45 protein-coding genes, 1 pseudogene and 1 riboswitch (2 of these 47 only partly in view) are annotated in these 57,671 nt (G+C 54.4%); of the genes and pseudogenes, 31 read left to right on the top strand and 15 right to left on the bottom strand.

The genetic code is table 11. From position 1 onward, the window contains the following. From dat to ACTID9_RS22390, 10 genes are all read left to right on the top strand, one after another. Positions 1 to 472 carry the 3' portion of a D-amino-acid transaminase gene (dat, locus tag ACTID9_RS22435; RefSeq protein WP_441067084.1) on the top strand. The gene continues 404 nt to the left of window position 1, outside the view, so the window shows 472 of its 876 coding nt (coding positions 405-876); the start codon falls outside the window, past its left edge; it ends in the stop codon at positions 470 to 472. Between the two features lie 145 nt (positions 473 to 617). Next, positions 618 to 1,856, top strand: coding sequence for a hypothetical protein (locus ACTID9_RS22430; protein ID WP_441067083.1), 1,239 nt, complete (start codon positions 618 to 620; stop codon positions 1,854 to 1,856). 233 nt (positions 1,857 to 2,089) lie between these two features. Beyond that, the gene (locus ACTID9_RS22425) at positions 2,090 to 2,971 is read left to right on the top strand and encodes a GNAT family N-acetyltransferase (protein ID WP_441067082.1); all 882 of its coding nucleotides are present in this window, start codon (positions 2,090 to 2,092) and stop codon (positions 2,969 to 2,971) included. A gap of 161 nt (positions 2,972 to 3,132) precedes the next feature. Next, positions 3,133 to 4,218 (top strand): hypothetical protein, encoded by a 1,086-nt coding sequence (locus ACTID9_RS22420; protein ID WP_441067081.1) that lies wholly within the window; start codon positions 3,133 to 3,135, stop codon positions 4,216 to 4,218. A 177-nt stretch (positions 4,219 to 4,395) separates the two neighbouring features. Next, positions 4,396 to 5,733, top strand: a complete 1,338-nt coding sequence (locus ACTID9_RS22415; protein WP_441067080.1) for an efflux RND transporter periplasmic adaptor subunit — start codon at positions 4,396 to 4,398, stop codon at positions 5,731 to 5,733. A gap of 10 nt (positions 5,734 to 5,743) precedes the next feature. After that, positions 5,744 to 8,896 carry an efflux RND transporter permease subunit gene (locus ACTID9_RS22410; RefSeq protein ID WP_441067079.1) on the top strand — a complete coding sequence of 1,051 codons (3,153 nt, stop codon included), beginning with the start codon at positions 5,744 to 5,746 and terminating at the stop codon, positions 8,894 to 8,896. Beyond that, positions 8,871 to 9,557, top strand: coding sequence for a response regulator transcription factor (locus ACTID9_RS22405; protein ID WP_122918739.1), 687 nt, complete (start codon positions 8,871 to 8,873; stop codon positions 9,555 to 9,557). Before ACTID9_RS22410 ends, ACTID9_RS22405 begins: the two co-directional genes overlap by 26 nt. Next, positions 9,550 to 10,839, top strand: coding sequence for a sensor histidine kinase (locus ACTID9_RS22400; RefSeq protein ID WP_441067078.1), 1,290 nt, complete (start codon positions 9,550 to 9,552; stop codon positions 10,837 to 10,839). Before ACTID9_RS22405 ends, ACTID9_RS22400 begins: the two co-directional genes overlap by 8 nt. Positions 10,840 to 10,875: 36 nt before the next feature. After that, the gene (locus ACTID9_RS22395) at positions 10,876 to 11,628 is read left to right on the top strand and encodes a hypothetical protein (protein WP_441067077.1); all 753 of its coding nucleotides are present in this window, start codon (positions 10,876 to 10,878) and stop codon (positions 11,626 to 11,628) included. 176 nt (positions 11,629 to 11,804) lie between these two features. Further along, on the top strand, positions 11,805 to 14,150 hold the full coding sequence (locus ACTID9_RS22390; protein WP_441067076.1) for an S-layer homology domain-containing protein: 2,346 nt from the start codon (positions 11,805 to 11,807) through the stop codon (positions 14,148 to 14,150). Between the two features lie 41 nt (positions 14,151 to 14,191). On the opposite strand, the gene ACTID9_RS22385 is transcribed toward ACTID9_RS22390, so the two are convergent. Continuing rightward, entirely contained in the window at positions 14,192 to 15,469 is a 1,278-nt protein-coding gene (locus tag ACTID9_RS22385) for an erythromycin esterase family protein (RefSeq protein ID WP_441067075.1), read from the bottom strand. Between the two features lie 160 nt (positions 15,470 to 15,629). Here ACTID9_RS22385 and ACTID9_RS22380 point away from each other — a divergent pair, with 160 nt between their 5' ends. Continuing rightward, complete coding sequence (locus ACTID9_RS22380) at positions 15,630 to 17,888, top strand: ATP-binding cassette domain-containing protein (RefSeq protein WP_441067074.1); 2,259 nt, start codon at positions 15,630 to 15,632, stop codon at positions 17,886 to 17,888. Positions 17,889 to 18,216: 328 nt separating this feature from the next. On the opposite strand, the gene ACTID9_RS22375 is transcribed toward ACTID9_RS22380, so the two are convergent. Continuing rightward, the gene (locus ACTID9_RS22375) at positions 18,217 to 19,104 is read right to left on the bottom strand and encodes a LysR family transcriptional regulator (RefSeq protein WP_441067073.1); all 888 of its coding nucleotides are present in this window, start codon (positions 19,102 to 19,104) and stop codon (positions 18,217 to 18,219) included. 186 nt (positions 19,105 to 19,290) lie between these two features. On the opposite strand from ACTID9_RS22375, the gene ACTID9_RS22370 reads away from it, so the two are divergent. From ACTID9_RS22370 to ACTID9_RS22350, 5 genes are all read left to right on the top strand, one after another. Then, positions 19,291 to 19,743, top strand: coding sequence for a MarR family winged helix-turn-helix transcriptional regulator (locus tag ACTID9_RS22370; protein ID WP_441067072.1), 453 nt, complete (start codon positions 19,291 to 19,293; stop codon positions 19,741 to 19,743). A gap of 11 nt (positions 19,744 to 19,754) precedes the next feature. Next, positions 19,755 to 20,798 (top strand): dipeptidase, encoded by a 1,044-nt coding sequence (locus tag ACTID9_RS22365; RefSeq protein WP_441067071.1) that lies wholly within the window; start codon positions 19,755 to 19,757, stop codon positions 20,796 to 20,798. Positions 20,799 to 20,812: 14 nt separating this feature from the next. Further along, complete coding sequence (locus ACTID9_RS22360) at positions 20,813 to 22,933, top strand: CocE/NonD family hydrolase (protein WP_441067070.1); 2,121 nt, start codon at positions 20,813 to 20,815, stop codon at positions 22,931 to 22,933. Positions 22,934 to 22,973: 40 nt separating this feature from the next. Then, complete coding sequence (locus ACTID9_RS22355) at positions 22,974 to 23,438, top strand: RidA family protein (RefSeq protein ID WP_441067069.1); 465 nt, start codon at positions 22,974 to 22,976, stop codon at positions 23,436 to 23,438. A gap of 419 nt (positions 23,439 to 23,857) precedes the next feature. Continuing rightward, on the top strand, positions 23,858 to 24,145 hold the full coding sequence (locus tag ACTID9_RS22350) for a DUF2325 domain-containing protein (protein ID WP_441067068.1): 288 nt from the start codon (positions 23,858 to 23,860) through the stop codon (positions 24,143 to 24,145). Here the strand turns inward: ACTID9_RS22350 and pdaA are convergent. After that, a complete protein-coding gene (pdaA, locus tag ACTID9_RS22345) occupies positions 24,142 to 24,933 on the bottom strand; it encodes a delta-lactam-biosynthetic de-N-acetylase (protein ID WP_441067067.1) in 792 nt (263 codons plus the stop codon). The two genes, ACTID9_RS22350 and pdaA, sit on opposite strands and share 4 nt — an antisense overlap. 48 nt (positions 24,934 to 24,981) lie before the next feature. Then, positions 24,982 to 26,217, bottom strand: a complete 1,236-nt coding sequence (locus tag ACTID9_RS22340) for an MDR family MFS transporter (protein ID WP_441067066.1) — start codon at positions 26,215 to 26,217, stop codon at positions 24,982 to 24,984. 107 nt (positions 26,218 to 26,324) lie between these two features. On the opposite strand from ACTID9_RS22340, the gene ACTID9_RS22335 reads away from it, so the two are divergent. Next, positions 26,325 to 28,133 carry an ABC transporter substrate-binding protein gene (locus ACTID9_RS22335; protein WP_441067065.1) on the top strand — a complete coding sequence of 603 codons (1,809 nt, stop codon included), beginning with the start codon at positions 26,325 to 26,327 and terminating at the stop codon, positions 28,131 to 28,133. Positions 28,134 to 28,148: 15 nt separating this feature from the next. Here ACTID9_RS22335 and ACTID9_RS22330 read toward each other — a convergent pair whose 3' ends face one another. Then, on the bottom strand, positions 28,149 to 28,694 hold the full coding sequence (locus tag ACTID9_RS22330) for a GNAT family N-acetyltransferase (protein ID WP_441067064.1): 546 nt from the start codon (positions 28,692 to 28,694) through the stop codon (positions 28,149 to 28,151). Between the two features lie 72 nt (positions 28,695 to 28,766). Next, positions 28,767 to 28,979, bottom strand: coding sequence for a hypothetical protein (locus ACTID9_RS22325; protein ID WP_441067063.1), 213 nt, complete (start codon positions 28,977 to 28,979; stop codon positions 28,767 to 28,769). An 84-nt stretch (positions 28,980 to 29,063) separates the two neighbouring features. Here ACTID9_RS22325 and ACTID9_RS22320 point away from each other — a divergent pair, with 84 nt between their 5' ends. The 3 genes from ACTID9_RS22320 (at position 29,064) to ACTID9_RS22310 (ending at position 34,808) form a co-directional block, all read left to right on the top strand. Then, positions 29,064 to 29,666, top strand: a complete 603-nt coding sequence (locus tag ACTID9_RS22320; protein WP_441067062.1) for a YdeI/OmpD-associated family protein — start codon at positions 29,064 to 29,066, stop codon at positions 29,664 to 29,666. A gap of 114 nt (positions 29,667 to 29,780) precedes the next feature. Continuing rightward, the gene (locus tag ACTID9_RS22315; protein ID WP_441067061.1) at positions 29,781 to 30,089 is read left to right on the top strand and encodes a hypothetical protein; all 309 of its coding nucleotides are present in this window, start codon (positions 29,781 to 29,783) and stop codon (positions 30,087 to 30,089) included. A 270-nt stretch (positions 30,090 to 30,359) separates the two neighbouring features. Beyond that, positions 30,360 to 34,808, top strand: coding sequence for an Ig-like domain-containing protein (locus ACTID9_RS22310; RefSeq protein ID WP_441067060.1), 4,449 nt, complete (start codon positions 30,360 to 30,362; stop codon positions 34,806 to 34,808). 89 nt (positions 34,809 to 34,897) lie between these two features. Here ACTID9_RS22310 and ACTID9_RS22305 read toward each other — a convergent pair whose 3' ends face one another. Next, positions 34,898 to 35,323: a MarR family winged helix-turn-helix transcriptional regulator gene (locus tag ACTID9_RS22305; protein ID WP_441067059.1), complete on the bottom strand. Its 426-nt coding sequence runs from the start codon at positions 35,321 to 35,323 to the stop codon at positions 34,898 to 34,900. A gap of 212 nt (positions 35,324 to 35,535) precedes the next feature. Between ACTID9_RS22305 and ACTID9_RS22300 the strand changes: the two genes are divergently transcribed. Beyond that, on the top strand, positions 35,536 to 40,041 hold the full coding sequence (locus ACTID9_RS22300; RefSeq protein ID WP_441067058.1) for a helix-turn-helix transcriptional regulator: 4,506 nt from the start codon (positions 35,536 to 35,538) through the stop codon (positions 40,039 to 40,041). A gap of 83 nt (positions 40,042 to 40,124) precedes the next feature. On the opposite strand, the gene ACTID9_RS22295 is transcribed toward ACTID9_RS22300, so the two are convergent. Together ACTID9_RS22295 and ACTID9_RS22290 are read right to left on the bottom strand one after the other, a co-directional pair. Continuing rightward, positions 40,125 to 42,671: an NEW3 domain-containing protein gene (locus ACTID9_RS22295; RefSeq protein ID WP_441067057.1), complete on the bottom strand. Its 2,547-nt coding sequence runs from the start codon at positions 42,669 to 42,671 to the stop codon at positions 40,125 to 40,127. Positions 42,672 to 42,970: 299 nt separating this feature from the next. Continuing rightward, a complete protein-coding gene (locus tag ACTID9_RS22290; protein ID WP_441067056.1) occupies positions 42,971 to 43,411 on the bottom strand; it encodes an N-acetyltransferase family protein in 441 nt (146 codons plus the stop codon). 233 nt (positions 43,412 to 43,644) lie between these two features. Between ACTID9_RS22290 and ACTID9_RS22285 the strand changes: the two genes are divergently transcribed. After that, the gene (locus ACTID9_RS22285) at positions 43,645 to 44,130 is read left to right on the top strand and encodes a hypothetical protein (protein ID WP_441067055.1); all 486 of its coding nucleotides are present in this window, start codon (positions 43,645 to 43,647) and stop codon (positions 44,128 to 44,130) included. A gap of 78 nt (positions 44,131 to 44,208) precedes the next feature. Here ACTID9_RS22285 and ACTID9_RS22280 read toward each other — a convergent pair. Next, positions 44,209 to 44,499, bottom strand: a pseudogene (locus ACTID9_RS22280) (TetR/AcrR family transcriptional regulator C-terminal domain-containing protein); the annotation flags it as partial. A gap of 63 nt (positions 44,500 to 44,562) precedes the next feature. On the opposite strand from ACTID9_RS22280, the gene ACTID9_RS22275 reads away from it, so the two are divergent. Continuing rightward, positions 44,563 to 44,706: a hypothetical protein gene (locus ACTID9_RS22275; RefSeq protein WP_441067054.1), complete on the top strand. Its 144-nt coding sequence runs from the start codon at positions 44,563 to 44,565 to the stop codon at positions 44,704 to 44,706. A gap of 520 nt (positions 44,707 to 45,226) precedes the next feature. Here the strand turns inward: ACTID9_RS22275 and ilvN are convergent. Further along, the gene (ilvN, locus tag ACTID9_RS22270; RefSeq protein WP_441067053.1) at positions 45,227 to 46,636 is read right to left on the bottom strand and encodes an acetolactate synthase small subunit; all 1,410 of its coding nucleotides are present in this window, start codon (positions 46,634 to 46,636) and stop codon (positions 45,227 to 45,229) included. A 124-nt stretch (positions 46,637 to 46,760) separates the two neighbouring features. Between ilvN and ACTID9_RS22265 the strand changes: the two genes are divergently transcribed. Then, positions 46,761 to 47,657, top strand: a complete 897-nt coding sequence (locus ACTID9_RS22265; protein WP_441067052.1) for a LysR family transcriptional regulator — start codon at positions 46,761 to 46,763, stop codon at positions 47,655 to 47,657. Here ACTID9_RS22265 and ACTID9_RS22260 read toward each other — a convergent pair. Next, complete coding sequence (locus tag ACTID9_RS22260; protein WP_441072699.1) at positions 47,629 to 47,976, bottom strand: cysteine-rich CWC family protein; 348 nt, start codon at positions 47,974 to 47,976, stop codon at positions 47,629 to 47,631. The two genes, ACTID9_RS22265 and ACTID9_RS22260, sit on opposite strands and share 29 nt — an antisense overlap. 328 nt (positions 47,977 to 48,304) lie before the next feature. On the opposite strand from ACTID9_RS22260, the gene ACTID9_RS22255 reads away from it, so the two are divergent. The 4 genes from ACTID9_RS22255 (at position 48,305) to ACTID9_RS22240 (ending at position 52,438) form a co-directional block, all read left to right on the top strand. Continuing rightward, positions 48,305 to 48,553: a hypothetical protein gene (locus tag ACTID9_RS22255; protein ID WP_441067051.1), complete on the top strand. Its 249-nt coding sequence runs from the start codon at positions 48,305 to 48,307 to the stop codon at positions 48,551 to 48,553. A 305-nt stretch (positions 48,554 to 48,858) separates the two neighbouring features. Continuing rightward, positions 48,859 to 50,766, top strand: coding sequence for a PhoX family protein (locus ACTID9_RS22250; RefSeq protein WP_441067050.1), 1,908 nt, complete (start codon positions 48,859 to 48,861; stop codon positions 50,764 to 50,766). 177 nt (positions 50,767 to 50,943) lie between these two features. Then, positions 50,944 to 51,528, top strand: a complete 585-nt coding sequence (locus tag ACTID9_RS22245; protein WP_441067049.1) for a TetR/AcrR family transcriptional regulator — start codon at positions 50,944 to 50,946, stop codon at positions 51,526 to 51,528. A gap of 40 nt (positions 51,529 to 51,568) precedes the next feature. Beyond that, positions 51,569 to 52,438: an alpha/beta fold hydrolase gene (locus tag ACTID9_RS22240; RefSeq protein WP_441067048.1), complete on the top strand. Its 870-nt coding sequence runs from the start codon at positions 51,569 to 51,571 to the stop codon at positions 52,436 to 52,438. Between the two features lie 16 nt (positions 52,439 to 52,454). Here the strand turns inward: ACTID9_RS22240 and ACTID9_RS22235 are convergent, their stop codons facing one another. The 3 genes from ACTID9_RS22235 to ACTID9_RS22225 form a co-directional block, all read right to left on the bottom strand. Continuing rightward, a complete protein-coding gene (locus ACTID9_RS22235) occupies positions 52,455 to 52,784 on the bottom strand; it encodes a hypothetical protein (protein ID WP_441067047.1) in 330 nt (109 codons plus the stop codon). 125 nt (positions 52,785 to 52,909) lie between these two features. Next, positions 52,910 to 53,299, bottom strand: a complete 390-nt coding sequence (locus ACTID9_RS22230) for a RidA family protein (protein ID WP_441067046.1) — start codon at positions 53,297 to 53,299, stop codon at positions 52,910 to 52,912. Between the two features lie 96 nt (positions 53,300 to 53,395). Beyond that, positions 53,396 to 54,301, bottom strand: a complete 906-nt coding sequence (locus ACTID9_RS22225; RefSeq protein WP_441072697.1) for a LysR family transcriptional regulator — start codon at positions 54,299 to 54,301, stop codon at positions 53,396 to 53,398. Positions 54,302 to 54,450: 149 nt separating this feature from the next. On the opposite strand from ACTID9_RS22225, the gene ACTID9_RS22220 reads away from it, so the two are divergent. From ACTID9_RS22220 to thiO, 3 genes are all read left to right on the top strand, one after another. Then, complete coding sequence (locus ACTID9_RS22220; protein WP_441067045.1) at positions 54,451 to 55,725, top strand: Glu/Leu/Phe/Val family dehydrogenase; 1,275 nt, start codon at positions 54,451 to 54,453, stop codon at positions 55,723 to 55,725. Positions 55,726 to 55,793: 68 nt separating this feature from the next. Continuing rightward, a riboswitch (TPP riboswitch) is annotated at positions 55,794 to 55,899 on the top strand. A gap of 128 nt (positions 55,900 to 56,027) precedes the next feature. Beyond that, on the top strand, positions 56,028 to 56,657 hold the full coding sequence (locus tag ACTID9_RS22215; protein ID WP_441067044.1) for a thiamine phosphate synthase: 630 nt from the start codon (positions 56,028 to 56,030) through the stop codon (positions 56,655 to 56,657). Further along, on the top strand, positions 56,654 to 57,671 hold the 5' portion of the coding sequence (gene thiO, locus ACTID9_RS22210; RefSeq protein ID WP_441067043.1) for a glycine oxidase ThiO. The gene runs 131 nt beyond the window's last position; only the first 1,018 of its 1,149 coding nucleotides appear in the window; its start codon is at positions 56,654 to 56,656; the stop codon falls past the right edge of the window. The genes ACTID9_RS22215 and thiO overlap by 4 nt, the downstream gene beginning before the upstream one ends.

Raw genomic sequence — 57,671 nt, 5'->3', positions numbered from 1 at the left:
CACGGTGGCAGACGAGCGCTGGAAAAATTGCTACATCAAATCGATCAACCTGCTGCCGAATTTGCTCGCGAAGGAACAGGCGAAGCGAAAAGGCGGCCAGGAAGCGCTGCTGGTGCAAGGCGAGTGGGCAAAGGAAGGGTCATCGTCCAACTTGTTCATCGTGAAAAACGGACACTTCAAGACGCCACAGGCCGATCACTCGATCTTGAAGGGAATTACCCGCCAAAAGCTGATCGCTTTGCTGGAGGAAAATCAGATTGAGGTGAGCGAGCAGCCGATTTCGCTTGCAGAAGTGCTTGCAGCGGACGAAGTCTTCATGACCAGCACCACGATGGAAGTGCTGCCGGTCGTCTCGATCGACGGCAAACAGATCGGGGAAGGCAAGCCGGGGGAATACTTCCGCAAGCTGACAACATGGTTCCGCGAGCTGGTCGCGCAGGAATGCGAACCAGGCACGATCAAAACCGTATAAAGAAACGGCGAGGGAAAGCCTTGCCGCAGGCTGTCGAGCATGCTCGGCAGCCTTTTTACCATGTAACGAAATCGGCGGCGAAACCGTCAGACTATCGATGAAGTGATCAGGATGACCGGTTAAACGGATGTGTGGAGGGATCGTTATGACGTTCAAAAAATCAATCCTGCTGTTGGCAGCGCTGAGCTTGTTCACCGCCATTCCGGCATCGGCAGCTTCGCCGATTGTCGAGAAGATGAAGAAAGCGGACCAGCAGAGGATGCAAGCGGAACAAAATGAGGAATGCGGCATGGGATGCCGGGCGAGCAGAGAGATGTATATAGGGATCGGCCCGGCGTTTTATGAAATGCATCTGAAAAACGATCAGCTGACCCCGGAGCAGCTCTACATCTTGGGCAAGGTGAAGGAACTCATCCAAAAAGAAGCGGACGTCGTCGATCTGTACGAGGCAGGCGAGCGAATGCCGTACAACAAAGTCCGCGATGAGGTGCAGGCGACAATGCTCGATATGCTGACCTATACGGCCAAGATGAAAGAGGTTTCCGCGAACGATGTAAAGGTGCTGACCTACGCTGCTGCCAAAGCGCGCGCGCTTTACGCGAATTCATCATGGCAGGAGAGTTGGGTAGTCGACCGTGACACCGCGTACCTATACGCCTATATGGACGGCGTCATCGCAGTGCTCGATCGGTTTATGCAAGATTTGCCCAAGTTTGTTGACTATATCCCGGGAGGCAGCTTCTCCGAGTACAGCTGGGCGAACTCGGTTGCCATGCCGGCAATTGCGGAATTCACCAAGTCGATGGAGCCGAATTACCACGATACGGCGCAAGAGCTGTACGATACGTACGCCAGAAAAAGCTTGAATCTGGTCTTGGCTGATACTGGCTTGAACCTAGAGTACAAAATGAGGAGTGCGACGGTAATATATAACGCATACAAAACCCAGCTGGGCACGTCGTACAAAAACAATTTGACGGCCGCTACCCAGGAAGCGCTTCTCACCATGCTCAAGCAAAACAATGCGGCAGTGAAGGATAATGAGCGATATTACCAGGATTACGCGATGACGATTGAGATCATCGATGCCTTTGCCAGCCAGAAGGAAATTACGGCGGCAGCCAAAAAGCAGCTGCGTCTGCAATGGTACCAATCGTTCATGGCTGGGCTGGATAAGCTGGACATCAGTATCTACAAAGGCGATTTTTATTGGTATGTCAACTATTTAGCCTCCAACGACCTCAAAGCCTTCGCACAGGCTCAGCCAGCGGAGATGAAAAAGCTGGCCGCAAAGCTTTTGGCGAAAGTGAAAACGGAGAAAAATCCGAAAGATCCAGCGGCGTATAAAAAGACAATTGCGTTGTTGACCAAGTTGAGCCGGTAATGCGATGAGCGTGCACGGTTTGAAGCCTCTCTTTCATAGAACGAATACATCGAAAGCCATCTGGCGAGCGGATTTCCGCTTTGCGAGATGGCTTTTGTTTTGGTAAGGAAAACAGTGGAAAAAGGAATGGAAGTTCAGTAAAATAATTTTTATCAAAAGAATTGAATTAATTATCTGAAAATACAAAGCGAGGCGTATGACATTGCCAAACGCCTGACAAGGAGGAGACAACAATGATTGTTTTCAAAAGACTGAATGCATGCACGCTGGACGAAGCGGTGCTCGCGTACAATCGTGGGTATGAGGGGTACTTTTTTGACCAATCGAAGACCGCTGACAGCCTCGCGCACAAAATCGGCAAAGAAGAGCTTTCTCCCAGCCATTCCATCGTCGCGTTTTGCGATGGGGAGCCGGTGGGCATCGTGCTGAACGGAATTTGGCGGCGGGACGGCAAAAAGATTGCCTGGAACGGGGGCACAGGTGTTGCGCCCGCTTTTCGCGGAAACGGCGTCGGCCGTGCGCTGCTGGCAGAAACGCTCGCCATTTATCGTGAAGCAGGCGTTGAGCAAGCGGCGCTGGTCGCGATCAAAGAGAACGATGCGGCGATTGCCCTCTATGAAAAAGCAGGCTATCGGGTTGCGGGGCAGTCGATCTTTTTGGAGAGCCAGTCAGCGTTGTCTCCTTTTCAGGAGAAATCGGCGGAGGGCTATGCGGTGGACCAGGCGAGCGTGCAAGACGTGTATGGGCTGGCGTTTTGGCCGAAACCGATCTGGGACATCCAGTGGCAAACCATCGAGAACAGGGAGGCGCTCGTGGTCCGGGACGAAAATGGGCAAGCGATCGGCTACGCCTTGTACCGGCGGCTGTATGACGAGCAGGGGCAGCCTGCCACCACGCTTTTGTTTCACTGTGCAGCCGATCCCATGCGGCATGACGCAGAGGCGATCATCCGCTGCGCATTGTCTCATGCGTTCGCTCCGCTTGACGCGTGCTTCCACCGCTTGACGGTCAATTATCCTGCGAACGACGAGCAGGTGCTCGCGGTTTTGCGGGAGGCGGGGTTTGGCAAAATGGCGGAGCAGGTGTTTATGGTGCGGGAGATGGCCGATTTTTGACGGATAGGTACATAAACCGCTCGCATACCGACAAAAATAAGGAAAAATTCAGCACAGATTTTCCACAAGATTTCCATATTGCTCTAAGCAAATTCAAAGAATCGAAGCCTACACTAGGACTGTCCACGGTACAACCACACAATCTTGAAAGGGTGAAAGACATGTTTCGCAAGTCAAAATCAGGTATGGTCATGAGTGCTGTTGCCGCAGTACTCAGCATCGGAAGCATCGGCAGTGCTTTCGCCGCGACATCAACCACCACCCAAACGGCGACAGCGCACAAAGTTGTGATGAATGGTTGGAAAGCCGAAAAAGGCGTGCACGCTGGCAAACTCGACAATGCCCAGCTGCTGGCATTGCTGAAGCTGGATGCCGATCAGCTCAAGGAGCAGCTCAAGGCGGGCAAATCGCTCGCAGATGTGGCGAGCGCGCAAGGTGTCGCCACGGATGAGGTTGTCAAACTGCTCACCGCCGAGCGCACCAAAGCGCTGGATGAAGCGGTCGCAAGCGGCAAGCTGACACAGGAAAAAGCGGATCAAGCAAAAGAAAAGCTTTCCGATAAAATCGAGAAAATGGTAGTGAGCAAGCATGATGGCGTCCAGCTTGGCGATCATGGTCATGGAAGAGGTTTCAGCAAAGGGTTCGTGAACAACGCCGAGCTGCTGGCTCTATTGAAGCTCGATGCGAATCAGTTGCACGAGCAGTTGAAAGCGGGCAAGTCGCTTGCTGAAATCGCGCAGGCGCAAGGCGTCTCCACGGACGCGCTCACCAGCCTGCTTGCCAAACAGCGCGATCAGAAGCTGGCGGAAGCTGTGAAGAACGGCAAGCTGACGATTGAGCAGGCCGATCGGATCAAGGCAAACTCAGCCCAGCGAATCAAGCAATTCATTGAGAGCAAGCACGATGGCCGCATGCACGGCAAAGGTTTCGGCCTGCGCAACAATGCGGAGCTGCTGGCATTGCTGAAGCTGGATGCCGACCAATTGAAGGAACAGCTGAAGGCGGGCAAATCGCTGGCGGAAGTCGCACAGGCACAAGGCGTTACCAAAGATGACGTCGTCAAGCTCTTGATCGCCCAGCGCACGAAAACGCTGGATGAGGCAGTCGCAAGCGGTGAACTGACACAGGAAAAAGCGAATCAAATCAAGTCGGAGCTGGCTGACCGCATCAACCGGTTTGTGGAGAAGAAGTTCGATCGTAAGGACGGCCGCAAGAAGGAGATGCAGAAGGCCAGCACGCAGGAATAGCAGGATGCGAACCGTAACCGAGTAAAGAAACGGCAGGCAAAAAAGAGCAAGCAGGCGGGTGTGTGCTGATTACCTAGTCCTGCTTCCTTTTTGTTCTATTCTCAAATCTGGTTCTAAAGATGGAGTGCTTTACTAGAAGGAAAAACGCGTATTTGAAAAAATGGGGAGGAAGCCAGCTTGAGTCCGAGCAAAATGAAAGTGGTGGCTGTGTGCGTCACAATTCTTGCGGTGTTATCGGGGTGCTCCGGCAAGCAGCAAGCTGCGGGAGGAAGAACAGGACAAGCGCAGCGGGCGGTGCCTGTCGAGGTGAAGAAGGTGAACAATGAAGATTTTGCTATGGGCGTCACACTGAGCGGACGTCTGGAAGCGAGCCAGCGGGTCGATGTGAATCCCAAGGCTTCGGGGCGGATTCAGCAAATTTTGGTCAAAATCGGCGATCAGGTGAAGGCGGGGCAGCCGCTCATCACCCTTGAAGGGGAAGAGCTGAACATCCAGCTGCAGCGTTCCGAGGCAGCCTATATGGCAGCAAAGGCGAAGTATAACGCTTCGACCGAAGGGACGCCGGCAGAAACGATCGCCCAAACCCAAAACTCGCTCACAGACGCGCAGCGAAAAGCGGATGCGGCAAAAACGGACCTTGACCGCACGCAAAAATTGTTCAAGGAAGGCGCAGTGTCCACCGCTGATGTGGAGAAAGCCAAATTGGCCTACAACAGCGCCGTGACCGCCCTGGATAACATGGTCCAGAAGCTCAAGGAAGACAAGAAAGGCCCGACTCAATCATCGCTCGACTCCGCAGCGGCGGCGTTGAAGCAGGCCGAGGCGGATTATGCGCTCGCCAAATACAACTACGGCAACCGGACGATCACGGCGCCCATTGACGGAATCGTCGGAAATTTGCCGGTGTCGATCGGCAATACGGTTGGCACCAATACGGTCGTCGCCCAAATCGTCAACTTGCAAAGCATGAAAGTGAATGCGCAAGTCAGTGAAACGCAAGTGGGACTTTTACATAATGATCAGGCAGTGGAAGTCAAAATCCCCGCGATTAATACAACGGTGAAGGGCACCATCTCATCGGTCAGCCCGATCGCGGACAGCAGCAAGATGTATCCGGTGGAAATCGCGGTGAACAATGCCGATTTGCGCGCGAAAGACGGAATGGTCGCCTCGCTCGACATCGCCGGCCAGAAGCGCAAGGCGATGGTCGTGCCGCGCGAAGCGGTCATGATGAAGGAACAGAAATATTTCGTCTACGTGGTGGACGGGGAAAAAGCCAAGCAGGTTACCATCCAGGCGGGAGATTCGGACGGCAAGCAGATGGAGGTTCTCTCGGGCCTTACGGAAGGCCAGGAAGTCGTGGTCAAAGGGCAAAATACGCTCGCGGACGGCACAGCCGTGGTCGTCATCGATCCCAATCAGCCGGAAAAGTCGACGGAGAAAGAAAAATCGGGCAAAAAAGGACAGCAAGGGGCATCGGGCAATGGTGAATCCCAAGGCTGGAAAAAAGGCTAGGTGAAGCGCGATGCATATCTCTGATTTTGCCATTCGCCGTCCCGTCACGATCATGATGGCTGTGCTCATCGCCATTATTTTGGGGATCATGTCCCTGGAGCGAATCCCGATCGATCTGTATCCGAAAATTGAAATCCCGACGGTAGCGGTCTCTGCCAGTTATGCCGGGGTCGGTCCCGAGGAGATGACCAATCTGGTCACCAAGCCGCTGGAGCAAGCTGTCTCGACGGTGGCCGGCGTCAAGTCGGTTCGTTCCACATCACGCGAAGGCTCCTCACAGGTAATTGTGGAGTTCGATTATGGCGCCGATCTCGATCAGGCGGTTGCGGACATTACGCAAAAGGTGGAGCGGGCCAAACGCCAGCTGCCGGACGATCTGGAGTCGCCGACCGTCACCCGCTTTGATCCGAACAGCGCGCCGGTTTTGACGCTGGCGATCTCTGCTGATATGGGAGCGGACCAGCTGAAGTCGACGGTGGTCGACCAGATGGTTCCGTTTTTGGAGCGAGTCAATGGCGTCGCATCGGTGACGGTATCCGGCGGACTGGACCGCGAAATCCGCATCCAGGTCGACAAAAGCAAAATGGAGCAATTCGGCCTGACGCTGGCGGACATCAACCAGCAGCTGAAAAACCAAAACCTCGACGCTGCCGGCGGCAACGTGACCGAGGGCGGCGTAACCTATACCGTCCGTTCGATCGGCAAGTTCGCCTCGGTCGATGACATCCGCAACGTATCCATTCCGCTGAAAGGCGACGGGAAGATTTTTCTCAAGGATGTTGCGGTCGTACAGGAAGGGTACAAGGAAGTATCTGTTGAAAACAAACTGGATGGCAAGCCATCGGTTGCCGTGACGATCATGAAGCAGTCCGGCACGAATACGGTGGCGGTAGCGGACGGTGTACACGCGGAACTTGCGCAGCTGAAGTCCGAGATGCCGGTTCATTTCAATGTCTTGAGCATCTCCGACCAATCCCAGTTCATCCGCTCCTCCATCTCGACGCTGGAGCACGATATGCTGATCGGCGGGCTTCTGGCGATTTTGATCATCTGGTTTTTCTTAAAAAGCATCAGCAATACGCTGATCATCTCGACAGCGATTCCGATCTCGGTCATCGGGACGTTCACGCTGATGTATTTCTCCAACATGTCGATCAACACGATGAGCCTCGGCGGCTTGACGTTGGGGATCGGGATGATTGTCGACGATGCGATCGTCGTATTGGAGAATATCCACCGGCAGCGGGAGCTGGGCATGCCGATCCGCGAAGCCGCTGTCAGAGGGACGCGCGAGGTGGCGATGCCGGTCATCGCGGCGACGATCACGACGGTCGCGGTGTTTTTCCCGATCGTTTTCGTCGAAGGCGTGACCGCGCAGCTGTTTAAAGATTTGGGCGTGACCGTATCCTTCTCGCTTTTGGCGTCGCTCGTCGTGTCGCTGACCGTCACCCCGATGCTTGCGGTGAAATGGTCGCGAAAGCGGCTGAAGGCGCCGGTCAAGGCGGAGCATCAGGAAGGGAAAGGCACGCAGGCTTATCGAAGAATGCTTTCGTGGTCATTGGGCCATCGTAAAACTGTGGTAATGATTGGATTGGCGACGTTGGTCGCGGGTGTAGGTCTCGTGCCGCTGATCGGCTCCGAGTTCATTCCGCAATCTGATCAAGGCCAGGTGAATATCTCCATTTCGCTGCCAAACGGCGCGACATTGGAGCAGACGCGGGATGTGATGAATCAGACGCATGCGATGATCGCCAAGATTCCCGAGGTCAAAACCGTGTATTCCAGCCTCGGCAGCGGCAATGCGACGCGTCCCGGCAACAACGCACAAAGCTCGCAAGGCTCCTTTCTCCTTTTGCTGAAAGGCAAGAATGAGCGGCAGCGCTCGACAGCCCAGATCGTCGAAGAGGTCCGGCAAAAGCTGAACCGGTTCCCAGGCGCGCGTCTGCGGGTCAGCGAGGCGGGCGGCGCTTCTCTCCCCGGACTTGGCGGTGGCGGCGGACAAGGCGGGGGCGGTGGCAATGCGCCGATCTCCTATGCGCTGCGCGGCAACGATGAGACTACGTTGCGCGAGCTTGCCGAACGGCTGACGAATGCGATCAGCGACGTGGACGGCGTTCGCGAGGCGGACAATACGCTCGAAGACTCGCGCCCGGAAATCCAGGTGGTGCTGGACCGGGTGCGCGCGGCAGAGCTTGGCGTGACACAGTCGCTCTTGTCGTCCACCATCCAGACCGCTTTGCGCGATACGGTTGCGACGAAATATGAGACAGGCGGAACAGAGGTCGATGTCACCGTTTCCTATGAAAAAGACCACGACACCAATATGCAGGACATCGAAAACTTGCTGATGACGACGAGCAAAGGCGAGAAGGTTCAGGTCAAGGATGTGGCCAAAGTGTCGATTGAAGACGGGCCGCTCTCGATCTCCCGATACAACCAGGCGCGGATCGTCAATGTGACCGCGATGCTGGCACCGGGCAAAGACCTCGGCAGCGTCACGCAGGGGATCAACAAGGTGGTTGAGTCGTTCCCGCTTCCGCCTGGCTATGTCATCGAGCAGCAGGGGCAAAACCGGCAGCTGCAAGAATCGACGAATGGCATGATCATGGCCTTTTTGCTGGCGATTTTGCTGGTGTACATGATTTTGGCCGCCCAGTTTGAGTCGCTGGTCTATCCGCTGTCGATCATGCTGTCTGTGCCGCTGTCGTTCTTTGGGGCCAGCTTCAGCTTGTGGATTACCGGTCGCTCGCTCAGCGTCCCCGCTTACATCGGGATCATTTTGCTCGCGGGGATTGTGGTTCGCAACGCGATCGTGCTGATCGACTTTACGAATATTTTGCGGCGGGAAGAAGGCTTGGCTCGCAAGGAAGCGATCTTGCGGGCGGCATCGATCCGTTTGCGTCCGATTTTGATGACGACGCTTTGTACCGTGCTGGGGCTGTTCCCACTCGCGCTTGGCCTCGGCGAAGGCGGCGAAAGCCAGGCACCGATGGCGACGGTCGTGATCGGCGGATTGACGTTTTCCACGCTCTTGACACTTGTCGTCATTCCGGTTGTGTATTCCATTTTAGATGACATCGCAATTCGACTCAGCCGGGTTGCGCGAATTCCATTTTTGACACGAAAGAGGGAGACATATGCGGATTCTCGCAGTGGAGGATGATCGTCATCTTCTGGCGGCAGTGAGCAGTGTGCTGCAGGAGGAAGGCTATCAGGTCGACAGAGCCGAGCGAGGCGATGAAGGCTTCTATTTGGCGGAGCGCGGCATTTATGATTTGCTGGTGCTCGATATCATGCTGCCGGGCATGGACGGCTTGACCATCGTCAAAAAGCTGAGGAGCAAGGGTGTGTCTACGCCGGTGCTGTTTCTGACGGCAAAGGACAGCGTGGACGCACGCGTCCAGGGCCTTGACGCCGGGGCGGACGACTACCTGGTCAAACCGTTCGCGGTCGAAGAGCTGCTGGCGCGGACACGGGCCTTATTGCGCCGCAACGGCAAAATCAGCACCGAGGGCGAACTGACCTACGGCCCGATCACGCTGAAAGTGAACGAATACGACGGGTATGTCGGCGAGACGCCGATGAAGCTGACCAGCAAAGAGTTCGAGCTGCTGAAATATTTGCTGCATAACAAAGAGCAGATTCTCACGCGGCAGCAAATTTTCGACCGCGTCTGGGGCATCGATTCCGAGGCCAATTACGGCGTCGTCGATCTGTATGTGCATTATTTGCGCAAAAAAATGAGCGATTTCGGTTGCGACAACCTGATTGGGACTGTGCGCAACGTCGGCTATATCCTTAAAGGGAAAAAAGAGAATGTTTAAGAAAACCCAGAATCGCCTCGTGATCCTCAACGTCATCGTATTCATGGTGCTCTTGTACGGGTTGGGGAGCGCGCTCTACTTTTCCATGCAATACAATCTGTACTCACAGGTGGACAGGGAGCTGCAGCGGGCCGTTTTTCAGATGAACCAGGGGCCTGCGCCGCAAGGGCCGATGCCGTCCGCTCCGCTGTCCCACCTCAAGCTGGAACGCAAGCGCTTCGGTGACGTCGACCGGCGCATCGTCTTCCTGTTTTGGGGGCCGCACGATCAGTTTTTGGCCAAAGCCTTCGGCGAAATGATCGAAAACGACGACATCCCCAAGTTCAAACCGGAAGACAATGAGCTTGGGATCACAACGAAGGTGATCGACGGGCAGCCTTACCGCATCTGCACGATCATGGCCAACCGGGTCATCTTTACGGAAGGACAGCTGCAAAAGGTCGAAAAGGTCCAGCTGGTCTACAATCTGGAGCCCGAGCAAAAAATGCTCGACCTTCTCTTGTACGTGCTCGGCATCGGCGGGTTTGTCAGCATCATCATCGCCATCGTCACCGGACGGTTTTTGGCCAAGCGCGCCTTGGTGCCGATCCAGCAGTCGTGGGAAAAGCAGCAGCAATTCATCGCGGACGCCTCGCATGAGCTTCGCACGCCATTATCCGTCATCCGTCTCAATCTGGAGCGGCTGTTCCGCAACCCCGACCATACGATTGAAGAGGAAAGCGAGACCATTTCGGCCAGCATGCAGGAAACAAAGCGTTTGACCAAGCTGGTGACCGACCTGTTGACATTGGCCCGCTCCGATTCCAACGAGCTGCAAATTTTGAAGCAGCGCGTGCGGCTGGATGAGATCGTGCAAAAAAGCATTCGCACCTTCTCGCAGCTGGCCGAGCTTAAGGAAATCACCATGAAGCGCGATGTGGAGGAGCCGCTCGAAATCATGGGCGACGAGGAACGCCTTCAGCAGCTGATGGTCATCTTGCTGGACAATGCGTTGAAATATACCCAGGAAACCGGACAGATCACCGTCAGCTGCAAACGCGAGGGCAACTGGATTACGATCATCGTCAGCGACACCGGCATCGGCATCTCGCAGGAAGAGCTTGGCTTTGTGTTCGACCGATTTTTCCGCGGCGATAAAATGCGCTCCCGCGCCGAAGAGGGAACCGGACTCGGCCTCTCCATCGCCAAATGGATCGTGGAAGCTCACGAAGGCAAAATCCGCGTGGAAAGCAAGGAAGGCGCCGGAACCAGCTTTACGATCACGCTGCCGGCGAAGAGTTGAGGGGAGAGTAAGAAGACAATATAGGGAAGGGCGAGTATGCAAAGAGGTGTTTGCCGGTTACCTCAATGTGATTCTCGTCCTTTTTTGTTTACTCCTCTCGATTCGTATATTTTTGCGAATACTGGATGTGACGGGGAACATTTTGCTTTGCTGACCGATTTTGGGCTGCAGGAGGATCTTGATCATGCTCCTGTTATAGGTGTGTTCCCTATGAATCTTGATGCAACAAGAAACGTACGAATTGTTGCAAGAAATATTCGGGACTTTCTTTGGTTGCAGCTAAACCATGAGATGTTGTTAGTTTCCGATTTTGATAATGAAGAAGAATATGCAGAGCATTGTAAAAAAGAATCAGAGGATAAAAGCACTGACTACTTTGACCATGGATTATGGCTTGAACAAAAAGAGCTTGTCAAGAAAAGCGCTCAGGATCGGTTCAATTTCCCTGAAATCATACATCCATATCGGTATATTCAAGAAATTAGAGCGGAAAGGAGCAAAAAAGTTGTTTTGCGCACAAGAGATACGCTTGGCATTCTTCCACTGCAAAATAACATTGGAGTGAATCCTCATCCTTGGGCTCAAAGAAGAGGACTGCCTGGTGATCTGTCCAATCAGTTGGAATCATTTTTCGAATCGGCATTGTTAGAAACGAAACTTGCATTCATCCGTGACTATCAAGCTGAATGTACGCAGGATTCTAATTCTTTACTGATGATATGTGAGGAACTGGAACGAAACGAATTTCATAGAGAAGCAAAAATGATAAGGGCTTGCATGGATATTTAACTTTGTTTTCGAGCCTTAGGTCGCCGCTGTTTCATGTGTGAAGCCGCTGTAGACAGCGCTTGAAAAATTTGGAGCAAGGAAACGCGCGAAATTGCTGCAACTCTTCGGCAGAAACCTGCGTCGAAAAGTACGTCGCGTACGATCCAAACCACTACGATGTTGATGGAGGTATTTCCTTGCAAAACAATCATGCACTTTCCACAAAAGCGTTTAAAAAAGTGATAGCCGGAGCGGTGCTCGCTTCAACCTTGGCAGTTTCGAACACAGGCATGGCAGCAAACGCACTCCCGCTATCTGATATTGCGCAAAATGCGAACAAAGATGCCATCCTGAAACTGAATTATGCAGGTGTGCTGAAAGGCTATACGGATGGAACGTTTAAACCGCAAAAAGAAGTAACCCGCGCTGAATTTGCCAAAATTGCCGTACTCGCGATGGGGTATACGGATGAGCAAGTGAAACTCAGCCAAGGTGCGACCATGTTCAAAGATTTGCCGCGGGATCACTGGGCATCCGGTTATATCAATCTGGCCGTTTCCAAAGGAATCATCAAAGGCTATCCGGACGGCACCTTTAAACCAAACAATACCGTTAACGTGGCGGAAGCAGTAACGGTTTTCGTACAAGGCTTGAAAATCGACGTAACGCCTGCGAAATCGGCACAGTGGTACCTGCCGTATTTGCTGGAAGCGAACAAGGTCGGGATTTATGACACGACAACCGCTCCAACTACGGCTGCCAAGCGTGATCTGGTAGCAGCGTTCACCGATCGTTTCATGGAGACGTCTGTCTATGCAAACGGCGCTTACTATGACAAAGACGGTAATGCGACCGGAACCATCCAGAAGCTTTCGGTCGTCAAAGGGGCGGTTGCCGCTTACGACAAGTCTGCCAATACCTTGAAGATCGTAGGTCAGGACAAAGAAGTGGCGATCGCGTCGAACGCGCAAGTATTCGGCAACATCGTGGTTGGCGCACAAGTCGAGTATGTCGTGAAAAACGGAAAAGCAGCCTTCCTGAACGTGGTGACGGCGGATGCCCGCATCATGGAGGGCGTTATCAAAACGGGTCTCAACTTCACGACAGCAGTCGGGGACGAAAGAAAATTCAAAGCGATCGTAAACGGGAAAGAAACCGTGCTTGAGGTGGAGAGCGGCGTCAAAGTGACGAGTTCGCAAATCGGGCAAAAGTTCGTAGCGGTCCTGGATGAAGACGGCAAAGTGTCGTCCATCACCATCTCGCAAAACGAGGCATCGGGAATCGTGAAAAAAACCTCGACGGTAAGCGGAACGAATCCAAAACAAGAGATTGTTGTGGATAACGAGACGTATCAGCTCGCAAGCGATGCAACGATCAAGGTGAAAGACCACCCGCTTGCAGATGAAAAAGCAGGTACATTCGCTGACATTGAAAAAGGCGATCTCGTGAAGCTGACGCTGAATGTAGATGGCAAGGTATCCGCAGTGACGTATACCAAACTGAGCGTTACCGAACCGATTCACATTGATACGAATGACAACTTGATCAGCTTTGGTGATTATGAATACGATGTACTCGAGGATACAAAGCTGTACGTGGATGAGGATGAAGTATCGGAATTGGGCGACTTGAAAGATGGCAGCATCGCGATTCTGACGTTTGATCAGGATGGAAATGTGAGCAAAATCGAACAGGGTACCGGTGTCACCACCAATCAAGTAGTCGACAGTTCAACGGCATATGTCGCAGGCAGCCCGGCAACGCCCGCTACAATCAAGGTAGCCGGAACCACCTATCGCATTCCTGCTTCAGCCAAGCTGACGATCGATGGCCAGAGCGTATCCGCTACCACTCTGAAAGCGGATCAGCTTGCCGGCTACCGCATCACGACTTGGAAATACAATCTGGGTACCAATGAAATTGTTGAACTGACTGCGGAAAAGCAGACCGTAACCGGATATGTGACCGCGATCTCGGGTAAAAAAGTAACGATCAACAACAAGGTGTATGAGCTGCTGTCAGGCGTAACAATCGATGCTGATGCCGACACGAATGACAAAGAGTATACGCTGACACTGAACAACAGTGGCAAAGTGAAGGCAATCGCAAGCGACGTGCAAACCGTCAGCGGTGTCGTCGATACCGTGGAAGTGAAAGGCGAAAACGGTTCGATCACATCCGCACAAATCGCAGTAAACGGGAAAGTTTACGATGTGAGCGAGACCGCCTCGCTGACAGGAATCGATCAGTTCGAATACGCAACGCTTACGCTAAACCGTGATGGCGAAGTGGTTGATGTAGCTGCAAAAGGCAAAATGACCGTGGACAACGCATCTTTTGTCGGTATCGAATCGCGTGTGAATGGCGATAAATACGTATTTTACAACAACACGTCAACCAGCCTCAAGCTGGACCCGAATGCGAAAGTGAAATACTACAACGGGTCTGATTTGCCAGAAAAAGATGTAACAAGCACAGATCATGTGAATTTGTGGACCAACGACGAAGGGAATGTTTACCTGATTGTCGTTACGAAACGATAGGAGTCCATGCAGACAAGCGTCCGGGTTGACCGGGCGCTTTTTTACTCTTTGATCATGACCGACGGAGTAGCTGTCCGCACGAAAATGAGACCATCAAAAGCTTTTGCTGGAGCCATCTGCAACGTATGCAGCTTTTCAAAGCTTCCATACAAGCTGCTGAAGTCTGCACCGATTGCACTGATGGGCTGAACCCGATTTACATATGCGCTGAAATTTTCATCTTTTCTTGCCTTGGCAAAGTCAAGGAATCCATCCTTCATGTTCGTTTGTGCAAAAAGAACAGCGAGCCGTTCGTTCCCGCTATTTTTTACAGTAAACTCCTTTCGTTCACCGGTAGCAGCGTCATTTGCAAGGAAGGAGCTTTCGTAAAATTCGCTTCCGATCGCGTAATAGTGGTCCGCAAAGGCTTTGGCGAGATACGCGCCCATGCAGGTTTTCATTCCAATGGATGTGGAAGTTTTTTCAATGTGTCCATTATGTCCTGTTATGAAAATGTTTTTACGACCGTAATGTTTCTGTTCAAAAGATAAAATCCATTTCACGTTTTCCGCCATAAAGAAATCACGGGCATTGCTATAATTCGCATTTGAACCGCGCAGTGTAGCATTTTGCCTGATTGCCTCGGCATAGGCTAGAGCCAGCTCATATTCTTTTTCAGTGCTTTTTGCGGTATAAACGGATTTGTTTTCTTTCATCCGAACCATCAAGTTTTTCAGATGGGAGAGTGCAGATTGTACGGTGGCCAGCTTTTGATCATACACTGTTTTATCATTCAGATTCGTTAGAGCAATCTCATACGTGAAGGCAAGTGTCGGATCAACCTTTTTTACATAAGAGAATAGCCCATTTTTGTTATTGTCATAGCGTTGCATGTCAAAGCCATAAAAATGAATTTGATCGTTTGCATTCCGCTGTTCATTAAAGGAGCGCATCCAGGATAGTAGGGCTGCCATGTCTTCCGTATTGTAAATCGTAAATCCGATTGACTTTGCAGCAGCTTGCGCCGTTCCGCTGCCGCCTAAAATATAGTCATTGACCTTTTGTCCTCCGCCGAAATCACCTTCGATAGCAAATACGCGAAATCCTTGCTTTTCCACCAGATGTTTAAAAATCGCTAACTTTAGCGTAGTGAATTGCTTGTTACCATGCGTAGCTTCTCCGAATCCGATGATGGTTTTTGCAGGAAGCTCCATTTCAGAGACAGGAACAAGGGTGGCTTCCAATGACTGTTGCAACGTTTTGGTTGATGTAGCCTGGAAACCTGTCAATATACTCATCATGATCAGCAGGCTTATTGCGGTCAGGAAACTTTTTTTCATATCTTTCTCCTTGCGTTGTGGTTATGATTACCATTTCCGTTAGTATACTTCTTTCTGTTGTCGATGCGACAGTTACAAGTTCTCCCCCCGTCTTACCAGGCACGATGAATGGTACAATGTAAATAGGGTAGAAATGAATACGATCGAGAGGATGGTAAGGATGAGCGAATCGAATCAGGAGTATATCGTCATCTCGGGTGCGAGAGAAAACAATCTCAAAAACGTTTCCTTGCGCATTCCCAAGCGGAAGATCACGATTTTCACCGGGGTATCCGGGTCCGGCAAGTCATCGATCGTCTTCGATACGATCGCCGCAGAATCTACGCGCCTGCTGAATGAGAACTTCAGCATGTTCGTGCGCACTTTCCTGCCCCGCTACCCGCAGCCGGATACGGACGCGATCGAGAATTTGAGCATGGCTGTCATTGTGGATCAAAAGCGGCTGGGCGGCGGTTCCCATTCCACGATGGGCACGATTACCGATATTTCTCCCATTCTCCGTCTGCTTTTTTCCCGGGTGGGTCAGCCTTATGTGGGACAAGCGAACATGTTCTCGTTTAACGACCCGCAAGGCATGTGTCCCGAGTGCAGCGGGCTCGGCCGCAAATTAGGCGTTGATATGAGCAAGGCGCTGGATAGGTCCAAATCGTTGAATGAAGGGGCAATCATGCTGCCGGATTATACGGTGGGCGGATGGGATTGGTCGATGCTCGTACAGGCTGGGTCTTACGATCTCGACAAAAAGCTGAGCGATTTTTCGGATGAAGAGCTGGAGCAGCTGCTGTACGGCAAGGCGAAGAAAGTGGAGACGCAGTTCGGCGGGAAGACGGTAAATATTACAGTGGAAGGCGCCATCGAGAAGTTTACCAACAAGTACATCAAGCAGGATGTGAAGACAAAGTCCGAACGCACACAAAAAGCTGTCATGCCGTACATCTCCGAGGGGCCTTGCTCAAGCTGCCGCGGCGCGAGGCTGAGTCAGGCCGCGCTCAGCTGCAGGATCAATGGGCTCAACATCGCGGAGATGTCCTCCATGGAGGTCGGAGAGCTAATCCGCGTCATTCGGGAAATAGACAACGCGATCGCCGTGCCGATCGTCAAATCGCTGACGGAACGGTTGCAGCATTTGGTGGATATCGGGCTTGACTACTTGACGCTGGATCGTGAGACGGATACGTTGTCCGGCGGCGAGTCGCAGCGCGTCAAGATGGTGAAGCATTTGAGCGGCAGTCTGGTGGATGTCACGTACATTTTCGATGAGCCAAGTGTTGGCTTGCATCCCCGTGACGTCCACCGGTTAAACGGGTTGCTTCAGAAGCTGCGCGACAAGGGCAATACCGTAATTGTCGTCGAGCATGATCCCGATGTGATCAAGGTGGCGGATCATATCGTCGACGTCGGGCCGCATGCCGGCAGCCGCGGCGGTACCATCGTGTATGAAGGAAGCTACCAGGGCTTGCTGGAGTCAGGTACGCTGACAGGCACCCATATGAAGCGGCCGCTCCAGTTGAAGCACGATTGCAGACAGCCGTCCGGCAAGCTGTCCATCCAGAATGCCACCTTGCACAACCTGAAAAACGTGAGTGTCGATATTCCAACCGGCGTGCTGACCGTGGTTACGGGTGTCGCCGGCTCGGGCAAAAGTACGCTGATTCACGAAGTATTCCTCCGTCAGCATCCGGATGCGATCGTCATCGACCAATCGGCGATAGGGGTATCCACACGCTCGAATCCCGCGACATACACGGGCATTATGGATGATGTACGCAAGGCGTTTGCTTCGGCGAACAAGGTCAACCAAGGCTTGTTCAGCTTTAACTCCAAAGGGGCTTGCGAAAATTGCCAAGGGCTTGGTGTTGTATATACAGACCTGGCATTCCTTGACAGCGTAAAGCTGCCATGTGAAGTGTGCGGAGGCAGACGGTTCAAGGAAGAGGTGCTCGCGTACAAGCTGAACGGCAAGTCAATTGCAGAAGTGCTGGAGATGACTGTGGAGCAGGCATTGGAGTTTTTCCAGCTAAAAGAAGTTGTGCGCAAGCTCCAGGCGATGAGTGATGTGGGGCTGAACTATATTACACTCGGCCAGCCGCTCAGCACGCTCTCGGGCGGGGAATGCCAGCGCATCAAGCTGGCGAGCGAGCTGCATAAGAAAGGCAGCATCTACGTGATGGACGAACCGACGACCGGCCTGCATATGTCAGATATCGGCCACCTTCTCGGGATCATGAACCGCCTCGTGGATGCCGGCAACACGGTGATCGTCATCGAGCACAACCTCGATGTGATCAGCCAAGCGGATTGGATCATCGATATGGGACCGGACGGAGGCAGCAAGGGCGGCCAAGTGGTGTTCGAGGGCACACCGACGCAAATTATCCATGCGGAGCAGTCGATCACGGGAAGATATTTGAAGCAATAGAAACAGACGTATGCGCAAAAAGGCTGCTGATAGAATCGGCAGCCTTTTCTTTGCTTTTGTCTTTTATCCAGTCATGAATATTTTCCCTTCATCCCACCAACGAGAAGGTGAGCAGTAGTCGTATCACCGCAGCGAAGGGATTTGGGGCAAAAAGTGAAGCGATGCCTTTGTCCCTGCCAGCAGAGGCGGTGCCAAAAAAGGGGAACGTCTTTCGCGCCACGTCTACATCCTTGAGATACACCCGCCGCGCAGCGTGTGGCTTATCGATTTCAAATGGGGCTATAAAGAATAGCAGGCAGCGCAAACGGGGGAGGTGAAAACCTCCCCTTTACTCATCGGCGTGGCTGAGCAAAAACTCCTTGAACAGATGCGCGATCCCGGTCGTCTTGCGGTTTTTCAGCGCAATGATCTCGAAGTTGCGCTTGATTTTGGGCATTCCGGCGATGGCGATCGTTTTTAATTGCCCGCTCGCCACCTCGTCTTTTACCGCATACTGGGATAAAAACGCGATGCCGACCCGGGCCTTGATCATCTGCTTGACCAGCACGAAATTGTCCACTTCCATGACGATGTTGAGAGTAAGCCCTTGCTTGTCAAACGCCTCTTTCACCAAAATCCAGTCTTGCGAACCGCGGTTGAACAAAATGAACGGCTCTGCCGCGATTTGCTCCGGCGTGACCACGTCCAGCTTGCTGAGCGGATGATCGGGATGCACGACCAAAAGCATCTCGTCGCTCATGAGATGCCGGTTTTCGATCTGGGGATGGTCGACATTCCGGGAGATGCCAAACGGAACCTCGCAGTTGAGCACCATGTCGACAACCTGGTGGGAGTGGCCGGTATGCACAATGAGCCGCACCTTGGGGTATCGCCGATGGAAGTCCGCGAGCAGTGTAGGCAGCAGATGGTTGGCGGCGGTCATGACGGAACAGAAGCGAAGCTCCCCTTCCACGGCGTTTTTCATTTGCTGCAGGACGAGGCGGCCGTCGTTCATATGCTGCATGACTTTTTCGGCATACGGCAGAAAGGCCTTGCCTTCCTCGGTCAAAACGACAATTTTGCCTGAGCGCTCAAAGAGGACGGTTCCCAGCACGGTTTCCAGCGATTGCACGCGCGAGCTGACGGACGGTTGGGTGAGGTAGAGAAATTCACCGGCTTTGCTGAAGCTGCCGGTCGATGCGACACAGAGAAACGATTCGATCTGATCTAGGTTCATGGTAGGTTCGCCTCGTAGCTTGTAGAGTTACCTTTATTATAGAAAATTGCGGAAGGGTGCAAAAGATTTGAATTGAAAATTATCGAAATTTTAAAACAAGATGCCTTTACAGCAAAAGACGCATTTTGCTATAATCGGCTCAATTAATTAGAATTCTAAGTAATTTGCGAAAAAGGAGAGAGCAGGTTGCCATCCAAGAAAGCGGATCACATCACAGAAGAATTGACCAGCCTGGAGCTGAAGCAGCTCGCCAATCTGCTGACGAACGCCCACAATCTGCAATTGGAAAAGTACGGCATCACCGTTGCCCAGTTCGGCGTGCTGCATTTTCTGAAAAAAACGGACGGGCTGACCCAGAGCGAACTGCAGCAAAAGCTCGGGATCAAAGGCTCTTCCATGACCAGCCTTTTGGAGCAGCTGGAGAAAAAAGAGCTGATCGACCGGATGGTTTGCCCGGAGGATGGGCGGGCCAAGCGGATTTACCTCAGCGCCAAAGGCCGCCGCTTTTTTGATGAGCAGGTGTGGGGCATCTTTCGCAGCTTTGAGGAGAAGCTGCTGGCCAATTTCACGGAGCAGGAGCGTGCCTTGCTGGTATCGTGGCTGGTGCGGCTGCGCCAAAATATCGAAAGCTATTTATAGGAGGGGACAGAATGGAAAAGCACTGGGAGGAAGCAGCAGGACGGATTCATGCGCGTGCGCTGGTGGCGGATGCGCACTTTGATTTGCTGATGGACGTGGAGATCCAGCGCAAGCGCGGACGCACGCGTGTGATTGAAAGCGATTACTTGCCGGAGTTTGTGCGCGGCGGCGTCAAGACAATCGTGGCGGCGGTATTTGTGGAATCAGAGTTTTTGCCGGAAATGGGGTTGCGCAAGGCGCTGAATCAAATAACGGCGCTGCATGCCGAGGTGGCCGAGTCGCCGGATCGCCTCATGATTTGCCGGACGATGCAGGATGTCGAGCGGGCCGTCGCGGAAAACAAGCTGGGCTTTGTCCTGTCGCTCGAAGGCGTGGAGCCGATCGGCGATGATCTCACTTTGGTACGCACCTTTTACGAGCTGGGTGTGCGCAGCATCGGGCTCACGTGGAGCCGCCGCAACTATGCTGCGGACGGCAGTCACTATTCAAAAGTGAAGGAAGGCAAAGAGGGCGGATTGACCGCGTTTGGCGTGCAAATTCTCGAGGAGGCAGCGCGGCTTGGCATTGCCATCGATGTGAGCCACATCAACGACTCCGGCTTTTGGGACGTGATCGCGTTCAGCGAAAAGCCGGTGATCGCCTCGCATTCCAATGCGCGCAGCATTACAGACTCGTCGCGCAACCTGACAGACGAGCAAATCAGGGCGATTGCAGCGACGAACGGCGTCATCGGGCTGAATGCAGCCAGCATGTTTACGGCGGATACGGACGAACGCTCGACGATCGCGGGCCTGGTCGATCATGCCGAGCATATCATCAAGCTGGTCGGCGTGGAGCATGTGTGTCTGGGGCTCGATCTGTGCGACCCGTTCATGAAATACATATCGCCTGAGACGATCGCCCGTTTTCCGCGCGTTCCGTTTGATGTCGTGAAAGGGCACGGGCAGCTTGCCGCGCTGACGGCGGAGCTGTTGCAGCGCGGCTACAGCGAGAGCGATGCCGAAAAGATTTTGGGGAAAAATCTGATGCGCGTCTTTGCGAGCGTGTGGAAATAAAGCGGGGTGCGGACATGACGGCAAGCGGTGCTACGCAATCGGACTTTTCCTTGTACAAATCCGGTATTTATTGTGCAGACGTTTCGTTTGTCAACGGCACGGTTCTGCTCGCGGCGAAAGGGCAGCCGGGAGAGGTAGAGGATTACCTCTTGCCGCTTGCGCTGTTGGCCGCGCAGGAGGCGTCGCTCAATAGCATCGATTGGGATGCTGCCGATGAAATTGTGACCTCGGAGGGAGCGCTCTTCCAACGCTTCGACCGAATCGACGGAGAATGTGCGGGCGTTGCCAAAACCGCATGGCTATGGGCCAGACGCGGGGAAAAGATGCCCGTCGATCTGGTCGTTTGCGAGCGGGAGATCATCGGGTACTGCATCAATGGCCGCGGTGACAGCGAGATGCTGATCAAAAACGGCTACGAGCCGCTGACGCCGCTCATGCTTTGGCAGGAGGCGGGCTTGTCGCGGGAGGCAGGGAGGGCTGCCCACCAAGGCACGGTTTTTGTCCCGATGCGCGATGGCGTCAGGCTGGCAACAGAAGTATGGCTGCCGGAGAACCTTTCGGCAGGGGAAAAAATCCCGGCGATTCTCGTGCGCACGCCGTATGGACGCAAGACAAAGGCGAACGGCGATGTCCGCTGGCTGCGGTTCGTGCAGCGCGGCTATGCGCTGGTCGTGCAGGACACGCGCGGACGCGGCGAGTCGGAAGGCGTCTGGGTGCCGAAAATCCATGAGCTGGCAGATGGCGACGATACGCTAAACTGGATCGCAGCACAGGAATGGTCGGACGGCGGAGTCGGCATGATCGGCGGCTCTTACGGCGGTTTTGTCCAATGGGCGGCTGCGGCGAGCGGCAACAAGCATTTGAAGGCGATTGTCAGCTATGTCACGGTAGGCAGCGCGTTCGGCGACATCCCCCGGACGAACGGGATGATCCCTTCGGGCGTGTTGACCTGGACGTTCATGATGGCAGAGCAGGACCAAAATCCGGATGCGGCCAACCGGACGGACTGGGAGGAAGTCATCAAGCTGCGGCCGATCAAGGATATTCCGAAAATGGTGCTGGGTAAAGACATTCATTTTTGGAACGAATGGATGAGCCATCCGGATTACGATGAATTTTGGGCGCAGTCGGATTGGGTGAACATGGGCGAGCAGATCGATGTGCCGTCCTTGCTGATCTCCGGCTGGTATGACGATGACAGCGTCGGGACGTCGGAAGCATGGAACCTGCTTGTGCGCCATCAGCGGAACCATCGCCGGATGATTCTCGGCCCTTGGCATCACAAGGCCAACACCGCACGCGAAATCCACAACATTCCGTTCGGCAACAACGCGATCCGCTATGATCTCGACTTGATCCAGCAGCAATGGTTCGACCGGTTTTTGAAAGGCTGCGAAAACGGTGTGGACGCCAAGCCGCAAGTCGAATACTACATGGTTGGCGAAAACGAATGGAAGTCGTCGGACAGCTGGCCGCCGGCAGAAGCGGTATACACGCCGTTTTACTTGCACAGCACAGGCGCGGCGAATACGGCTGCGGGCGACGGGATGCTTGGCCGCGAGGAACCGGGGGAGGAAAAGCCGGACATGTACAGCTTTGACCCGTTGGACCCGGCACCGTATTTGATCGACATGACGGAAAATGAATGCAGCGTGCCGGAAAATTATCGCGAGGTCGAGGAGCGTCAGGACGTGCTCGTCTTTACGTCGCCGCCGCTCGAAGAAGACGTGGCGATTGCCGGCGAGATCAGCGCAGTGCTGTACGCGGCCAGTTCGGCCAAAGACACGGACTGGGTCGTGCGCCTGACGGATGTGGACGAGGCGGGCAATTCGATCCGGCTGTCCGATGGCATGGTTCGCGCGCGATACCGCCATTCCTATTCGCAGCCCGAGCTGCTTGAACCCGGCAAGGTGGAAGCGTGCGAGGTTAGGATGACAAAGGTCGCGAACGTGTTCAAAAAGGGGCACCGCATCCGCGTCTCCGTCATGTCCGGCGCCAAAAACCTGATCTTCCCCAACCAAAATACGGGAAATGACCCCGCGTCCGATACGGAGATGATCGTGGCGCTGCAGACGGTCCATCACGATAAAACCTGTCCGAGCCACATCCGGCTGCCGATTTTGCCGAAGAACTAACGGCATGTGCGACAAAATAGAAAAAAGGAGTGCTTCGATCATGTCAAACATGGAACAGCGTTTGCGCGAATTAGGCTACGAACTGCCGGAGCCGCCAGCCGTGATGGCCAATTATGTGTCATGCGTACAGACGGGCAACCTGATTTTTACGTCGGGAGCCGGCTGCTATATCGGTGGAAGTCCCAAATATACCGGTCGACTCGGCGAGCAAGTCACGATCGAGCAAGGATATGAAGCAGGCAAAATTACGGTGCTGAATTTGCTCGCCATCTTGAAGGCACATCTGGGCGATCTGGACCGGATCGAGCGGATCGTCAAGCTGTTCGCCTTGGTCAGCAGCGCCCCTGATTTTTACGACCAGCCGAAAGTCATCAACGGCGCTTCCGATTTTCTCATTGAAATCATGGGGGAGCGCGGCAGGCACGCGCGGGTCGCTGCCGGAACCTCGGTGCTGCCGTTCAACAATCCGATCGAGATCGATTTGGTCGTGGAAGTGAAGGAGTAAGCGAGGTGCCCAGATAATCGTTGACAAGAAAATGCGGTGCATGGTACTTTTTATAACACACTAATTAACTAGGAATTAAAAGGTTTGTCAACGAAAAACAAGCGGAAAAGCCGATCGGTCAACCGAAGGCTCCCAATCACTGATGGATGTTCGTCCTGTCGGTATGGGAGTCTTTTTTTGTTTCCCCGAAATTTCAGTTGAGAGGTGGGTGTTCACCTTTCCCCGACATCAAATCCTCACTTGACAAGTCGGAATAGTTGGGATTAAACTTTTAACAAGATTTTACTGTTGGAAAAGGAGAGAATGGTATGGAAGCCAGCGGGATCGCTGCCGCTCGCTTCCGTTACCGGGTTGGAAATCACGTTGGCCGCTGGCCGTGTTCATAGAAAACGAGCCCAAAACTCATGGAGGTGTGTAGCATGGCGTCCGTTCTTATCATCGGTGGGGATCGCCTCGGCAGGATCGTCGATCTCCTGCAAGGCAACGGTTTTCAGGAAATCAATCATATCACGGGTCGGAAGGCTTCGCAGGTAAAGGTGAAAATACCGGTCAATACCAATATGATTCTGGTGCTGACCGACTTTGTGAATCATAACCTGTCGACTTCCATCAAAGTAAAAGCAAAGGAGCAGAACCTGCCGATCATGTTCTGTAAACGCTCGATCTCGGAACTGGTCAAAGTGTTGCCGCCGAAGCGGTTGGCTTAGTTGCTTTTCGGCGTCGATGCCTTGCCGAGCTGATCGAGGCTTTTGAACTCGTAGCCTTGCTTGCGCGCTGCATCGATGATCCCGGCGAGCGCTTCGGTGTTATCCTTCGAAACCGAGTGCAGCAGAATGACGGCGCCCGGGTGCAATTGGGCCATCACCTGATCAAATGCGTACTGCCGCCCGCGCTGTGCGTTCGTTTCCCAGTCGCGGTATGCGACCGACCAGAACACATTGGTGTAGCCGAGCTTTTTGGATACGGCTAGCGTCCGGTCGCTGAAAATGCCGCGCGGCGGGCGCAAATAGGCCATCTCCTGCTGGCCGGTGACTTTGGCGACAGCCTCCTTGACAGAGTCCAGCTCTTCCTTGATTTTGGCATCCGACACCGTTGTCATGTCAGGATGGCTCCACGAGTGGTTGCCGATCAAATGGCCTTCCTGCACCATGCGCTTCAAAAGCTCTGGCTGTTCCTTGACGTAATGCCCGGTTACGAAAAAGATCGCGGGCACCTTCTTTTCCTTCAGCGTGTCGAGAATGCGCGCCGTGAAGCCATTTTCATAGCCGTTGTCAAAGGTGAGATACAGCTCTTTTTTCGTCGTATCCCCGAGAAAAACCGCGCCATGCTTGTCGATGATCGGTTTGAAGCCTTCTTCCGTGATCGATGGCAGTTGGCCGTTCTTGCTTTTTTTGAAGCCGAAATGGTACGTTCCGCCGTTCGGGGCTGCCGATGATGCGATGGGCTGGACCAGCAGCAGGACAGCCGAAAGCAGAAGCATTGCAAAACGTTTCATGAATGGACACACTCCTTGCACCAGAATCTCTCCCGGTAGTGTGCCCCGCTAGACAGATTCGCATGTGTCGACGGTTTTTTGCTTCACCAAGGAATATTGCAAAAAACCTCCTCCGACGAGCAAAACAGCCGCAATGACAAACAAAATCTCCCCTCCGCTGTACATGAAAATCCACCCGCCGATGACAGGGCCAAGCGTCCGCGAAATATCCCAATGAATCCCATAGAGCGAGAAATAGCGCCCGCGTTTATCGATCGGCGCAACAGTGGCGACATGGTTGAGCAAGTGGGTCAAGCCAATCGCTTCGCCGATCACCAGGAACAGTTCGGCGACCAGCAAAAGCGCGAAGCTTTTGGCAAAGCCATACCCAAGCGCTGCAACCGCATAACAGCTCGCTGCGATGATGACGATGCGGCCCAGCGGCAAGCGCTCGGTCTTTTTCACGAGCCATAGCTCCAGCGAGATGGCCAAGACGGCTTTGGCGGTGGCGAGGCCGGCGATGACTGCGACATCGTTTGGGAAGCTTTGCTGCACATACAGGCGGAAGGTCGTTTCCGTCTGGGCGTAAAAGAAGCTGATCGGCAGCGCGCTCGCCATCAACAGCAGCACATAGCGGTAGTCATGCAGCGCGGTGCGCAAGGAAAAACGCGGCTGCGGAAATGGCTGCTTTTTTTGGCCTGCGTTCGGTTCCATGCCCGCAAGAGGTGCTGTCTCCCCGGTTTTTCGCCAGACAAGCATCGTATAAAGAAAAATCACCAGCGCGTCGATCCCGAAAAGATAGGCGGGCTCATAGGCATAAATCAACACACCCAGAAGCGGTCCCATCGTTTGGCCGACATAGCCGGCAGTGGAAAGCAAACTCATCACTTCCGGCCGCAGCGCATCGGAGACGGTGTCCGCAATTTGGGCACGCTGCGCAGGAATGTAAAAGGAGCGGGCCGTTCCCAAAGCCATATATAAGAGGGCGAATGCCCAGACCGAATCGGCGAACATGAATCCTGCCATCGCGCACGCTTGTACCAGAAGCGCGAGGACGATGACCGGTTTGCGTCCGAGCCGATCGGTGACGCCGCCGCCAAACATCGTGACCACAATGTCGGTCAGCGGCTGCAGCCCCACGATCACCATCGGCAGCATGATGGAGCCGCCCAGCTTCTCATGCAGGTACAGGATGAGAAAAGGGGCCATCATCGAGCCGGACAGACTGGTCAACAGCTCGCCTGACAGCCGAATCCAAACAATGGTATGATAGCGGGTAGAAAGTGATGTGAGTATTGATTTCATCCTGAACGCCTCCTTGGTTTCGCCTCATTGTACGCCGGGGGGCCAAGGGGAAAAAGGGCAGGATTTGCTGGGCCATTTTTTCATGTTTTGAATTGGGAGAGAGTGCGGTGCAATTGATTGATGACTACATGCGGCTCTTTGGGCACAAACCGGATGCCGCCATCGGGAGCGAGATTCCGTTTTCGCTTTCTGAGGTGGCGGCCGCGCTGTGCTGTACGCCGCGCAATGGCAAACTGATTCTGGGCAGACTGATCGAGCGGAACTGGATCAGCTGGATGCCGGGGCGGGGAAGAGGCAATCGTTCACACATCAAATTTCTCGTCGAGCCGGTCGCCATGATCGACGGGGTCGCCAGGGAGTGGGTACACCAGGGACATGTTCAAAAAGCGCTGGCCCTCATCGAAAAGCATGCGGAGGCGCACCCTGCCTTGTCCGACCGCTTTTCCCAATGGTTCCGGGGCTATTTCGGGATGCATCATCTGAGTGTTGGGGAAAAGACGGTTGATACGCTGCGCCTGCGGCTGGACTTTCCTGTCACAGGACTCGATCCCGCAGCGGCGTGGCTTCGGTCCGACAGCCATATGCTCAAGCAGGTGTACAATACGCTTGTCGCCTATCATCCGGCGACAGACACAGTCGACCCGATGCTGGCCTATCATTGGGAAATGAACGAGCGCGGTGATGTTTGGACGTTTTTTTTACGGAAGGGCGTGCTGTTTCACCATGGCCAGCCGCTGCGGGCTATTGATGTCGTGGCGTCTTTCGCGCGAATCCGGGATCGGGACGACTCGCATTACCGCTGGATGCTAGCAGGGATCAAGCGGATCGAGGCGGTGGCCGAGCGGGTGATCCGCTTTGAGCTGGAGCAGCCGAACCATCTGTTCCTGCAGCTTTTGGCAAGCGAGTATTTGAGTATCGTGCCGGCGGAATATGCCGAGGTGATGGGAGCTGAATTTGCCCGTCTGCCCGTGGGGACCGGTCCGTTTAGAGTCGTGCGCAACGATGAATCGATGCTTGTGCTGGAGGCGTTTTCCTCGTATTTTCGCGAGCGGGCGCATCTCGATCGGATCGAATTCGTCGTTTTGGGAGAGCACGGGTTGGCAGACAAGCTGCTGGATGAATCGGCGTACGGGATTCGCTATGAGTCAGTGCTTGCAGGCAGGCAGCTGCCCGCGTCGATTCGCGGCTGGAGGCAGCTGGAGCGGACGGAGTCGTGCGTGCAGTACATCGCCTTCAACATGCGTAAAAACGGCCCGCTCGCCGACAAACGATTTCGCCAGGCGCTAGCGCTCATTCTCGATGGCGCTCGCCTGACAACCGAGCTTGGTGGAAACAGGTGCGAACCGGTGCGGCGCATGATGCCGGGGGCGAATCTTTTCGCGGCGGATGCGGAGCGCGCCGACCCGGCCATGCTGCTCGCGCAATGCGGATATGCAGGAGAAGTGCTGCGGCTGCACACGTTCCCCGATGACGATCATCGCGAAGATGCGGCATGGATCGAGGCACAGTGCGCCCGGTACGGGATAAAGGTAGAGAGTGCCTTTTTCGACGCACAGACGCTGCTCACACCGGCCTGCATCGGGGCAGCCGACATCATCCATGACAGCGCGTCCATCGGGGAGGACGTCGAGGTGTCGCTGGTGCATGTTTGGCTGGCTGGTCACAGCTTCGTGCAGCAGTTGCTGGATGCAGCGACGCAAGCCACCATCGCCAAGCGGGTGAAGCTGCTCTATGGCATGAAGGAGCGCGGGCAACGCCTTCGGCAATTGGCCGAGCTGGAAGATGAGTTGCTGGACGCTTTTGCCTATCACCCGCTGTACCGCAATGAAGCGAGACTTCTCGCGCATCCGGATCTCGCGGGAGTCACGATCAACGAGCAGGGCTGGGTCGAGTATGCCAAGCTGTGGTTTCGCTAGCGCGCCGTGATGAGTTCAGGGCTGTCCATCATGATCGGCGGTAATCGCAAACAAGGCATGGTCTTCCCATACGCCATTGATCTTCAAATAGTTCAGCGCAAGCCCTTCACGGCGGAATCCCGCCTTTTCCAAAACGCGGATGGAGCCGACGTTGCGCGGCATGACGCCAGCCTGGATGCGATGCAAACCGGCTTGTCCAAACGCGAATCGGGTGACAAGCTGCACGGCTTCCGTCATATAACCGCGCCCATTGTGGGCTTGATCCATAAAGTAGCCGAGATTGGCATTCTGAAACGGGCCGCGGGCCACGCCGGTCAGTGCCACACGCCCGATCAGCTCGTCCGTTTCCGTCAAAAAGATGCCGAACGTATAGCCTTGATCATGGTCCGCAGCATGGTTGCCTGTAGCAATGTCTTTTTCCTGCCCTTCCAAGGTCAGAAAGGAATCGGGGCGGATCGGCTCGAATGGTTGAAAAAACGCCCGGTTTCTCAGGCGCAAGGCAAGCAAGGCAGGGGCATCGGAGAGTTCCAGTTTTTTGAGGGTAATGTGGTCAGTGCGCATGTTTCCAGTCCTTTTTTTCATAGTTTGGAGAATAATGATAATAGCACCGGGACTCCCCCATTTCAAGGGAGTTTACTCCATATACTTCCGGTAGTCGTCGTCATCGACCTTTTGGCTCTTTTGCAAGTAAATCGAATTGTCCGCGCTGTAAATATGACCGATTCCGGTCAAAATCGAGACAAGCAAAAAGATCAGGCTGTACCCGGCCATCCAGTGATCCGTGGCAAAACAGGTCACGATCGATGCAATGAGCACGAGCACCGTGGTATACACCAGCTTTTTCATCGTTTATCACCCCCAATATTTTACATACGTGAAAGGAAAGACGAAAGTTTCATCGCATTTGTATGACAAGGAGGAATGGACCAGATGGGCAAAAAACCGGCAGAATGGCCGATTCTCTTTTTTTCAAATCAGGAAGAATGGGAGCGCTGGCTGGAAGCCAATTGCGACTCGGCAGACGGCGTCAGGCTAAAGCTTGCCAAAAAGCAGACGGGAGAACCGTCGCTCACCTATGAGGAAGCGGTGGAGGGGGCCTTGTGCTTCGGCTGGATCGACAGCCAGAAGGAAGCGCTGGATGAGACGAGCTGGATTCAGCGCTTCTCGCCGCGCGGACCCAGGAGCATCTGGTCACAGATCAACAAGGAAAAAGCGGAGCGGCTCATCGCGAGCGGCCGGATGCGTGAGCCCGGTTTGCGAGCCGTCGAGCGTGCCCGTGAAAATGGAAAATGGGATGCCGCCTATGCCTCGCAGAGCAAGACGGAAATTCCCACCGAATGGGCGAGCGAGCTTGCGAAACATCCGCGGGCACAGTCATTTTTTGAGACGCTGGACAGCCGCAACCGCTATGCCATCCTGTTTCGCATCCAGACAGCCAAGAAGGAAGAGACGAGGCGTCAGCGGATCGAGCAGTTCGTCAGCATGCTGGAAAAAGGAGAAACGATCTACGGTCCAACAAAAAAAGGCCGTTAGCGCGCGAGGTCTTTTCACTCAGGTATATAGAGGATACATTGGCGAAAAAATTGTTTCAGCAAGGGCGAACATGTCAGGTGGGCGCAGAAGAACACAGAAAGGATTTCGAGAATATTGCAGGAACATCCACACATTCATCCGGAATGCGCGAAAGCGATCGATCAGCTCAAACGTATGAAAAATCCCAAGTTCCCTGATTTCGTCGCATTGCGGACCTACGGGCAAGACCGCTATTCGGCGATGGGGTGGGAAGAGCTGCAGCACTACATCAATGAGCAGACCATCGTGATCGTCGAGCAATTCGAGGATGAGCACAACATCATGTCGGCGCTGCGCTGGGTAGCGAGAGGCTTGCCGGTATCGCTTGCCATCCGCAAAGTGCGCGCGGACTATTCCATGTACGGATTCAGAGGGAGAAACTAGCGTGGAGGGAACATGGAGCTGACACAGCAAGCTGGGCTTTCGCAAGATCGGATTGTTTGAAGAAGTGACATTTTAATCGACACCTGGGGAATGAAAAGTTGGGGACATCCATCCTCAACTTTTTTGTTTTCACGTACGTTGATTTGCAGCAAGTCCAAAAATGCTAACTTTAGTTAGGTTTTTCACTTGTGCCGATATTCTACAATCATTTGATGAAGAGAGTTGAATGAGCAATGAAATAATCGAAAAAATCAGTCAGGATGTGAAGCAATGGTATTTCGGTTTGATCAGACCAAAAAAGTGTTTACTGTCTTGCTATCGACCAGTGTGATTTTAACCATGACGACAGAGGCGCTCGCATCGCCAAATACCCGCATTCAGCCAGATCGGACAAGCGTTGCGGCAGCGACAAGTGCCGAGCGGCAGCTGGAAGTGAAGACCGTGACAGCAGCAAACGGGATCATCACGGTAAAGCTGACAGGGAAACCGGAGAAAAGCCCCGATCCGGACGATTTTACGTTTCTGCAAAAAATCGATCAACAAAGGGAAAGAACCGTTAGGGTGACAAGCTTCACATGGGATGCCGGACAAAACACGGTGAAGGTTGCATACAAGCCCATTGCCGCAGCGAAGGAAAAACAAAGCGTGTTGGTCAGCGTTCTCTGTCACGGGGTGAAGACAGAGGCTGACGTGTTCACAATCGCTAAGCGAAATGCAAAAGTGGCGGACGTGCTGCTCTTCAATCACGCTGCAGATTTCGTCTTGACGCCGGATGCGGATGATTCCGATTTGCTGTTGACGGCCATTGCCAAAGATGCGGACGGCAATATCGTCGCGGGGAAAAAAGTCGCATGGTCGTCCGATAACGAGGACGTCGTGACAGTCGATAAAAACGGCAAGGTCGCGGCTGTCGGGACCGGCACGGCAACCATTACCGCCACCATCGAGAAAAAATCCGCAAGCGTGAAAGTGAAGGTCGTTGATGATTCCGCCGCGATGTCAGATGTTTCGGCCACAAATGGCGTGGTCACCGTGACTTTGCTGAAAGCGCCGGAAAAGGCGCCGAAGCTGCGGGATTTTGCTTTTACCAAACAGATCGATAATCAAAAAGCGCAAAAGCTGTCCGTAACCGGGTTTACATGGGATGAAGCAAGCCGTACTGCCCGTTTTACCTTTCAATCGTTGACAGCTGCTGCCAAAAAACAGCAGGTTGTCATCAGCGCGAGCTATGCGGATGCAAAACTGGATGCCGCTGCGTTTACCATTGCGGCCAAAAATGCGAAGGTCAAGCAGCTTCAGATTGTACCTGCGGATGATGCCGAATTGATGGTGGATTCCGAACGGGACGAATTGCAGCTCGTTGCGATCGCTGCGGACGCTGAGGGGAATATCGTCGCAGGCAAAACGGTTTCGTGGCGATCCGATAACACCGATGTTGCCACCGTTGATCGCAATGGGAACGTGAAGGCGATCGGTGTCGGTACAGCGACGATTCGCGCCACTGTGGATGGCAAATCCGATACCATTCAGATCACCGTGAAGCCAGCCGCGAATCCTGCCGTGACGCTCGGGATCTCGATGCTTGACGAATCGCCAGCAAATGACGGCAACGTTCCCGGCGTGCAAACGGTCACGCTCGCCCATGGTTTTTTTGCCGAGCGGGCGGATGCTTCCGATATTACCGTCAATCATCTCCCGGCCGGCTTGGGCATCAGCGTGACGCGCACGAGCAAAACGCAGCTGACCGTTTCGTTTACAGGGGCGGCAGTAAATCATGCGGCGGCTGACAGCAGAAACGACTTGAGTATAACGATTGCCAAGGCCGCTCTTGCAGGCGCAAAAGGAAGCGTTACGACGGACACATTCGGGATTCGCTTTGCCGATCCGATTATCGTCGCGCCACCGGGACCGGTTGCGGTAATGCTTGCGACAGGATCTTTGGGCACAGCGGGATACGGGAAAATTACGGGGTTGCAAGCGGGTGTAAAATATGTCGTTACCTCGTCAGGGAAAACATACGGCGTTCAGGCAAACGGCAGATTAGGCGCTGAAAACGCACCGGCGGAAGCATTAGCGGGGACAGAGATCATCGGCTTGACGAACGGGGCGACGTATAAAGTCGAAGAGGAAGCGGCAGTCGTGGAGCGGGCACTCGTGGCTGCTTACCGAAATGCAGCGAGCCCCTCCGTGATCGACAGTCTACTGGCAGCCAACCAGCTGGGGCTGACAGTAACAGGTTACGAAGGGTTGGATGACACCGGGAAAGCAGCTGTAGCGGCGGAGCTGTTCGGTCAGAAAGCGGCGTTTACCAGCAAATTGGCGATTCAAAATGCGTTGAACACAGCGGTGGCGCACGCCCAAGAGGCAGCGGCAGAGCAGGCGAATGTCAATGCGTACAAAAATGCGGTTGACGCGGCGGCAATCCAAGCTTTGCTGGATGCGGCTCCAAACGCGCTTGGTCTCAATGTAACGGCCTATGCTTTGTTGGGTGACACGTACAAAGAAGCCGTAGCAGCGGAACTGTACGGTGGCAAAGTAGCTTTCATCAACAAAACGGTGATTCAAGCTGCATTGAACACAGCAGTGGCGCACGCTCAGGATGCAGCAGCAGAGCAAGCGAAAATCGATGCGTATAAAAATGCAGGCAGCGCATCAGTGATTCAGTCACTGCTTGATACGACGCCAAACGCGCTCGGTCTGGATGTCTCAGCATACGATCTGTTGGATGCCATGGGCAAAACAGCCGTAGCGGCAGAGCTGTATGGCGTAAAAGCAGCGTTTGACAGCAAAACAGCGATTCAAAATGCGCTGGACACAGCCGTTGCCAACGAGGCGAAGGTGGCGGCGTACCGTTTGGCAGCAAATGCCGCAGCAATCGGCAGCTTGCTTGCAACGAATGAATTGGGATTGACGCTTGACGACTACAATCTTTTGGATGCGCCAGGCAAGGCGGCGGTAAACGGCGTGCTGTTGGACCAAAAATCCACGTTTGCCACAAAATCCGACATCCAGACTGCCATGAATGCGACCGTAGCAAGCGAAGCAAAGCTTGCGGCATACCGAATGGCAGCAGACGCAGTCGCGCTTGCAAATTTGCTGGCAGCTAACCAGCTGGGACTCGACGTAGATGCGTTTAACCAGTTGGAGCCGGTAGGCCAGGAAACGGTTGTCGCAGAATTGAACAACCTAAAAGCGACGTTTACGACTAAAGAGACGGTCCAGACAGCATTGGATGCAGCCGTGACCAAGGAAGCCGCAGTAGCGGCGTTCAGAATGGCGGCGAACGAGTCCGACTTGCAAAGCCTGCTGGCATCTAACGCTCTTTCATTAACCGTGACCGATTATAACGGTCTGGATCCCGCAGGCAAGGCGACGGTAGCCAGCGAACTGTTTGGCAGCCGGGCTGCCTTTACCAGCAAAACAGCGATTCAGCTCGCTTTGGATACAGCGGTAGCGAAAGTGGTCGAGCAGGGGAAAGTGGCTGCCTATAAAAATGCGGCGAACGCTACCGCCATCCAGAACCTGCTGGATGCGACGCCAAACGCGCTCGGCCTGAATGTCTCAGCATACGGTCTGTTGGATGCCATGGGCAAGAATGCGGTCGCGATTGTGTTGGATGGGCAAAAAGGCGGCTTCACCAGCAAGGATGCCATCCAGGCCGTCCTGGACATAGCGGTTGCCAATGAAGCCAAAGTAGCGGCGTACCGGCTGGCTGCCGATGCGACCGGGATCGAAAGTTTACTAGCCACCAATGCGTTGGGTTTGAGTCTGGCCGATTACGACAGTCTGGATGCCGTTGGAAAAACAGCCATCGCACAAGGACTGTACGGGCAAAAAACGAGTTTTTCAAACAGAACGGACATCCAGATGGCTCTTGATGCGATCGTACCAGGGGAGGTAAAACTGGCAGCTTACCGGAAGGCGGCAGGTGGAGTTGAGATGAAAAATTTGTTGGACGCAAACTTGCTTGGCTTGACGGTTACGGGCTATAACGGACTGGACGCAAAAGGAAAGCTGGCGGTCGCGAACGTATTGCTGGGACGCAAAGCGGAATTTCGGAGTGCAGCGAATATTCAAAGCGTGCTGGATGACGCGGTGGCAAACGAAGCGCAGATTGCGGTTTATCGCATGGCGGGGGACGCTGGGGCCATCCGAAGCCTGTTGGACCAAAGCGTATTGTCATTGGATTTTGGCGACTATACGATCATTGATTCAGGCCGTCGCGATCGGGTGGCAGCGAAACTGTTTGACGCAAAGGATGAATTGAACGACACAGATAGTTTAGTGAGCACGGTCCAGCGGCTTGCTGCGATTGAAGCCATTATTCATGCCGCAGCTGCAAGGAACTGGTCTCAAGTCGATCGAGATACGTTTGTAAGAGCGAATTATCCCATCACGGCCGATGACCTGCCTTTTGTAGAGAATTCGCTGGAATACAAATACACCATGCGTGGCAATGGAGTCGGTGACTACTTTAATGATGAAGTGAATGAGATTTTCCAGCAAATCGAAAATATCGATTTCGCGATCGTTTATGAGGAGTATTACCACTGGAGTGGAATGAGCCCGATCATTTTTGTTGTTGCTGGAATTAAAGGGGTCAACGATGGCAATTTCGAAGCGGTAAAAGTTGCCGTTACAACCGCGAGAAATACAAAAGGAAGCAATCTTACCACAAAAGAAATCCAGGCAGCAGTAAACAGTCTCAGTCCCAATTGATGGAAGACAACGTAAAAAACAGCCAGGGCGTTTTTCCCTGGCTGTTTTCGCGTTGCAGTCGGCTGTATAGCAAACGTTCGTGCATCTTTTTACGGAAGGTTGCTGCGCAGCTTCAACAAAATCTTGTGCAAAAAATCAAGCTCCTCCTGCGTGACGCCCTGACAGATCGTATGATGGATGTCCTCATAGATCGGAATGATGCTTTGGGCCAGCTCGCGGCCTGTCTCGGTCAAATGCACATGCAGCAAGCGGCGGTCCGACCGGTTCGTGGCCCGGCGGACGAAGCCTTTGCCTTCGAGATTGGCCACCATGCGCGCCACGTTTGTCTTGTCGCGCAGCATTTTTTCCGCAATTTCATTTTGGGACAGTCCGTCCTGCTCAAGCAGCAGCGCAAGGATCAAGGATTGGGCAGGGGCGAGGTTCAGCGGAGCCAGATTATTTTTGACAAAGGCGGAAACGAGCAGATCGGTTTGATGGATGGTGAGACCGATATAGTGCTGCAAATTCACGTTCATGCTGTTTCCCCTCCGCGGTTGGTTTCGGTAGATACGAATTGTATCGTTTATTGTAGACAGAAACGTTCGGACAGTCAATTCGGCTGCATGACCGGGCCGGACGAAATGATTTCGCAGGAAAAAGGTCATATCTTGAATGAACATGCACAGGAAAAAGCCAAAAAATGTCGAATCATAGTTCCCAGTAAACCTCGTAGCAAAGGAAGTCGCAAATGACGTACACCTTAGGAAATTCAGTCGAGAATCGTGACGACATGACACTGGAAGCCATGCTTGCCAACTCGGGCGAATGGAGCCTGCCGGACTTTTTGCAACTGGCATTGCAGCTGGCAGCCATCGTTGGTGACTTGCACCGCAGACGGATTGTCATCCGCAATCTGAAGCCGTCTGCGATCTTGATCAACCCGCAGTCCATGAACGTTCGCGTGATGCACGATGGTGATGCCATCGCCACAGAAAGCGCAATGCTTGCAACATTGCCGTATTTGTCGCCGGAAATGACGGGGCGATTGCAGCGACCGGTGGATCATCGTTCGGATTTGTATTCGCTTGGCGTCATCTATTATCAAATAATAACTGGTCGGTTTCCGTATGAAGCCGGGGATGCCATCGAGTGGACACATGCGCATTTGGCCAAGCGGCCCGAATCCGCAGTGACGTGGCGCCCTGCACTGCCGCCTGTGATCGCAGCGATATTGGAGAGGCTGCTCGCCAAAGACCCGGATGAGCGCTACCAGAGCGCAGAAGGGGTGCGCCATGATTTGGCACGCTGCCAATCCATGTGGCAGGAGAGCGGGCGGATCGAGCCGTTTGCCTTGGGACAGCAGGATGTGTCTCGTCTGTTCGCGATGCTGCCCCAGCTTTATGGGCGGGAGCGGGAGATCGCCCTGTTGCGCGAAGCGGTTTTGCGTGCCAGCCTCGGGGCGACCGAGCTGATGCTGATTGTCGGACCATCGGGGATCGGCAAGACCGCCTTGATCAGGCAGCTGCAGCGATCGCTCGCCAGCGAGAACGGGTACTTCATTTCAGGGAAATTCGAGCAGTTCAATCGGGATATACCGTATGCGCCCTTGATCGAGGCGTTTCGCGAGCTGATCCGGCAAATTTTGACGGAAAGCGAAGAACGCACAGCTTGGTGGAAGGAAAAAATCAAGCTGGCATTGGGGCAAAATGCGGCGGTGCTCGTCGAAGTGTTGCCGGAAATCACGCTGTTGGTCGGCGATGTCGGTCAGGTGGAGGAGCTGTCGCCTTCCGAAGCGCAGCGGCGGTTCCAGCTGTCGTTCCGCTATTTCATTCAGGTCGTGACGCGAAAAGAGCATCCGCTGACACTGTTTCTCGACGATGTGCAGTGGGCGGATGCCGCCACCCTGCAGTTGATCGATTCGCTTCTGACGGACCCGGGCAGCCAGTCCTTGTTTGTGATCGGGGCATGGCGCGAAAGCGATGTGGGCGACAATCATCCGCTCATGCTGAAAATGGAGGAGATTCGGACGGCAGGGGTGAATGTCGAGCTGCTTGAACTCGGGCCGCTGTCGCCCGTCGAGTTGAACCGGATGGTCGCCGAGACGCTCCGAATCGAGGAAAAGAGCGCGGTTCCGCTCAGCAGCCTCTTGTATGCCAAGACGGCTGGCAACCCGTTTTTTTTCCGGCAGCTGTTCGGATCTCTGCATGATGAAGGGCTGCTGTTTTTTCAGCCGGAGACGGGAAGCTGGGGCTGGGACGTGCGCGCGATTGAAAGCAAGCAAACGACAGCCGATTTGCTGGACTTCATGGTCGATAAAATCAAAAGGCTGCCGGAACGGACGCAAGCGATGCTTTCTCTCGCTGCATGTCTGGGGAGCCGCTTTCACCTTGGGCTGCTGTCTGCTGTCAAGCGAATTTCCAACGAAGAGCTGCAGCAGGAGCTTGACTGCGCGGTGCAGGAAGGGCTGATCATTTCGGATGATGGCAGCTCGTACAGCTTTTTGCATGACCGTATTCAGCAAGCCGCCTATTCATTGGTGGAGCCTCAGCGGAAGCAGCGCTTCCACTACAAGGTGGGGACCTATCTGGCCCTCCAGCGCAGAACGGGTACGTCTGATGTCGACATTTTTGAGCTTGTCAGTCACCTGAATGCCGGCGTTTCGCTGATCAGCGAGGAGCGGGAGCGGTTCGAGCTGATGGCACTGAATCTCGAAGCGGGACGAAAGGCGAAAGCGGCCTCGGCATTTGACACGGCAGCTGTTTATTGCCGAGCAGGTGCGGTGCTCATTCGGGAAACCGATTGGGCCGCGGATTTTGGCTTGTGCTTTGCGCTGCTGCTGGAACGGACGGAATGCGAGTATTTGTGCGGCGATTTTGAGCAGGCGGAGAAGCTGGCGGGGGAATTGAGCCGTCGGTCCCGCAATCGGCTGGAACGGGCAGCCGTTTGCAAAGTCATCGCCACGCAATACGTGAACCTGGGGAAATATGCGGAAGCGATTTCGCTCGGTGCCCGCTTGCTTGCGGAGTTTAACATCAACATTCCTGTGAAACCGAAGCAGCTCGATCTGTTCAAGGAATTGAGCCTGACCAAATGGCATCTGCGCCATCATATCGATCGGCTGACGGAATTGCCGGACATGCAGGATGCGGAGCAGAGAATGGTGATGGACCTGATTCTGACGCTCGCCGCACCGGCGTTTTTTTCGAATAAAGAGGTATATGTCATGCTGATGTCGCGTTCTGTGCGGCTAACGCTCAAACACGGCCTGTCGCCGATTTCCGCAGCTGCTTTTGCCGGCTATGGCCTGGCGCTCGGGCTTGGGATGGGCGATTATGAAACCGGATATAAATTGGGACGGGTCGCATTGGAGCTGGTAGACCGGTTCAACATCTTGTCGGTGAAGCCGAAAACGTATGTGATGTACGGCGCGGTCATTTCCCGCTGGCTCATGCATGCGGAAGAAGGCGAACGCTATTTGGAGCAAGGGCTCCTGTGCGGTTTGGAAGGCGGCGACTATGTTTTCGCCAGCTATGCCATGGGCGGGCACATCAATTCGTTCTATGTGCGCAAAAGCATCGTCGAGCTGGAACGCCGGATTGCCGCTTATATGGAAATATTGGCGGAAACAAAGGACCAATTCGTCATCGACAATTTTGTTTTGTACCAGCAATGGATTTATGCCCTGCAAGGTTTGACGGAGTCTCCGGTGTCTTTTGCCACGAAAGAGTTTGACGAGGACGCCTTCATGCGCCAGGTGCAGCACACGGAATTTTTCGCGACCACTTTGTTTCAATACTATACGTACAAAACACAGCTGCATTATTTGCAAGGGGAGTACGAGCAAGCACTTCAGTATGCCAAACAGGCAAAACCGTATATGGCATATGCGACACATCTGCCGCATCTGGCTGAATGCCTGTTTTACCATTCGCTTGCGATCGCGGGGAATATGGAGAAGTGGAACGGCTGGAAACGAAAGCGCATGACCGCCCGGTTGAAGGCAAACCTCCGCCGCTTCCATGACTGGGCCAAGCATTGCCCTGAAAATTATGAGCATAAAGTGCTGCTGCTGGAAGCTGAGCTGGCACGCCTCAACAAAAAGGATGGCATGGCCATGCAGATGTACGAGAAGGCCATCCGTCTGGCAGCGAGGGACAGGTATGTGCAAAATGTGGCCATCGCAAGCGAATTGGCGGCCCGCTTCTACAGGCAGCGGGAAATCGCGAGCAGCGCCGATTTTTACGCGGCGAAAGCGTACGAATATTACCGGAAGTGGGGAGCAACCGTGAAAGCGGAGAGGCTTTTGGCGGAATTCCCGCAAAGCGCGCAGGCGGAAGTGGCGGCTGCGGAGGAAAGCGCTCCTGTTGCGTTACTGTCGGCAGGCAAACCGGCTGCCGGCGCGAGCCCCCGTGAGCAGGCGCCTGTGGAGAAGGCGGCAGCGCTTGATTTGGCGACGATTTTGAAAGCCTCCCACTCGGTGGCAGAGGAACTCGATCTGGGGCAGCTTTTGAGCCGATTGATGAAGTTGATCATCGAGAACGCGGGGGCCCAGAAAGGGTGCGTGATCACGGAAAAAGCCGGGGCGTTTCAGGTCGAAGTGGAGATGGGAACCGACCGCGCCGCGAACGTGTCGGCCGAATCAAGCCCATGGGCGGCTGGCGAGACGGCGGCGGAGTCGGTCCTGCGCTACGTGTGGCGCACCGGCTCCGTCATGATTGCTGCGGATGCGGCGAGCGACGGGCTTTTTGCCAAAGATCCGTACGTCATCCGCGAGAAGCCGCGTTCGATTTTATGCGCGCCGATCATCATCTCGGGAGAATGGAGAGGCGTCCTGTATTTGGAAAACAACCTGACGACCGATGCGTTTTCTGAAGTGCGGCTGAAGGTGCTGCAAATGCTTGCGGCGCAAGTGATCTATGTGAAAAACTTGCTGCATTCGTTTGGGGAAACGACGATTTCCGTGCAAACGGAACCGCCGACAGACGATGACCGGCAAAACGACTTGCCGCAAGAGTCGATGCCGACCGGGCAGCCATCGGCACAACCGCTGACCGAACCGTTGACCGAGCGGGAGCTGGAAGTCCTCAACCTGATGGCAGCGGGATTGTCCAACAAGGAGATTGCCGACCAGCTGGTCATCGCCATCGGTACCGTGAAAACACACGTGAAAAATATTTTCGGCAAATTGAACGTGAACCGGCGGACGAAAGCGGTGGCTGAGGCGAAGCGGTATCATTTGCTCGGCAACGACTAAAGCGCTGGCACAGTGAATGAAAAAGAACCTGACCCCTTGTGAAAGGAGGCCAGGTTCTTTTTCGCTTTGGTGCGCGGCCGTCGTTACTGATGCAGGCTCACCATGTTGACGAACAGGCGGATCGCGCCGGGCACCAGTGCCGGGATTTCGCGATACCAGACGAGCGAGCTGTAGGTATACGTCCCTTTGCCATACTTCGCTGACAGGAACGTTCCGGTGAATTCATTTTCGCCCGGGTCGCCATTGGAGATCAGCTCGGTGTACTCTTTGCCCCACTGGGCAGGGTTGTAGGCGGAGCGGTCTTGAATCCAGTTGTTCCAGTCGGCTGCGGTGATTTTGTTCGGCGTGTTGAACAGCGGATGATCGGGGGCGAGCATCGTCACTTTCGAATTTTCATCCGTGACGCGCCATTGGATGAGCGGCTCGCCGATCTTGATCGGATACGGTGCAAGCTCCGGCTTCCATTTATCTTCCGGCTTGTGGTATTGGACGACCAGATTGCCGCCGTTTTCTACATATTTCAAAAGGCGGGCATTGCTTGGAATCAGTTCGGGGCGGAAGCCATAGGCACGGATGCCGAGCACGATCGTGTCGTATTGGCTCAGATCGCCCGACTCGATGTCTTTGGCGGTCAGATTGGTCACGTTGACGCCAAGCTGCTGCAAGTATTGATCGATGTTGTCAAAGCCGCTGGACACATAGCCGACCTTGAGCCCTTCCGGCACTTTGAGGTCGAACGCCTGGATCGCCAGCTGCGCCGGTTGCACGAAATAGGTGGTGCCGATATGCGGATAGCGAATAACCTGCGCGCCGTGACGGCTTTCTTTGCCATTGCTCGTCGCGACGGCCGTTACGGTGTATTTGTCAGGCTTGACAGCAGCAGATGCCTTGACCGTGAAGGCGACCGATTTGGTTTCCCCTTTGGCCGAGAAGGACAGCGGCGCTGCTTTCGGCTCAACGCTCCAGCCGTCCGGGACGTTCAGCGAGATGTTTGCCTGAGCTGGGCCCGGGTTGTAGTTTTTCACCGTGACTTTGACCGGCACCGGATCTTGCGGTTTCAGTGTGTTAAGCACGGTTGCGCTTGGGCTCAGTGCCAGCGAGAATGCCGGGAGGACGGCGACCGCATCAGACGGTGTGGCATGGACTTGTGTGGCCTGACCGGCAAAGCTGTATCCGATGTCAGCCGTGAGCGACGGTGCCGCATACGGTTCAAACAAGGCGGCATTGGCCGGAACCGTCACTTCATAGGTTGTTTTGACCGTCTGGTTGTAGCCGAGTTGCGCAAAGCTTGCGCTGGACAGCGCTTTTGCCTGCCATCCTTTCGGGACGTTCAGCTTGAGCGACACGTTGGCGATCGTTTCGTGGCCGCCGTTGTAGGCGCTGACGGTGACTTTGGTCGTTTGGCCCGCCACCAGCTCGCCGGTATCCGGCTTTACTTTGGCAACGAGTGAAAGCGCCTCTGCGCTCGCCTTGTTCAGCTGGTCAGCTTTGACATTCAGGCGATAGAGCAGGTCGGTTTTTGTTTCAGCCGACAGCTTGGCTGCCTTCACGTCGGCTGCCGTTTTTTGCACATCGGCGAGCATGTCGTGCACTTCTTTCGCGACATCGGCAAAGTGTGGATAGGCAGCGATCACTTCATCCGAGTCTTTTTGCAGCTTTTTCAGCTCGGCAGCGATTTCGCCGGAGCCGGGTTGACCGGACACTTCTTTGGCCAAATCGTCAAACGTGTAGGCAATGCCGTCGAAGAAATCGCTTTCCTTTTCTTTGGCCGGAACCGCGGATTGATCCAGCTTGTAATAGCTGTTGCCAGGCCCTTCGTCATACATGCGCCCCATCCCCTGGCTTTTGTGCATGAAGCGGGATTCCTCGCCCAGCTGCACATAGGAGGCGCCGTAAATTTCGTCATATGTACCGACTGGCACGCTCACGGTGTAATCTTTTTCGGTCGCAGGCAGATACAGCTTTTTCACCTGCCAAGGGGACAACCCTTCCTTCAACTGCTCGGGAAAGACTGTTGGATCGGCTGCATCTTTGAAAGCGCGCACCGTGATGACGTTGATGGCGCGGTGGTGGCCGTGGGTGGAAGGCTCATTCAAGAAAGCGGGAATGACCACATCGGGCCGCAGCGTGCGGATTTTGCGGATCAACCGCTCATAGGCCACTTGCTCGCCCCATTTTGCCAGCGTTTCGTCCGGGCTTTTGGAAAAACCGAAGTCGAAGATCGGGTCGTTGATTTTTTCGCTGAGGTTTTCCAGATGAACGTTCGTGATTTTGGATGCTTCCTGCAGCTCGCGCGTGCGGATGATCCCCAAGGCGTTGCCCAGTTCGCTGCCGATCTCGTTTTGTCCCCCTTCGCCTCGGTTGGCGATGATGCTGAACGTATTGACGCCTTTTCCCAATGACAGGTAAGCAAGCACCGCACTGTGCTCGTCATCCGGGTGAGCCCCGGTGTTCATGGCGCTGGCGATTGTGGTCAGCGGCTTGATGGCTTTCCACAGATCAACCACGCCGCGGTCTGCATAAGCGGTGCCAGGTGCGGCCGGCAAAAGCAGGCTTGAGACCAGCGCGGCCGCAGCCGTGAGTGTGTACAGCTTGGAAAATGTCCCCTTTTTCAACAAACGTTCCTCCATTCCCTCTTCAGATTGATGATTCTATCAATCATGGCGCGTCTGGCTGCTTTTCTCGCTGTGACCATGGATCGACCCGCGAAAGACAATGCAAAAGACAGGCATCAGACCGAACGTTGTTCGTTATGCTGCAACGACAAGGGTAGCGAAATCGGTTGGGACTTTGTTCGGGAAGTTAGTTAATTTTACTAACTAAGTTTTACCAAAATTATACTTCTATATTTCTGAATAGTCAATTTATTAACTGCACGTTACACACGCAAAAAAACACCAAGCGCATTCACCTGGTGTTTTTTCGCGTTCTATATATTGACAAAATAATAAAAATGGCGCTGATCCCGCGTCCAGCCGTTCGTTTCGTAAAATCGCTGCGCGCCTACGTTATTCACATCGGTTTGCAGCTTCACCCCTTTGGCGTTCGTCTCGACGGCCAATTGGACGGCGGCATCCAGGAGCAGCTTGCCCAGCCCTTTTCCCCTGCTTTCCGCCGTGACGAACAAATCGTTCAAAATCCACAGCCGCTTGATAAAGAGCGAGGAAAACGAAGGATAGAGCTGGGTGAACCCCAGGTAGCGGCCATCTTCCACGCCGATGAAAATGACCGATTCGTCGTTGGTGATACGTTCAAAAAGAAAGTTCCTCGCCGCTTCCACATCGGACGGCTGGTTGCCAAACATCCGGTATTGATCAAACAAGGGGGCGAGCCCGTCGAGGTCCGCCACTGTCGCCCTGCGAATGTCCATCTTTATCGCCTGCTTTCGCTAGATTTGTTGCGGTTGGTGCATGGGTTGAAACTGCCCGCGTGTCCGGCAGACAGCGGTAGCAGAGAGGGTGCCTGCCTCATACGTTAGAGTAAGAGCCGGGAAAAAGCTGTGAGAATCAGATACATTCGCTATCTTGGCCCGCTGTACCTGCTCAAGTGATTCCATTCATCCCGCTCTGATCTTTGCCATGTGGCAAAAGGAGAGGATGCCGCGTGTTCACGGTTCAATATATCCCGCTCAGCAAAATCAAGCCCGATCATTACCCGAGAATGACGGCGCAAATCCGAAAGCTGCGCAGCAAAATGCTCGATGGCATGAATCTGGTCGTCGTGCGCAAAAACCGCAAAGACGGCAGCTATGTGATCCTGCTCGGGAACGACCGTTACGAATATTTGCGCAAGCATACCAAAAAATTGGTCGCGCCCTGCCTGGTCGACGAGAGCAGAGGCAAGTCACAGGTTCGCGCGTGGTTCCACCAGTTTCGCAACAAGCGGCTGCTCAGCCATTTTCCGGGGATCAAGCCGGGGCATTTGACGCCCGCCGCGTTATCGATTGCACGCACGTTTTTGAAGGAGGAGCCGCGCTTCAAGCAGCTGTCGCGCCGCCAGCAAGTTCAGGTGCTGTCCCAGGCTGTGCGCTACAAGCGGACGGTGATCACGGCGATGAAGGCAAAGGTGGGGCAGTTGATTTCAAAATAACAGAAACACGGTGGCGATCCGGATCTGGTTACGCTGCCCTCAAAAAATGAGCCGAAATCCGTTCCATCCGGATTTCGGCTAGTCATGTTTGCCTTTGGCCGCCAGACGCACGGTGAAGCCGTCGATCAATACGCCCATGCCGTAGCGAAATTCGCTCTCCCAATCGGGATCGGTCGTATAGGCCGCCAGGCGAGTCATGGTCGGGAAATGCTCGGCGGGCAGCTGCGTGTAGGCGGTATGGTACGTTTCGGTGAGTTCAGCAGAGCTGACCGCTTTCGCCTTCGCGCGTGCAGCCATCCGGGCTTCCTCCGTGACGAATCCGAATACGTAGTTTTTCAGCATGGAGGACGCCCATGGAATGTGTTGATCATCAAAACCGGCTAAACGCTAGAACGATGGGAATATGCCACCGAAACCGGCCTTGGCGATTACGTGCGAACAACCAACGGCCAAAAAGGCGGCGGCTACCTGGACCACGCCCTAACCACCTGGGGCCGCAACGGCTGGGAACTTGTCTCGGTCGTTCCGCAAGACGGACAACTGGTCGGCTTTTTCAAACGAAAGGCCGGAGCATAGTGAAAAACAAAAGGTTACTCGCTACAAAAATCGCAACGAGTAACCTGATTTTCTTCTGTATTCTTTTTGTTCTTTTCTTTTCTTTTTTCTATCATTCACCCACTAAGCAGAGGGAGTGCCTCAGCAGCCAAGGGATTTTTGGAAAAAAGCGGAGCGGCGCCTTTACGATGCCCGCCAGGCGGAGCGCAAAAATGGAAACGTCTTTCGCGCCTCATATCATCCTTGAGATACACCCGCCGCGCAGCGTGTGGCATTGGGGCGCGGTTTCCATTTTTGCGCGGAGCCGGTCACCCCTGCCCCCAGCAGGCAGCGTAAGAGTGCTGCGGAGCTTTTTTCCGAAAATCCCGGACCCTCCACCAAACAGCTCACTCCATCAGCTTACCCCCGCCGCGCAGCGTGTGGCATTGGGGCGCGGTTTCCATTTTTGTGCGGAGCCGGTCACCCCTGCCCCCAGCAGGCAGCGTAACAGCGACGCGGAGCTTTTTTCCGAAAATCCCGGAACCTCCACCAACGCTCTTTATCAGCCCCGCCTCCAAGCCACCAAGCTACCGACTATCAAAGCCCCCATCGCCACAGCAAAAATCTCGATAGCCGATGTAAGGCCAATCCACTGCGCCGCAAAACCCAGACCAAGAATCGGGATGCTCACGCCCAAATACGTCACCACAAAAAACGACGAAACAACGTCGCCGCGAGCAGAATCAGGCGCAACCTGGTTAACCTGCGCCAAAGCACCCGCATAAGTCGGCCCATGCCCCAGCCCGATAAAGACGGTGGTGAGCAAGAGGAAGAGGAGCGATTTGGTCACCAGCGTGACGACCATCGCGATCAGGCCGAGCGCCAAAAACAGATAGCCGATTCCGATCAAGGCCGGAATGCGCCGTTTTTTCAGCATGATCTGATGCAAGGTTGACAGGCCGAGCACGAGCGCGATCACCGTGCCGGACAGGCTCAGGTTGGATTTGCCTACCAATGTGCCCAAATACGACGGAATGATCGACAGCATCAGGCTCATGATCGACCAGGCGATAAACGATGTGACCGCCGCGAGCGCAAAGGGGCGGCGGATGGCTGCCGGCACCGTGGGCGCATGCAAGCGGGCAGCGGTGGACACGGTGCGTTTTTGCTCCCGGATCGCCAGTAAGCCGAGTACAGCCGGGATGGCGACGATCACGTGTATGAAATAGGAAAGCTGCATCGGATAAGGACCGTACTCCCCGAGAAAGCCGGAGATGACCGGACCGATCGCATTGCCGAGCGTCACGGCAAGCGCTGCGACGAAGGCGGATTTCGTCCGGCTATGTTTTTCATCGTATTCGGTCATGGCTGCAACCGCCACGCCATTGAGCATGCCGACGGAGACGCCTTGCAGCATGCGGGAAAACAGCAGCATGGAAAGCCCGTCCGACAAGGCAAACAGGATGGAGCCGACCAAAGAAAACAAAACGCCGGGAATCAACAGCTTCTTGCGCCCGATCCGGTCAGACAGCTGGCCGGAAATAATGATCGTCGGAATGACGACAAGGGCATAGGCTGCAAAGATGAGCGTGATCATCCCGGCGGACAAATTCCATTGCGCACGATAGAGGGCGTAAAGCGGTGCAGGGATGTTCGTCCCAAGCAGGGTGATGAACAATCCGTACGCCACAAGCCAAAACGGGAGCGTCTTGCTCTGGGCCACGCGGTGGCGCACCGCCCTGACGGAGATGACGTCCATCAGCTCCTCGAGCTGGCTCATTACCTGATCGACTGCCCGTTCATCCAGCGATGTGGAAATCTTGATGCGGGAAACCCCCTGGTGTTTATACGTGCCGACCGTCAATTTGTCGATGTTGTAGCCACGGCGGCCAAAAAAGTCGGAGACGCGGGCCAAAACGCCTGGCTGATCGTTCACCAACACCGATAACGTGTGTGAAGTAAGTGCTGCCACGAATCTGTATGCTCCCTTCAATGTTGAATCGAATCTATGATAACATTCAAGGTGGCATACCAATACTATCTGTATTGTTTGTTTCCCATACCTTTTGGGTATGTCAATCAGGAGGTTATCTGTGATGGACATTCGGCAGCTGCGCTATTTTTTGGCGATTGCAAAAGAGGGACAAATTACACGCGCCGCCAAAGCGCTGAATATGGAGCAACCGCCGTTGAGCCGGCAGCTGAAGCTGATGGAAGAAGAGCTTGGCGTCGCTTTGTTTGAACGCAATGGAAAGCAGATGAGGCTTACGGAAGCGGGAGCTATTTTGCAGCAAAAAGCGCAAAGCATCCTGCATCAACTGGATGAGACGATGACGGAGATTCGCGAGGTGGATCAGGGGATACGGGGGGCGCTTTCGATCGGATCGGTGTTTTCCTGCGTGTCGCTTCTGCCCGATAAGATCAAGGCGTTCCGCGAACGTTATCCCGGCGTCACCTTCAAAATTTTGGAGGGCGACCATTTTACATTGGGCGAATATTTGCAGACGCGCAACATCGAGCTTGTCGTAACGCGGCTGCCTTTTGAATCCGCCTACCCGATGGAGCAGTACGAGCTGATCCACCTGCCGTCCGACCCGTTTGTTGTCGTGCTCCCGTGCGAGTGGGAGCTGGGCGGGGAGCAGAACGCGATCTCCATGCGCCAGATCAAGGACGTGCCGCTCATGGCGCTCAAAAGCGACAGGACGGTCGGGCTCAATGAAAAGGTCGTGAACGAGTGTCGGCGGTTCGGCTTTGAGCCTGCGATCATCTGCGAGTGCTCCAGCGTGGCGATCATTCTCGCGCTCGTGGTGGCGGGAATCGGCGCGACGATCATGCCCAGGTCTGTCATGGACTCGTTTCCGCTCGCCCAGATCAAGCTGCTGGAGATTGCCGATACGTCCTTTCAGTCCGAGGTCGGCATCGCCTGGCTGCGGAACCGCCACCTTTCCAAAAGCGCGCGTGCGTTCATCGAGACGTTTTCTGCGGAGCGGTGAACGCATCGACACAGCTTTTGCAAATGCACGCTTTGCGGCGCTGTTCAGGGGCGATTTGCTCGAAGATTTCTTTGGGAAACCCGGTGTGATAGCACCAGCATTCGGACGCATTTGCGAGTGCGCCGCAGCTGTTGTCATTGCCGCAAAGCGGGCAGCGGCTGGCGTCGACGGATCGCGCGTTTCGCCAGGCAGCCGAACCGCTGGGGCTTACGATCGTCGAGGCGCGCCGTTCGGGCGGCGGCGAAGATTTCGCTGCTACCAGGAGCTGGTGCCGGGCAGCTTCATCTGGATGGGAACGAGTGGCACGGAAGAGTGGCACCACCCCAGATTCACCGTAAATGAAGAGGCATTGGTGCCAAGCGCAGCCTTGTTTGCGTTGACGGCGATCGTGGCCGCCGAGCAACTGCAAGCCTGGCTTCGATCAAGACAAGTGGGTCAGTGAGACCAGGGCTAACGAAAGCGACGCTGCGGACATCCTTGCGCTGTTTCAGGCACTGCTCGTGTACAATAGCAGTCTGTTTTCGCGGTAAAAAGATGAGGAATGGGAGAAGGAGGGAATCAATTTTAAAGGAGAGCCGCTCACGCTCGCGGGTGCCGTCCAAGCGTTCATCAAGCATGCGCACCATCATGTCGGCCAAACCGAGCGAATGAAAGAAGCGCACGCGGCGGCCGGGTGTGTACGGACGCGTGCTGAAGCGAATTTCCGCCAGGGCATCTACAATACGATTGACCAGTGGCTGTTCCAGCGCGGTTTTCGGCAGATCGTTTTGCGCAGAAAAGAGATCGTCGCGTTTCTTCGTCAAGTGCCGCGCGAGAAGCCGGGCAAAGCGCAGTCTGGCCGGATCAAGCTGGGGAAAGACGTGCTGATCCCCGCGCTGATCGCGCATTCCGGATAAACGATTTGTTTTCCAACCTTCCGTCTATGCGGGAGGTTTTTTGCATCCATCACGTGTCGCTGGAAACGCTTGTTGTCACAGGGAAGTGTAGCAGTACGATTCATCGCCAGCCAGGGATGGAGCAAGGGCTGCCTATCAGAGCAGCCCTTGCTCCATTAGCTCGTTTTACCAAAATTTAAACTTCCCCGAACAATCCGTTAACGTTGTTATTGTATGATTGACAACGTGATGCACCGCTTGGAGCAGGTGTGATGACGACCTTTCATTATCAAAAAATTCCACAGATTCCGGAGGAGAGTTCAAGAATGAGCAATAAATCGATCCGCACGAAAAAGCTACTTATTCCGATTGTGAGCATGGCCCTGCTTGTGCCTTCTGTTTCTCCAGCACTGGCAGAGTCTGGCAATGCCAAAATCAAATCCGTCGAATTCATCGGCATGGAGGCGCCGAAAACAGCCAAGGACATGGCCAAAATTTATACGACTGCTTCTGCAAAAGTAACCTATGCGGATGGGACGACGAAAAAGTTCCCGCTTTCCTACAAAACATTGTTCAAATCGACCGATACGATCAATGGCACGCAAGCTGGCGTCGCCATCGATGTAAACGGCAAGCCGATCATGGATAACAGCGTTCCTGGCCAGCCAGTGCCATACGTTTCCGATTCTCCCGACTCCAACAGCTTGATGAAAATCGACGGGCAAGCTCCGACTGGAAAAGGTGGAAATCCGCTCACACTGGTCACTCATTATGAATACATCACGGCTGACAACGCCGGTAAATCAGCCTATGGCATTATTCCTGCGTCCGTTAGCGTGACGACGATCAACCAGGATAAAAAGACGGGCAAATTGACGGCCACCGATTTGAAGAAAGTTGATTTCTCCAGCGTGGACGGGCTGTGGATTCCTTGCAATGGATCGCTCACCCCATGGAATACCCATTTGAGCAGTGAAGAATATGATGCCGATGCGCGCGAATACGAAGCAGACCCAAGCAAAACCTTTGTCGGCTCCTTTACCAAAAACTATTTCCAGGATGAAAACAAGCAAGGAAATCCGTACGCTTACGGCTACATTCCTGAAATTACGGTTAACAAGGATGGCAGCTCCTCCGTCGTCAAGCATTACAGCATGGGACGCTTTTCACATGAATTAGGAAAGGTTGCTCCTGACCGCAAGACGGTGTTCTTCGGCGATGATGGATCAAACACGATGCTGTTCATGTATGTGGCGGATAAAGCAGGCAAATTGTCCAGCGGCACGTTGTATGCGGCGAAATGGATGCAAACCGATGACAAAGATGGCGGTTCTGCGAATCTCAAGTGGATCGAACTCGGCCATGCGACAGATGAGGAAGTAAAGCAATACATCGATAAAGGCATCAAGTTCAGCGACATCTTTGAAGTATCCGACAAGGATGCAGAAGGCTTCACCAAAATCAAGACCTATCCATCGGGCAAAATCGAATGGCTGAAGGTCAAGCCGGGCATGAAAAAAGCGGCAGCCTTCCTCGAATCCCGCCGCTACGGAGCGATCCTCGGCGCTACCTCCGAATTCAACAAAATGGAAGGTGTTACAATTAACAACAAAGACAAAAAAGTCTATGTGGCGATCTCCTATTTGGAAAAAGGCATGGAGAAGGACAGCAAAGGAGAAGATCCACAGGACGACATCCGCCTGCAAAAAATTAAAGCAGGCGCCACCTATGAGTTGGCTATGAAAGGCAAACAGAAGGACAGCAATGGGCGCTCGATTAAAAGCGATTATGTAGCCGCTACGATGAAAGCGTTGGTTGTCGGAGAAGACTTGCCGAAAGCCGATGAGTTCGGGAATACGGCTGTCGTGGACAAAGTAGCGAATCCGGACAACCTTTCCTACTCCGAGGATATGCGTACCTTGTTTATCGGGGAAGACAGCGGCATGCACGCCAACAACTTCGTCTGGGCGTACAACGTGGATACCAAAAAATTGTCCCGCGTTTTGTCGGTTCCGTCTGGTGCGGAAGCGACCGGCTTGCAAGTCGTGGATAACGTAAATGGATTCACGTATGTGATGAGTAACCTGCAGCATCCCGGCGATGAAATGATCCTTCCCGATCCGTTGAAAGCCGAGGTTGAAAAATACATTAACGAAAACTTTGATAAAAAGCGTTCCGGCATGATCGGGTACATCAGCGGCATTCCGGGGATGGAAAACGGCAATGGGAAATAAGGCGAACGAAGCATGATGAAAAGAAAGCTCAAGCCTGCGAGGGCGAGAGCTTTCTTTTTTTCCAATCGGGCTTGTGGTGAACAGGTAACGCATCCCAAATTGATGGGGGAGTTTTATGGAACACTTGTAAAAGCAGCGACGTTCCTTTATGATTCAAAAATGAAAGGGTGTTCATTTATGGTGCAAGTGTTGAAAGAACAGCTGCGCCGTTCGATTCTGAGCGCAGCCGAGGAAGAGTTCATGCAGCACGGATATGCGCACTCTTCCGTGAAGCGGATCGCACAGAAGGTAGGCATATCGGTGGGAAACCTGTACCGCTACTACGACGGGAAGGAAGCGCTTTTCGATGCCGTGGTGGAACCGGCGTTCCATGAGCTGGAACGGTTGATGCGCAACCCCGAACCCAGAGTGCAGCAATCGGAGCCGATGCTTGAGCAGATCGTGTTTGCGCTGACGGATTTGAGCGAGGCGTGCCGCAGGCCGCTTTTGATCTTGATCGATGGCAGCAAAGGAACGCCGCGCGAGGAAGCGGTGCATGCCCTGTACGAGCAGATGACCGGCAACGTCATCTCCCATATGCGGGCGTACAATGCCAAAGCAGGGCGGGACGTGTTCGCGGAACAGGCTGCCTGGCCCGTTGCCGTTGCGTTTTTGCAAGGATATTTTGAAATCATCCGGCGTCATGCACAGCGTGAGGAGCGCGAAGCGATGGTTCGCCAGTATGTAGCATTCTGGTATGAGGGGCTGCGGGCTTTTTTGTAAAGCCTGAATAATGAATAAAAGTTCACTTTTGGAGGGTGAAATGAAACGGATCGTTCGGCAATTCACTACGGCAGACGGATTCAAAATGGAATATTCCATCGTCGGGCAAGGGGAGCCCATCCTGGTGATGCACGGGGGCCATTCGAATTGTCACGAGGAGTTTGGCTACCAGGAGCTTGTCAGCAATGGGTACTCGATCATCACGCCGTCCAGGCCGGGGTATGGCAAAACGGCAAAAGAGCTTGGGATCACGGTCGAGACAGCTTGCGCGGCATACGCACAGCTGCTGGATGATCTGCAGATTGCACAGGTGCATCTTCTCGCCATATCTGCGGGCGGACCGAGCGGCATCCATTTTGCCTCCCGTTTTCCGCAGCGGGTCAAAAGCCTTGCGCTGCAATCGGCGGTCGCTGGACAGTGGCTGACGCCTGCCGACAAAGCGTACAAGGCGGCACGGCTTTTGTTTCAGCCGCGCACCGAAGCATGCGTCTGGGGGATGATGCGTCTGGTGAACAAGCTGAGTCCCCGCTTCCTGCTCAAAAGCATGTTCCCGTCCTTCAGCACGCGTCCGGCTGGGGAGCAGATGAAGCTTTTTAACGAAAATGATCTGGAGCGGTTCCGGCGGATGGTGAACCGGCAGCGGTCGGGACACGGTTTTTTGCTTGATTTGGCGCAGTCCGGTGGCGACCTCACGTCTGTTTTGGCGGCAGTCCGCTGCCCGACCCTGATCATGCACAGCGTCCATGATGCAAGCGTGCCTGTGGAACATGCCCGCCATGCGCATCGGCATATTCCGGGTGCACAGCTGTGCGAACTGGATTCGTGGGGGCATTTGATTTGGCTGGGGAAGGGAGCGGCAGATGTATCGCAGAAACTGCTGGCTTTTTTGGATGCTGCTGGCGGTGAATGAATGGTCGGGCAAGCTGCTAGGACAGCTTGTAGAAAAAAATCAGGCCGACAAAAAAGTTCGGAAGCCCCATCAAGGCAAAAAAATGCGCGTGCCCCCACCATTGGCGCAAATAGCGGCTGGACAAAAAACCGCCCACTCCGAGGCAAAGCGCGCCGAAATAGCCGGAGCCGTACGCAGCGATCGCCCAGTTTTTTGTTACAAGCGACAAAAGGGTGCAAATCAGGGCGATGAGACAGCCGACCCCAAGGGAGCGTTTCAATTTGCGCCGCGATTGTTGATCGAACAAAAACGGGACGATCAAAAAGCAGCTGGCGAGAGTCAAAAAGACGATGCCGAACGTGAGCATGGCGACACTCCTTTTGGAACGTGTGATTGCTACAAATTTACGAAAATTTCCATAAGAAGTTTCATTTTCCACGTGAGCTGACCAAAAGAAAAAAGCGGCATCGAGCCGCCTGTTTTCCCTACTTATTAGCCGCGAGCCGCCCAAGCCTCCACTTCCACCTTCAACGCAGGCTGAGCCAATCCGGCAACATAGCCGAGCGTCGTCGACGGCGGATTGCCGCCATGAAAGTCGTGCCAAATCGCCTGAAAACGCTCGCGATCCATTTTTTCGGTAAACCAGATGTTGATTTTCAAAACCGCTTCCGGCGTCACGCCCTCGCTTTGCAAAATCCGCTTCACATTGGCAAGGGCATTTTGAAACTGTTCTTCCACCGACTCCGGGATATGTCCGTGGGCATCTGCGCCGACCTGCCCGGACAAGACGAGCAGCTCCGCATCCCGCGGCATGATGGAAATGTGCGAGTAGGCGCCGACTGGAGGCGCTACCGTCTCTGGGTTTTTCCGAATTACGTTCATAATTACTGCCTCCTTTCACAATGGCAGAAGTATAGCATTTTTTGGAAAGTTGGTGCAATTGGACGCTGCAGTTTCACCCCCGCAAGATCACCTCTCCTACTCCCCAAAACGATTCAACACCGAATAAAACCCTTGCAAAAACCGGTAAAACAGCTGTGCCGTCGGCGGCAGCTGGCGATTCGTCGGCGTGATCACCCCAACCGAACGGCTGATGGCAGGCTCGCTGAGCGCATGCTTGACGGTCGTGCACGGCATGCTGTCAAACAGCGTTGACTCAGGCAGCAGCGTCACGCCGAGTCCAGCGGCCACAAACCCTTTGATCGCATCGATATCTTCCCCTTCGAACGAGACGCGCGGCTCAAAGCTCAACTCCCGGCACGCGTTCACCACGAAATCGCGCAGGACGTATCCGCGCGGAAACAGCACAAACGAATCATCGCGCAGCTGGCTTAGACGCAGCGAGTCCGTGCGGGCGAGCGGATGATCGGAGGGGAGCAGGGCGACGATTCGCTCCTGAAAAAGAATCTCGCCTTTCACCTGCTTCTCCTGCGTCGGAACAGGCCCCAAAAGCGCCAGATCGATCTCGCCCTTTGTCACGGCATCGACCAAAGAGCGATATGCGCCCTGCTGCAAAACGAACGTAGCATGCGGATGCCTGGCGCGAAACGCCGAGATGACGGAAGGGAGCGTATGCGCCGCCAAGCTGCTGGGAAACCCGATGCGGATGACACCGCGCTCCGGATCGAGAAACTCCTCGACTTCTTTGCGCGCCTCTTCGATCACTTGCATGGCCTGCTCCATTCGGCCCAGGAACGTTTTGCCGATCGGGGTGAGCTTCAGGTTGCGGCCATCGCGAAAAAACAGATCGATCCCAAGCTCGGTTTCCAGATTAAAAATCTGGCGGCTGATCGCGGATTGAGCGACATGCAGGGCATGTGCGGCTTCCGTCATATGCTCCCGCTTGGCGACCTCGATAAAATATTGGATCTGCCGGAGTTCGATCGCAAACCACCCCCTCTTCAATCGATCGCAATATGCGATAAATATTATCTAATAGTTATATTGTTTCGATTATTCTACACAATTACAATACGGTTGTACAGAAAGAGAGACAGATTTTTGGGGTTGTGGAGTGAAAGGAGTAGAAGAGAATGACCATTGCACAAGAGACGGAAAACCGTGCAGAGAGCTTGAATCCGTACCATATCGTCCAGTCGCAGATCGAACAGGCGGCTGCGCGGTTGGGATTGCCGCGCCATGTGATCGAGATTATGAAAAAGCCGAAGCGGGTGCTGTCCGTCAGCTTTCCAGTCAAGCTCGACGACGGGACAATCCGCGTATTCGAAGGATTCCGTTCCCAACATAACGACGCGATCGGACCGACGAAGGGCGGGATTCGCTTTCATCCGGATGTGAACGAAGACGAGGTCAAAGCGCTGTCCATGTGGATGTCGTTCAAGTGCGGCGTGGTCGGATTGCCGTACGGCGGCGGGAAAGGCGGCGTCATTTGCGATCCGCATCAATACAGCGAAAGCGAAATCGAGCGCATCAGCCGCGGCTTCATGGAGGCGATCGCCGATTTCATCGGGCCTGACAAAGATATTCCTGCACCGGACGTGTACACGACGCCGCAAATCATGGGCTGGATGATGGACACGTACAGCAGGCTGAAAGGCTCCTACAGCCCCGGTGTGATCACCGGCAAACCGCTGAGCATCGGCGGCTCCCAGGGACGGAGCTCGGCAACGGCCCAAGGCTGCGTCTATACGATTGCCGAGGCGATGAACCATCTCGGCAAAAAGCTGCAAGGCGCAACCGTCGCGATCCAGGGCTTCGGCAATGCCGGACGGACCGCAGCTGATCTGCTGGCTGAACTGGGATGCCGCATCGTGGCGGTCAGCGACTCCAAAGGGGCGCTTTACCAGCCGGAAGGGCTTGATTTGGCAGAAGTGAAACGGCTGAAGGACGGTTCCGCGATCACGGATTACCCGGCGCAGTACCGGTTGCAGCGGGCGGAGGAGATTTTGGGGCTGGATGTCGATATTTTGATTCCGGCTGCCTTGGAAAACGTGATCACCGCCCAAAATGCGCATCAGATCAAAGCGAAAATCGTCGCCGAAGCGGCAAACGGCCCGACGACGCCGGAGGCAGACCGCATTCTTTTTGCAAAAGGCGTGCTGGTCATCCCCGATATTTTGGCAAACGCGGGCGGGGTGACCGTTTCCTATTTCGAATGGGTGCAAAACTTGATGCATTACTACTGGAGCGAGCAGGAAGTGAATGAAAAGCTGCGCGCCATCATGATCCAATCGTATCAAGCGGTAAGTCAGCTTGCTGGCGAGCACCAAACCGACTTCCGCACGGCGGCGTACATGATCTCCCTCAAGCGCATTCACGAAGCGATGCGTGCGAGAGGCTGGGTATAACCGGCGTCCGCAGAAAATGCTTGCCATGATGCCCGAACGTGCTTATGATTAAAAGCAATCGAATACGCGATGTACACTAGGGGGGCCAACCTGGCTGAGATGGAAAAGTCGTTTTCCGGACCCTTTGAACCTGATCTGGTTAAGACCAGCGGAGGGAAGTGTTTGACGGCTGTTTCACATGATGGCAGCGGCGTTGTGCCCATGCGTTCATGCAAAACGTCTATTTCCAACCACTTTTTCTTCGGAAAGAGTGGTTTTTTGCGTTTGCCGCGTGATTCGAACGTACGCGAGGGGGTTTCAGCTTGGATCGAGAGAACCGGGAATTGCATCTGATTTCGAACGGAAAGCTGTCGCTGACAGAGTTCGCGGATATTGCGGCACTCGTTTGGCCCTGGGTGACCGCCATCCATCTGCGAGAAAGGATGAAGACTGCACGAGAGCTGTTGGACGGGATCGACTTGCTTCTTCAAGCAGGCGTGCCGCCTGAGAGACTGTACGTCAATGACCGTGCCGATGTTGCGGCAGCAGCAGGGATTCGGGGCGTTCACCTCGCCGGCCATAGCCTGGAGCCAGCACAGGTCAAAGCCATTTTGCCGCGAATACGCATCGGCCAATCGGTTCATTCCGTCGCGGAAGCACGGCACGCCGAGGCAAGCGGAGCGGATTATGTCATGTTCGGCCACGTTTTTGCGACGGAAAGCAAAGCGGGGCTTGCCGGACGGGGGCTTGCAGCGCTTGCCGACGTGGTTCGCACGGTCTCCATCCCGGTCATCGCCATCGGCGGCATGACGCCTGGGAACGCGGAATCGGTGTTCGCAATCGGTGCAAAAGGAATCGCGGTGATGAGCGGCATTCTTGGTGCGGCGAATCCGGCGCATGCCGCTGAAGCGTATTGCCGCACGCTAAAAGAAGGAGGCGGTCGTGACCAATGATTCGCTATGACACAGCCGTGATCGGAGGCGGCGTGATCGGCAGCTCGATTGCCTATCATCTCGCCAAAGGCGGACAAAAGGTGGTTTTGCTGGAAAAAGGCAGGCTCGCCGAAGGAGCATCCAGCGCTGCGGCGGGGATGCTGGGCGCGCAAGCGGAGGAACCGCAATCGGAAGCGCTTTTCAATCTGGCGTGCAAAAGCAGAGACATGTTCCGGGCGATCGCCGGTGAACTGAAAGAATGCTCGGGAATCGACATCGGTCTGGTTTCCACCGGAACGTTGAAGGTGGCGATGACAGAGGAGCAAGCCGTGCATCTTAAGCGGCTGGCTGCCATTCATCGTCAGTATGGCGAGCAGGCAGAGTGGCTGGACGCGGCTGCGGCACGAACGATGGAGCCGAATCTGTCCGGCCGTATTTGCGGAGGTTTGTACATCAAAAAAGACGGGCACGTCCAAGCTCCCGCACTTTCGCTGGCGTTCGCCAAAGCAGCGGCCGCCTTGGGTACGGTCGTTCGCGAACATGTGGCCGCAACGCGTATTTTGCGCGAAAATGGCGCGGTTGCTGGCATCGAGACGGAGGAGGGGCTAATTCGCTGCGACCATGCGGTAGTGGCGACGGGGGCGGGCGGAAACGAGCTGGCAACACTGACTGGCATCTATGTGCCGGTTTATCCGGTAAAAGGCGAATGTTTTTCCGTCACGACGCATGCGCCTTTGCTAACCCGGACGGTGTTTGCTGACGGTTGCTATCTTGTGCCAAAGGCTGCGGGCCGCATCGTGGTGGGGGCAACGATGATAGAAGGGTCCTTCGACCGGTCTGTCAGTCTCGGCGGAATCGCGGCGTTGGTTGCCCAAGCCCGATCGCTTGTTCCGGCAATCGCCGATGCGCAATGGGAAAAGGCTTGGGCTGGCCTGCGGCCGCAGACGCGCGACGGGCTCCCGTATATCGGCGAAGTGCCGGATTGCAAACAGCTTTATGTTGCCGCAGGCCACTACCGCAACGGCGTGCTGCTCA

This window comes from Brevibacillus fluminis (assembly GCF_052072235.1).
GTDB lineage: Bacteria > Bacillota > Bacilli > Brevibacillales > Brevibacillaceae > Brevibacillus_D > Brevibacillus_D fluminis_A.
This window is presented reverse-complemented; position numbering and strand designations above follow the sequence as displayed.

Coding starts and splice junctions, on each gene's coding strand:
- ACTID9_RS22430 (WP_441067083.1), top strand. CDS start 618: ATGACGTTCAAAAAATCAATCCTGCTGTTGGCAGCGCTGAGCTTGTTC.
- ACTID9_RS22310 (WP_441067060.1), top strand. CDS start 30,360: ATGGTATTTCGGTTTGATCAGACCAAAAAAGTGTTTACTGTCTTGCTA.
- ACTID9_RS22340 (WP_441067066.1), bottom strand. CDS start 26,217: ATGAAATCAATACTCACATCACTTTCTACCCGCTATCATACCATTGTT.
- ACTID9_RS22295 (WP_441067057.1), bottom strand. CDS start 42,671: ATGGAGGAACGTTTGTTGAAAAAGGGGACATTTTCCAAGCTGTACACA.
- ACTID9_RS22350 (WP_441067068.1), top strand. CDS start 23,858: ATGGCGTCCGTTCTTATCATCGGTGGGGATCGCCTCGGCAGGATCGTC.
- ACTID9_RS22375 (WP_441067073.1), bottom strand. CDS start 19,104: ATGAACCTAGATCAGATCGAATCGTTTCTCTGTGTCGCATCGACCGGC.
- ACTID9_RS22325 (WP_441067063.1), bottom strand. CDS start 28,979: ATGAAAAAGCTGGTGTATACCACGGTGCTCGTGCTCATTGCATCGATC.
- ACTID9_RS22400 (WP_441067078.1), top strand. CDS start 9,550: ATGTTTAAGAAAACCCAGAATCGCCTCGTGATCCTCAACGTCATCGTA.
- ACTID9_RS22240 (WP_441067048.1), top strand. CDS start 51,569: ATGAAACGGATCGTTCGGCAATTCACTACGGCAGACGGATTCAAAATG.
- ACTID9_RS22220 (WP_441067045.1), top strand. CDS start 54,451: ATGACCATTGCACAAGAGACGGAAAACCGTGCAGAGAGCTTGAATCCG.
- pdaA (WP_441067067.1), bottom strand. CDS start 24,933: ATGAAACGTTTTGCAATGCTTCTGCTTTCGGCTGTCCTGCTGCTGGTC.
- ACTID9_RS22410 (WP_441067079.1), top strand. CDS start 5,744: ATGCATATCTCTGATTTTGCCATTCGCCGTCCCGTCACGATCATGATG.
- ACTID9_RS22420 (WP_441067081.1), top strand. CDS start 3,133: ATGTTTCGCAAGTCAAAATCAGGTATGGTCATGAGTGCTGTTGCCGCA.
- ACTID9_RS22395 (WP_441067077.1), top strand. CDS start 10,876: ATGCAAAGAGGTGTTTGCCGGTTACCTCAATGTGATTCTCGTCCTTTT.
- ACTID9_RS22265 (WP_441067052.1), top strand. CDS start 46,761: ATGGACATTCGGCAGCTGCGCTATTTTTTGGCGATTGCAAAAGAGGGA.
- ACTID9_RS22300 (WP_441067058.1), top strand. CDS start 35,536: ATGACGTACACCTTAGGAAATTCAGTCGAGAATCGTGACGACATGACA.
- ACTID9_RS22245 (WP_441067049.1), top strand. CDS start 50,944: ATGGTGCAAGTGTTGAAAGAACAGCTGCGCCGTTCGATTCTGAGCGCA.
- ACTID9_RS22255 (WP_441067051.1), top strand. CDS start 48,305: ATGAAAGAAGCGCACGCGGCGGCCGGGTGTGTACGGACGCGTGCTGAA.
- ACTID9_RS22380 (WP_441067074.1), top strand. CDS start 15,630: ATGAGCGAATCGAATCAGGAGTATATCGTCATCTCGGGTGCGAGAGAA.
- ACTID9_RS22250 (WP_441067050.1), top strand. CDS start 48,859: ATGAGCAATAAATCGATCCGCACGAAAAAGCTACTTATTCCGATTGTG.
- ACTID9_RS22385 (WP_441067075.1), bottom strand. CDS start 15,469: ATGAAAAAAAGTTTCCTGACCGCAATAAGCCTGCTGATCATGATGAGT.
- ACTID9_RS22290 (WP_441067056.1), bottom strand. CDS start 43,411: ATGGACATTCGCAGGGCGACAGTGGCGGACCTCGACGGGCTCGCCCCC.
- ACTID9_RS22425 (WP_441067082.1), top strand. CDS start 2,090: ATGATTGTTTTCAAAAGACTGAATGCATGCACGCTGGACGAAGCGGTG.
- ACTID9_RS22305 (WP_441067059.1), bottom strand. CDS start 35,323: ATGAACGTGAATTTGCAGCACTATATCGGTCTCACCATCCATCAAACC.
- ACTID9_RS22320 (WP_441067062.1), top strand. CDS start 29,064: ATGGGCAAAAAACCGGCAGAATGGCCGATTCTCTTTTTTTCAAATCAG.
- ACTID9_RS22355 (WP_441067069.1), top strand. CDS start 22,974: ATGTCAAACATGGAACAGCGTTTGCGCGAATTAGGCTACGAACTGCCG.
- ACTID9_RS22330 (WP_441067064.1), bottom strand. CDS start 28,694: ATGCGCACTGACCACATTACCCTCAAAAAACTGGAACTCTCCGATGCC.
- ACTID9_RS22230 (WP_441067046.1), bottom strand. CDS start 53,299: ATGAACGTAATTCGGAAAAACCCAGAGACGGTAGCGCCTCCAGTCGGC.
- ACTID9_RS22405 (WP_122918739.1), top strand. CDS start 8,871: ATGCGGATTCTCGCAGTGGAGGATGATCGTCATCTTCTGGCGGCAGTG.
- ACTID9_RS22365 (WP_441067071.1), top strand. CDS start 19,755: ATGGAAAAGCACTGGGAGGAAGCAGCAGGACGGATTCATGCGCGTGCG.
- ACTID9_RS22360 (WP_441067070.1), top strand. CDS start 20,813: ATGACGGCAAGCGGTGCTACGCAATCGGACTTTTCCTTGTACAAATCC.
- ACTID9_RS22235 (WP_441067047.1), bottom strand. CDS start 52,784: ATGCTCACGTTCGGCATCGTCTTTTTGACTCTCGCCAGCTGCTTTTTG.